At 70.0% G+C, this 54,035-nt stretch carries 46 protein-coding genes, 1 tRNA gene and 1 pseudogene; 16 read left to right on the forward strand and 32 right to left on the reverse strand.

Translation table 11 applies throughout. The annotated features are described in order from the left end of the window. The 8 genes from ACTB72_RS03220 to ACTB72_RS03255 form a co-directional block, all read right to left on the reverse strand. A partial coding sequence (locus tag ACTB72_RS03220) for an NAD(P)H-dependent flavin oxidoreductase (RefSeq protein ID WP_463035542.1) occupies positions 1-924 on the reverse strand: 924 nt, incomplete at its 3' end. A gap of 109 nt (positions 925-1,033) precedes the next feature. After that, a complete protein-coding gene (locus tag ACTB72_RS03225) occupies positions 1,034-1,813 on the reverse strand; it encodes an SDR family NAD(P)-dependent oxidoreductase (protein WP_463035543.1) in 780 nt (259 codons plus the stop codon). After that, positions 1,813-2,985 carry an acetyl-CoA C-acetyltransferase gene (locus ACTB72_RS03230; protein WP_463035544.1) on the reverse strand — a complete coding sequence of 391 codons (1,173 nt, stop codon included), beginning with the start codon at positions 2,983-2,985 and terminating at the stop codon, positions 1,813-1,815. Before ACTB72_RS03230 ends, ACTB72_RS03225 begins: the two co-directional genes overlap by 1 nt. Positions 2,986-3,047: 62 nt before the next feature. Continuing rightward, a complete protein-coding gene (locus ACTB72_RS03235; RefSeq protein WP_463035545.1) occupies positions 3,048-3,824 on the reverse strand; it encodes an enoyl-CoA hydratase-related protein in 777 nt (258 codons plus the stop codon). Between the two features lie 36 nt (positions 3,825-3,860). Further along, positions 3,861-4,760, reverse strand: coding sequence for a crotonase/enoyl-CoA hydratase family protein (locus ACTB72_RS03240; RefSeq protein ID WP_463035546.1), 900 nt, complete (start codon positions 4,758-4,760; stop codon positions 3,861-3,863). Between the two features lie 142 nt (positions 4,761-4,902). Next, entirely contained in the window at positions 4,903-6,474 is a 1,572-nt protein-coding gene (locus ACTB72_RS03245) for a long-chain-fatty-acid--CoA ligase (protein WP_463035547.1), read from the reverse strand. A gap of 134 nt (positions 6,475-6,608) precedes the next feature. After that, positions 6,609-7,751 (reverse strand): acyl-CoA dehydrogenase family protein, encoded by a 1,143-nt coding sequence (locus tag ACTB72_RS03250; protein WP_463035548.1) that lies wholly within the window; start codon positions 7,749-7,751, stop codon positions 6,609-6,611. A gap of 100 nt (positions 7,752-7,851) precedes the next feature. Next, positions 7,852-8,493, reverse strand: coding sequence for a TetR family transcriptional regulator (locus tag ACTB72_RS03255; protein WP_463035549.1), 642 nt, complete (start codon positions 8,491-8,493; stop codon positions 7,852-7,854). A gap of 191 nt (positions 8,494-8,684) precedes the next feature. Between ACTB72_RS03255 and ACTB72_RS03260 the strand changes: the two are divergent. After that, positions 8,685-8,939 (forward strand): annotated as a pseudogene (locus ACTB72_RS03260) (TetR/AcrR family transcriptional regulator); the annotation flags it as partial. 477 nt (positions 8,940-9,416) lie between these two features. On the opposite strand, the gene ACTB72_RS03265 reads toward ACTB72_RS03260, so the two are convergent. The 4 genes from ACTB72_RS03265 to ACTB72_RS03280 all read right to left on the reverse strand — a co-directional run bounded on the left by ACTB72_RS03265 (position 9,417) and on the right by ACTB72_RS03280 (position 15,347). Then, positions 9,417-11,600 (reverse strand): bifunctional lysylphosphatidylglycerol flippase/synthetase MprF, encoded by a 2,184-nt coding sequence (locus ACTB72_RS03265; RefSeq protein WP_463035550.1) that lies wholly within the window; start codon positions 11,598-11,600, stop codon positions 9,417-9,419. 148 nt (positions 11,601-11,748) lie between these two features. Next, positions 11,749-13,068 (reverse strand): TRAP transporter large permease, encoded by a 1,320-nt coding sequence (locus tag ACTB72_RS03270; RefSeq protein WP_463035551.1) that lies wholly within the window; start codon positions 13,066-13,068, stop codon positions 11,749-11,751. Then, positions 13,065-13,610: a TRAP transporter small permease subunit gene (locus ACTB72_RS03275; protein WP_463035552.1), complete on the reverse strand. Its 546-nt coding sequence runs from the start codon at positions 13,608-13,610 to the stop codon at positions 13,065-13,067. The genes ACTB72_RS03270 and ACTB72_RS03275 overlap by 4 nt, the downstream gene beginning before the upstream one ends. Positions 13,611-13,847: 237 nt before the next feature. After that, positions 13,848-15,347 (reverse strand): hypothetical protein, encoded by a 1,500-nt coding sequence (locus tag ACTB72_RS03280; protein WP_463035553.1) that lies wholly within the window; start codon positions 15,345-15,347, stop codon positions 13,848-13,850. Between the two features lie 385 nt (positions 15,348-15,732). Here ACTB72_RS03280 and ACTB72_RS03285 point away from each other — a divergent pair, with 385 nt between their 5' ends. After that, a complete protein-coding gene (locus tag ACTB72_RS03285; RefSeq protein ID WP_463035554.1) occupies positions 15,733-16,857 on the forward strand; it encodes a C4-dicarboxylate TRAP transporter substrate-binding protein in 1,125 nt (374 codons plus the stop codon). 97 nt (positions 16,858-16,954) lie between these two features. On the opposite strand, the gene ACTB72_RS03290 is transcribed toward ACTB72_RS03285, so the two are convergent. Then, positions 16,955-18,160 carry a BaiN/RdsA family NAD(P)/FAD-dependent oxidoreductase gene (locus tag ACTB72_RS03290; protein ID WP_463035555.1) on the reverse strand — a complete coding sequence of 402 codons (1,206 nt, stop codon included), beginning with the start codon at positions 18,158-18,160 and terminating at the stop codon, positions 16,955-16,957. Between the two features lie 164 nt (positions 18,161-18,324). Here ACTB72_RS03290 and ACTB72_RS03295 point away from each other — a divergent pair, with 164 nt between their 5' ends. Further along, a complete protein-coding gene (locus ACTB72_RS03295; protein ID WP_463035556.1) occupies positions 18,325-18,705 on the forward strand; it encodes a hypothetical protein in 381 nt (126 codons plus the stop codon). 112 nt (positions 18,706-18,817) lie between these two features. Here ACTB72_RS03295 and ACTB72_RS03300 read toward each other — a convergent pair whose 3' ends face one another. After that, a complete protein-coding gene (locus ACTB72_RS03300; protein WP_463035557.1) occupies positions 18,818-19,534 on the reverse strand; it encodes a putative metalloprotease CJM1_0395 family protein in 717 nt (238 codons plus the stop codon). Between the two features lie 315 nt (positions 19,535-19,849). After that, positions 19,850-23,500: a vitamin B12-dependent ribonucleotide reductase gene (locus tag ACTB72_RS03305; protein WP_463035558.1), complete on the reverse strand. Its 3,651-nt coding sequence runs from the start codon at positions 23,498-23,500 to the stop codon at positions 19,850-19,852. 382 nt (positions 23,501-23,882) lie between these two features. Here ACTB72_RS03305 and ACTB72_RS03310 point away from each other — a divergent pair, with 382 nt between their 5' ends. Continuing rightward, positions 23,883-24,365, forward strand: a complete 483-nt coding sequence (locus ACTB72_RS03310) for an MmcB family DNA repair protein (protein ID WP_463035559.1) — start codon at positions 23,883-23,885, stop codon at positions 24,363-24,365. Positions 24,366-24,479: 114 nt separating this feature from the next. Here ACTB72_RS03310 and ACTB72_RS03315 read toward each other — a convergent pair whose 3' ends face one another. Further along, positions 24,480-24,779 (reverse strand): DUF6324 family protein, encoded by a 300-nt coding sequence (locus ACTB72_RS03315; protein ID WP_463035561.1) that lies wholly within the window; start codon positions 24,777-24,779, stop codon positions 24,480-24,482. A gap of 132 nt (positions 24,780-24,911) precedes the next feature. Here ACTB72_RS03315 and ACTB72_RS03320 point away from each other — a divergent pair. After that, positions 24,912-24,988: transfer RNA gene (locus tag ACTB72_RS03320), tRNA-His, on the forward strand. Positions 24,989-25,083: 95 nt separating this feature from the next. Here ACTB72_RS03320 and ACTB72_RS03325 read toward each other — a convergent pair. Next, complete coding sequence (locus ACTB72_RS03325) at positions 25,084-25,800, reverse strand: pyridoxamine 5'-phosphate oxidase family protein (protein WP_463035562.1); 717 nt, start codon at positions 25,798-25,800, stop codon at positions 25,084-25,086. A gap of 66 nt (positions 25,801-25,866) precedes the next feature. Between ACTB72_RS03325 and pdxR the strand changes: the two genes are divergently transcribed. The 5 genes from pdxR (at position 25,867) to ACTB72_RS03350 (ending at position 31,969) form a co-directional block, all read left to right on the forward strand. Beyond that, the gene (pdxR, locus tag ACTB72_RS03330; protein WP_463035563.1) at positions 25,867-27,357 is read left to right on the forward strand and encodes a MocR-like pyridoxine biosynthesis transcription factor PdxR; all 1,491 of its coding nucleotides are present in this window, start codon (positions 25,867-25,869) and stop codon (positions 27,355-27,357) included. 16 nt (positions 27,358-27,373) lie between these two features. After that, positions 27,374-28,354 (forward strand): DUF808 domain-containing protein, encoded by a 981-nt coding sequence (locus ACTB72_RS03335; protein WP_463035564.1) that lies wholly within the window; start codon positions 27,374-27,376, stop codon positions 28,352-28,354. Positions 28,355-28,488: 134 nt separating this feature from the next. Continuing rightward, positions 28,489-29,442, forward strand: coding sequence for a sulfotransferase family protein (locus tag ACTB72_RS03340; protein ID WP_463035565.1), 954 nt, complete (start codon positions 28,489-28,491; stop codon positions 29,440-29,442). Between the two features lie 193 nt (positions 29,443-29,635). Next, on the forward strand, positions 29,636-30,955 hold the full coding sequence (locus tag ACTB72_RS03345; RefSeq protein WP_463035566.1) for an O-antigen ligase family protein: 1,320 nt from the start codon (positions 29,636-29,638) through the stop codon (positions 30,953-30,955). Between the two features lie 156 nt (positions 30,956-31,111). Beyond that, positions 31,112-31,969, forward strand: a complete 858-nt coding sequence (locus tag ACTB72_RS03350; protein WP_463035567.1) for a glycosyltransferase family protein — start codon at positions 31,112-31,114, stop codon at positions 31,967-31,969. Here the strand turns inward: ACTB72_RS03350 and ACTB72_RS03355 are convergent. From ACTB72_RS03355 to coxB, 8 genes are all read right to left on the reverse strand, one after another. Continuing rightward, the gene (locus tag ACTB72_RS03355; RefSeq protein WP_463035568.1) at positions 31,951-33,006 is read right to left on the reverse strand and encodes a hypothetical protein; all 1,056 of its coding nucleotides are present in this window, start codon (positions 33,004-33,006) and stop codon (positions 31,951-31,953) included. The genes ACTB72_RS03350 and ACTB72_RS03355 overlap by 19 nt on opposite strands. Before the next feature lie 140 nt (positions 33,007-33,146). Further along, complete coding sequence (locus ACTB72_RS03360; RefSeq protein WP_463035569.1) at positions 33,147-35,276, reverse strand: hypothetical protein; 2,130 nt, start codon at positions 35,274-35,276, stop codon at positions 33,147-33,149. A 313-nt stretch (positions 35,277-35,589) separates the two neighbouring features. Then, positions 35,590-36,276 carry an SURF1 family protein gene (locus ACTB72_RS03365; protein ID WP_463035570.1) on the reverse strand — a complete coding sequence of 229 codons (687 nt, stop codon included), beginning with the start codon at positions 36,274-36,276 and terminating at the stop codon, positions 35,590-35,592. Between the two features lie 132 nt (positions 36,277-36,408). After that, positions 36,409-37,215: a cytochrome c oxidase subunit 3 gene (locus tag ACTB72_RS03370; RefSeq protein WP_463035571.1), complete on the reverse strand. Its 807-nt coding sequence runs from the start codon at positions 37,213-37,215 to the stop codon at positions 36,409-36,411. Positions 37,216-37,263: 48 nt separating this feature from the next. Further along, positions 37,264-37,872 (reverse strand): cytochrome c oxidase assembly protein, encoded by a 609-nt coding sequence (locus ACTB72_RS03375; RefSeq protein WP_463035572.1) that lies wholly within the window; start codon positions 37,870-37,872, stop codon positions 37,264-37,266. A 2-nt stretch (positions 37,873-37,874) separates the two neighbouring features. Beyond that, positions 37,875-38,021 (reverse strand): hypothetical protein, encoded by a 147-nt coding sequence (locus ACTB72_RS03380; RefSeq protein WP_463035573.1) that lies wholly within the window; start codon positions 38,019-38,021, stop codon positions 37,875-37,877. A gap of 16 nt (positions 38,022-38,037) precedes the next feature. Further along, positions 38,038-39,027, reverse strand: coding sequence for a heme o synthase (locus ACTB72_RS03385; RefSeq protein WP_463035574.1), 990 nt, complete (start codon positions 39,025-39,027; stop codon positions 38,038-38,040). A 272-nt stretch (positions 39,028-39,299) separates the two neighbouring features. Further along, the gene (gene coxB, locus ACTB72_RS03390; protein ID WP_463035575.1) at positions 39,300-40,190 is read right to left on the reverse strand and encodes a cytochrome c oxidase subunit II; all 891 of its coding nucleotides are present in this window, start codon (positions 40,188-40,190) and stop codon (positions 39,300-39,302) included. 238 nt (positions 40,191-40,428) lie between these two features. Here coxB and tldD point away from each other — a divergent pair, with 238 nt between their 5' ends. The 4 genes from tldD to ACTB72_RS03410 all read left to right on the forward strand — a co-directional run bounded on the left by tldD (position 40,429) and on the right by ACTB72_RS03410 (position 43,869). Further along, positions 40,429-41,868 (forward strand): metalloprotease TldD, encoded by a 1,440-nt coding sequence (gene tldD / locus ACTB72_RS03395; RefSeq protein ID WP_463035576.1) that lies wholly within the window; start codon positions 40,429-40,431, stop codon positions 41,866-41,868. A gap of 211 nt (positions 41,869-42,079) precedes the next feature. Then, positions 42,080-42,913 (forward strand): calcium-binding protein, encoded by an 834-nt coding sequence (locus ACTB72_RS03400; RefSeq protein WP_463035577.1) that lies wholly within the window; start codon positions 42,080-42,082, stop codon positions 42,911-42,913. Between the two features lie 65 nt (positions 42,914-42,978). After that, positions 42,979-43,398, forward strand: a complete 420-nt coding sequence (locus ACTB72_RS03405; protein WP_463035578.1) for a hypothetical protein — start codon at positions 42,979-42,981, stop codon at positions 43,396-43,398. Positions 43,399-43,434: 36 nt separating this feature from the next. Next, on the forward strand, positions 43,435-43,869 hold the full coding sequence (locus ACTB72_RS03410; protein WP_463035579.1) for a hypothetical protein: 435 nt from the start codon (positions 43,435-43,437) through the stop codon (positions 43,867-43,869). 42 nt (positions 43,870-43,911) lie between these two features. Here the strand turns inward: ACTB72_RS03410 and ACTB72_RS03415 are convergent, their stop codons facing one another. The 3 genes from ACTB72_RS03415 to ACTB72_RS03425 all read right to left on the reverse strand — a co-directional run bounded on the left by ACTB72_RS03415 (position 43,912) and on the right by ACTB72_RS03425 (position 46,814). Then, on the reverse strand, positions 43,912-45,282 hold the full coding sequence (locus ACTB72_RS03415) for a glutamate--cysteine ligase (RefSeq protein WP_463035580.1): 1,371 nt from the start codon (positions 45,280-45,282) through the stop codon (positions 43,912-43,914). A 213-nt stretch (positions 45,283-45,495) separates the two neighbouring features. After that, positions 45,496-46,035, reverse strand: a complete 540-nt coding sequence (locus ACTB72_RS03420; protein WP_463035581.1) for a hypothetical protein — start codon at positions 46,033-46,035, stop codon at positions 45,496-45,498. After that, on the reverse strand, positions 46,032-46,814 hold the full coding sequence (locus tag ACTB72_RS03425) for a 16S rRNA (uracil(1498)-N(3))-methyltransferase (RefSeq protein ID WP_463035582.1): 783 nt from the start codon (positions 46,812-46,814) through the stop codon (positions 46,032-46,034). Before ACTB72_RS03425 ends, ACTB72_RS03420 begins: the two co-directional genes overlap by 4 nt. A gap of 9 nt (positions 46,815-46,823) precedes the next feature. Here ACTB72_RS03425 and ubiA point away from each other — a divergent pair, with 9 nt between their 5' ends. Together ubiA and ACTB72_RS03435 are read left to right on the forward strand one after the other, a co-directional pair. After that, a complete protein-coding gene (gene ubiA, locus ACTB72_RS03430; protein WP_463035583.1) occupies positions 46,824-47,813 on the forward strand; it encodes a 4-hydroxybenzoate octaprenyltransferase in 990 nt (329 codons plus the stop codon). 99 nt (positions 47,814-47,912) lie between these two features. After that, the gene (locus tag ACTB72_RS03435; RefSeq protein ID WP_463035584.1) at positions 47,913-49,190 is read left to right on the forward strand and encodes a CAP domain-containing protein; all 1,278 of its coding nucleotides are present in this window, start codon (positions 47,913-47,915) and stop codon (positions 49,188-49,190) included. 87 nt (positions 49,191-49,277) lie between these two features. Here the strand turns inward: ACTB72_RS03435 and ccoS are convergent, their stop codons facing one another. Genes ccoS through ccoG form a run of 4 tightly spaced genes read right to left on the reverse strand, consistent with a single transcriptional unit; the run spans position 49,278 to position 53,750 of the window. Further along, positions 49,278-49,508 carry a cbb3-type cytochrome oxidase assembly protein CcoS gene (ccoS, locus tag ACTB72_RS03440; RefSeq protein ID WP_463035585.1) on the reverse strand — a complete coding sequence of 77 codons (231 nt, stop codon included), beginning with the start codon at positions 49,506-49,508 and terminating at the stop codon, positions 49,278-49,280. Further along, positions 49,505-51,781, reverse strand: a complete 2,277-nt coding sequence (locus ACTB72_RS03445; protein WP_463035586.1) for a heavy metal translocating P-type ATPase — start codon at positions 51,779-51,781, stop codon at positions 49,505-49,507. The genes ccoS and ACTB72_RS03445 overlap by 4 nt, the downstream gene beginning before the upstream one ends. Beyond that, entirely contained in the window at positions 51,778-52,308 is a 531-nt protein-coding gene (locus ACTB72_RS03450; protein ID WP_463035587.1) for a FixH family protein, read from the reverse strand. Before ACTB72_RS03450 ends, ACTB72_RS03445 begins: the two co-directional genes overlap by 4 nt. Next, positions 52,305-53,750, reverse strand: a complete 1,446-nt coding sequence (ccoG, locus tag ACTB72_RS03455; RefSeq protein WP_463035588.1) for a cytochrome c oxidase accessory protein CcoG — start codon at positions 53,748-53,750, stop codon at positions 52,305-52,307. The genes ACTB72_RS03450 and ccoG overlap by 4 nt, the downstream gene beginning before the upstream one ends. Positions 53,751-54,035 lie beyond the last annotated feature (285 nt).

A 54,035-nucleotide genomic window follows, 5' to 3' on the forward strand; every position in this document is an offset into this window, starting at 1 on the left:
CTCCGCCATCACCCGCGCCACCAGCTCGGCCACCGTCGGCACGTCGTGGATCAACGCCTGGATGGTGCCGGCCGTCCAGATCCCCGCATCGACGTCGCCGCTCTGGTAGGCTTCGCGGCCCCGCGCGCCCTTCACCAGATGCGCCACCTCCTCGAACGGCTTTCCGGCCCGCTCCAGCGCCAGCACCTGCTGGGAAATCGCGTTCTTCCGCACCCGGCTGGTGTTGCGGTAGTTCCGGAAGATCAGGTCGGTGGACCGCTCGTCGCCCTCCACCATCGCCTGCTTGAAGTTCATGTGGATCGGCGCCTCCTGGGTGCACATGAAGCGGGTGCCCATGTTGATGCCCTCGGCCCCCATCGCCAGCGCCGCGACCAGTCCGCGCCCGTCGCCAAACCCGCCCGAGGCGATGACCGGGATCTTCACCTTGTCCACGCAAGCCGGGATCAGGATCATGTTGGGCACATCATCCTCGCCCGGATGCCCGGCGCATTCGAACCCGTCGATGGAAATCGCATCCACCCCCATCCGCTCCGCCGACAGCGCATGCCGGACGGCGGTGCATTTGTGGATCACGATGACGCCGTGCTTCTTCAGCTCGGTCACATGCTCTTCGGGCTTGTAGCCCGCCGTCTCCACGATCTTCACCCCGCCCGCGACGATGGCATCGCGATATTCGGCATAGGGCGGGGGCGTCAGCGTCGGCAGGATGGTCAGGTTCACGCCGAAGGGCTTGTCGGTCATCTCCCGGCAGCGCTTGATCTCCTTCAGCAGCGCCTCGGGCGTCGGTTGCGTGAGCGCGGTGATGAAGCCGAGCGCGCCGGCATTGGCCACCGGCGCCACCAGATCGGCGGTGCCGACCCACTGCATGCCGCCCTGGGCGATGGGATGCTCGACGCCCATCAGCTCGGTGAAACGGGTTTTCATCGCGGGTCTCCTCCTGCGGGGTCGGCCCGTTCGCCCGGGCCTTTCATGGAAACGGGCCGGAGGGGGTTCCCCCCGCCGGCCCGCAAGGTCGTTCAGGCCGTGGCGCCGCTCAGCGCGGAGCCATGCGGATCGCGCCGTCGAGGCGCACGTCCTCGCCGTTGAAATAGCCGGTCTCCAGCATCACGCAGGCGAGGGCTGCGTATTCCGACGGGTCGCCCAGGCGGGCCGGATGCGGCACGGCGGCGGAAAGGGCCGCCTTCACGTTGTCCGGCGCGCCCTGCAGCAGGGGCGTGTTGAAGATGCCCGGCAGGATGGTGTTGATCCGGATCCCCTCGGCCGCGAAATCACGCGCGATGGGCAGGGTCATCGCCACGATGGCGCCCTTGGAGGCGGAATAGGCGACCTGGCCCATCTGCCCGTCCTCGGCCGCCACCGACGCGGTCATCACCATCGCCCCGCGGTCGCCGCAATCGAGCTTCTCGACTTCCAGCATCCCCGCGGCCGAGGCGACGATGCAGCGGAAAGTGCCGACCTGGTTCACCTGGATGGTGCGCATGTAGTCCTCCATGGAGAACCGCTTGATCGCCCCGGTCTTGCGATCCCGGCCCACGGTCTTCGCCGCGGTGCCGATGCCGGCGCAGTTGACCAGGATCCGCTCCTGCCCCTGGGCGGAGCGGGCATGGGCGAAGCCCTGCTCGACGCTGTCGTCGGAGGTGACGTTGACCTCGCAGAAGGTCCCGCCGATTTCCTTCGCCAGCTTCTCGCCCGCCTCGGCGTTGAGGTCGAAGATCGCGACCTTCGCGCCCCGCGCCGCCAGCATCCGCGCCGTCGCGGCGCCGAGGCCCGAGGCCCCGCCGGTGACGACCGCGCTCAGTCCCTTGATCTCCATCACAGCGCCTCGATGATGGTGACGTTGGCGAGCCCGCCGCCTTCGCACATGGTCTGCAGCCCGTATTTCTTGCCCCGCGCCTTCAGCGCGTGGATCAGCGTCGCCATCAGCTTGGTGCCCGACGCGCCGAGCGGATGGCCGAGCGCGATGGCGCCGCCGTTGACGTTGATCTTCTCGGGATCGGCGCCGAGATGCTTCAGCCAGGCCATCGGCACAGGGGCGAAGGCCTCGTTCACCTCATAGAGGTCGATGTCGTTGATCGACATGCCGGCCCGCTTCAGCGCCTTTTCGGTGGCGAAAAGCGGCTCTTCGAGCATGATCACCGGATCGCCGCCGGTCACCGACATGTGGTGGATGCGCGCGATCGGGGTGAGCCCGTATTTCTTCACCGCCGCCTCGGAGGCGACCAGCACGGCGGAGGATCCGTCGCAGATCTGGGAGGCGTTGCCGGCGGTGATCACGCCGCCCTCCTGCAGGACCTTCAGCCCGGCCAGACCTTCCATGGAGGCCTCGGCGCGGATGCCCTCGTCGCGGGTGTGGAGCATCGTGCCGCCATTGCCGTCGGAGACCTCGATGGGCACGATCTCCAGATCAAACGCCCCGGCATCGGCGGCGGCGGCGGCGCGGCGGTGCGAGCGCAGCGAATATTCGTCGAGCATCTCACGGCTGAAGCCGTGCTTCTGCGCGATCATCTCCGCGCCGGCGAACTGGGTGAAGGCGATGTCGGGATATTTCCTGTCGAGCCCCGGGGACTTCGCGGAATTCGGCTGGAATTCGGGCGTGAACGAGCCGGTGGAGCCCATCGGCACGCGGGTCATCGACTCGACGCCCGCCGCGATCACCACGTCCTGCGTGCCCGACATCACCGCCTGGGCCGCGAACTGGATCGCCTGCTGGGAGGAGCCGCACTGGCGGTCGATGCTGACCGCCGGCACATGCTGGGGCAGGTTCGAGGCGAGCACGGCGTTGCGGCCGATATGCAGCCCCTGCTCCTTGGTCTGGCCGACGCAGCCCATGATCACGTCTTCGATGGCGTTCGGGTCGACGCCCGAGCGGTCGAGGATGGCGTTGAGCGAGGCGGCGGCGAGGTCGACGGGGTGCCAGCCGGCGACTTTGCCGCCGCGGCGGCCTCCGGCGGTGCGCACGGCGGCGCAGATGTAGGCTTCGGGCATGGGGTGTCCTCCCTTGTGTGGCGTCCCGGCGGCGTTCTCGCCGCCGGGTTGGCGGGTCGGGTTCAGCCGCCGAACTTGGCGGGGCGCTTTTCGCGGAAGGCGGTCACGCCCTCCTTGAAGTCGGGGGAGCGCCCGGCCTGGCGCTGGAAATCACGCTCGGTGGCGAGCGCGTCGTCGAAGGCGGCCTCGGCGGCGATCCAGCCGGCGCGGCGGATCAGACCGAGCGAGGACGGGCCTTTGGCGAGCCGCTGGGCCAGCGCCATCGCCTCCTCCTCGACCTTGTCGTCCTCCACGACCCGGTTGATCAGGCCCCATTCCAGGGCCTTTTCCGCCGGCAGCTTCTCGGCCAGCAGCATCATCTCCATGGCGCGGACCCGGCCGATGGCGTGGGTCAGGAGCCAGGTGGCGCCGCCGTCGGGGACGAGGCCGATACGGGCGAAAGCCTCGAGGAAATAGGCCGACTTGCCCGCGACGATCAGGTCGGCGCACAGCGCCAGCGACGCGCCCACCCCGGCTGCCGGCCCGCGCACGGCGGAGACCAGCGGGATCGGCAGGTTGCGGATCGTCATCATCAGCGGGTTGTAGTGGCCTTCCAGCGAGGCCCCGACGTCGATGTTGGGGTCGTCGAAATCGCGCCCGCCCGAAAGGTTAGCGCCCGAGCAGAAGCCGCGCTCCCCGCCCGCCAGCATCACCGCGCGGCAGGACTTCGACGCCTCCTCCAGCGCCTCGCGCATCGCGTCGCCCATGTCGGTGGTGACGGAGTTGAGGGTTGCGGGATCGTTGAGGCGGACGATCATCACGTCGCCGTCGCGCTCGACCAGGATCTTGGGATTGCTCATGAATGGGTCTCCATCATGGGTGTCGGGGGGATCGGCTCAGCGGTATTCGCGCCGCTCCCACCACGGGAAGTAGTCGGGCATATCGGCCGAGACCTTGTCGGGGAAGACCGCCGGGCGCTTGGCGAGGAAGGAGGCGACGCCCTCCGCCACATCCTCCGACTGCCCGCGCGAGGCGATGCCGCGGCTGTCGATCTTGTGGGCCTCGATCGGGTGATCGGCGCCCAGCATCTTCCACATCATCTGCCGGCCCAGCGCCACGGCGACGGGGGCGGTGTTGTCGGCGATCTCGCGCGCCAGCGCCCTGGCGGCCGGCAGCAGGTCGTCGGGTTCGTGGATCGAGCGGACGAGGCGTCCGCGCAGCGCCTCCTCGGCGTCGAAGACCCGGCCGGTCATCACCCATTCCAGCGCCTGCTGGATGCCGACGAGGCGGGGGAGGAACCAGGACGAGCACGCCTCGGGCACGATGCCGCGACGGGGGAAGACGAAGCCGTAGCGGGCCTTGGTGGAGGCGAGCCGCACGTCCATCGCGAGCTGCATGGTCGCGCCCACGCCCACCGCCGGGCCGTTGCAGGCCGAGATCACCGGCTTGAGGCATTCGAAGATGCGCAGCGTCAGCCGCCCGCCGCCGTCGCGCAGGCGCGGGTCGGAATAGTCGGTGCGCCCGTCCGCGCCCTCCTTCATGTAGTCGCCGGAGGTGAAGGGCTTGCCGCCCTCCTCCCGGGTGAGATCCGCGCCGGCGCAGAACCCGCGGCCCGAGCCGGTGACGATGATGGCGCGCACGTCGTCATCGGCGTCGGCCGCATCCAGCGCCTTGATGAAATCCGCCTGCATCTGGCGGGTGTAGGCGTTCAGCTTGTCGGGCCGGTTCATGGTCAGGGTCAGCACCCCGTCCTCGAGCTCGGTGAAGATATGGGTGTAGTCGGTGCGCTCGATCATCGGGCGGTCTCCTCCAGGTCGTCTGATTGGCGCGCCGGTCGTCGAGGATCGGGCGCAGGGTGGGCCTCCCGTCATATCACGGGCTTTGTGTCCGACAATCGGGGAATGTAAGGCTCACGTATGTTAACCGTGGCGGGGCGGGTCAGTTCACCTGCCGCCCGCGGCCTTCCCAATAGGGCGCGCGCAGGTCTCGCTTGAGCAGCTTTCCCGACGCGTTGCGGGGCATCGCCGCGATCACCTCGACGGTCTTGGGGCATTTGAAGGCGGCGAGATGGGCGCGGCAATGGGCGATCACCCCAGCTTCGTCGAGCGTCGCGCCCTCTTTCAGCGTGATCACGGCCTTCACCGCCTCGCCCCATTTCTCGTCCGGCACGCCGATCACCGCGGCCTCGGAGACGGACGGGTGGGCGTAAAGCACGCTCTCGACCTCGGCCGGGTAGACGTTCTCGCCGCCGGAGATGATCATGTCCTTGATGCGGTCGTGGATGTAGACGTAGCCATCCGCGTCCATGTAGCCGGCATCGCCCGACTTCACCCAACCGTCGGCGGTCTTGGTCTTGGCGGTCGCCTCCGGGTTCTTCCAGTAGCCGATCATGCCTTGCGAGCCGCGGGTGGCGATCTCGCCGATCTCGCCCAGCCGCAGTTCCGCGCCATCCTCGCCGAGGATCTTGATCTCCTGCCCCGGCATCGCCTTCCCGGCCGAGTTCATCCGCGGCGAGCCCTTGGGGTCGTGGTCCGAGGGCGGCAGCAGGCAGACCGAGCCGGTGGTCTCGGTCATCCCGTAGACCTGGGTGAGCTTGCCGCCGATCACCTCGAGGCATTCGCGCAGCAGCGGCAGCGGCATCGGGGCCGCGCCATAGGAGATCGAGCGGATGCCCGAAAAATCCGTCTCCTTCGCCTTGGGGTGACGCACGATGAACTGCAGCGCGGCGGGAACGGCGAAGAGGCGGGAGACCCCCTCGTTGTGGATCAGGTCCATCGCCTCGATCGGGTCGAATTCGCGGGTGATGATCGCGCCGCAGCAATTGGCGAAGCTGATCACCCAGAGGCCGAGGCCGCCGATATGGGCGAAGGGCATCGCCACCAGGTTCACGTCGTCGTCGGACCAGGTGTCGTAGGGCATGGCGTGCGGGGCCATCGCCGCGCGCTGGCGCAGCAGGTTGCCGCCCGACAGCATCACGCCCTTGGGCAGCCCGGTGGTGCCCGAGGTGAACAGCAGCAGGCAGGGATCGTCGGGCCCGGCCTTGTCGTCCGGGTAGCCGATGGGCTGCGCATCGCGCCAGGGCTCGTAGGCGGGCCATTCGGGGTGACCGCCCTCCATCGCGATGATCTTCAGCGTCGCGGGCAGCAGGTGACGGATCGCCTCGACGGCCGCATGGAACTCGGGGCCGACGCAGAGCAGGTCCGGGCCGAAGATGTTGATGACCCCGGCCACCTCCTCGGGCGCAAGCCGCCAGTTGATCGGGCCGAAGATGCCCCCCGCCCGCGCGGTTCCCACCAGAAGCTCGTAGGCCAGGTCGGAGTTCTTGCCGAGATAGGCGACGAGCTTCGCGCCTTCCGCCTCCAGCCCGTTCGCCACCCGGTCCGCCAGCCGGTCGAACTGGGCGAAGCTGGTGCTGCGCCCCTCGAACGTATGGCAGCGCGCATCGGGGCGTCGGGCGGCGTTGGCGCGCGAGAGCAGCCCCAGCGTGGTCATCGCCTTCGGATCGATCATCGTCATCCTCCCCGGGGCGCAAGGCTTTTTCCGCCGCTTCCCCCTGCAAACCGGCGGCAGGCGCCGCCCGGACCGTCGCGGAGCCTGGGGCCGCCGCCGGGCGCTGTCTTGCGTCCGGCGGCGGCGACCCTCGCTCAGATGCTGCGCGACACCAGCTCTTTCATGATTTCCGACGTGCCGCCGTAGATCCGCTGCACCCGCGCGTCGCGCCAGAGGCGGGCGATGGGATATTCGTTCATGTAGCCGGCCCCGCCATGCAGCTGCAGCGAGGCGTCGACCACCTCCCACTGCATCTCGGTGAACCAGAGCTTGGCGGCGGAGGCCTCGTAGGCGGTCAGCTTGCCGTCGCAATGCCGGTTCAGCGCCCAGTCGAGATGCGCCCAGCCCGCCTGCAGCTTGGCCTTCATCGAGGCGAGCGCGAAGCGGGTGTTCTGGAAGTCCATGATGGTCTTGCCGAACGCCTCGCGGCCCTTGACGAAGGTCACCGCCTCGTCGAAGGCCCGCTGCGCGCCGCCCATGGCCGAGGCGCAGATCGACAGACGCTCCTGCGGCAGCTGGTCCATCAGCTGCTTGAAGCCCTTGCCCTCTTCGCCGAGGCAATTGGTGATCGGCACCCGCACGTCGGAGAAGAAGAGCTCGGACGTGTCGGCCGAATGCTGGCCGATCTTGTCGAGGTTGCGCCCGCGCGAGAACCCGTCGCGGTCCGCCTCGACCAGGATCAGGGAGATGCCCTTGGCGCCGAGGCTGGGGTCGGTCTTGGCGACGACGATCACGAAATCGGCGTTCTGGCCGTTGGTGATGTAGGTCTTGGAGCCGTTGACCACGTAGTGGTTGCCGTCCCGGATCGCCGAGGTGCGCACGCCCTGAAGGTCGGAACCCGCGCCCGGCTCGGTCATCGCGATGGCGCCGATGAGCTCGCCCGAGATCATGCCCGGCAGGTATTTGTTCTTCTGCTCCTCGGACCCGTAGGCCTCGAAATAGCCCGCGATGATGTCGGATTGCAGGGTGAAGCCGGCGGAGGACCCGGCATAGGCCAGCTCCTCGGCCACCACGGCGTTGTAGCGGTAGTCGAGGCCGAGCCCGCCATAGGCCTCGGGCACGGTCGGGCACAGCAGCCCGCCCTCGCCGGCGGCCAGCCAGCAGGCGCGATCCACCACGCCCTCGGCCTCGTAGCGGTCGAGGTGGGGGATCAGGTGGCGGTCGAAGACGCGACGGACGGTATCGCGGAACTGTGCGTGGTCTGCGCCGTAGGCGGCGCGATCGGCGGCGTCGAGCATGGGACCTCCCTGGCGGCGGCGCTTGTGGCCGCTCTCCCGCATTAATTACGCGATTAAGTTCAGCCGGACAAGCGGGAGGCGCAGGGGAAGGCGGCGCGGATCAGCGGCGGACCTGGAGCCCGTCCATGATCAGGCCCACGGTCTGCTCGACATAGACGCGGCGCAGATCGTCATCGAGTTCGTCGATGCCGTGCACGTATTTCAGCACGAACCGGGCCGAAAAGATCTGGTCGCAGGCGCCGATCGCCATGAAGTAGAAGAAACGCGCATCGGTCGGGCGAAATTCGCCCAGCGCCACGCCCTCGGAGATCATGGTCTCATAGGCCTCTGCGATGGGGCGCAGGTAGGTCTCGGCGATCTTGCGGCCGACCTCCTCGCTTTCGTCGCGCATGATCGAGACGAGCAGGCGCTGAAGATAGGGAAACCGGAAGTAGATCCGGATCAGGCCCGAGAGATGATAGCGCATCTTGGCGGCTGGCCGCAGGTCCATCGCCACCAGATCGCGAAGCTGGGTGATGGACAGCGACAAGTCCCGCTCCAGCAACGCCAGAAGCAGGCCGTTCTTGTTGCCGAAATAGTATTTGACCAGCGCCGAGTTGACGCCGGCTTCGGCGGCGATATCGGAAATCGACACGCTCAGCGTGTCGCGGCTGCGCATCAGCGAACTGGCCGCGGCCAGCAGACTGTCCCGGGTGGACAGGCGGAGGCCCGGTCCCTGCTCCGTCGCCGCGTCGCTGCTCATCACCAAGTTAAAACCGCCCCTGCCAGATCGTGCGCAGACCTTAAGTGCGCGACGAGCCCTTGTCACCCGCTCAGCCTCCTCCGCCGGCCAGGGGGGGATTCGCCGGTCGCCGCCTCGCCCCGCCTTGCCATCGACGCGGGCGGCGTCTACGCGTGAACGCCAGCTTTCCGAAACGGAAACGAGGGGCGCGCATGGACGACGGACCGAACCGGCTCCCGGCCGCCCCGGCGCCCGAGACGGCGCGCCCGACGGTCCTGGCCGAGGCCGAGATCAACGCCATCCGCGATCCCGCCCGGGTGGAGCTGCGCCGCGATCAGCTGCTGGATGCGGCGCTCGAGCTCTTCATCGAAAAAGGCTACGCCTCCACCACCATCCGGGATATCTGCGCGCGGTCCGGGGTGAACCAGGCCAGCCTCTACGACTATGTCGCCAACAAGCACGACATCCTGCGCCGGGTGATGAACCGGCTGTGGTTCCGGCCGCAGAGCGGCGGGATGATCAGCGTGCTGGCCGATCCGGCGCGCGGCTCGGTCAAGGCCGCTGTGGCGCGGATCCTGCGCCATTCGTGGACCACGCGGCGGCTCGCCACCCTGCTCGCCTATCGTTCGGTCCCGCATCTGGGGCGGGAGGATCGCGAGACCCTGCGGCTGCGCGAAGAAGGGCTGATCCGCGCCCTCGCCGCCCAGCTGCGCGCCGAATCCGGGGCGGCGGAGGATGACAAGCGGCCCGAGATCGTGGCGAATTTCATCATCTTCGCCAATGCCTTCGGGCCGATGCGCGACTGGCTGCTGCGCGATTGCGACGAGGCGCTGGTGCTCGACACCGTATCCGCCGGGATCGCCGCGATGATCGAGGATCTGAAGTCCCCGCCCCAGGCGCCGCCGCGGCCGCCCGCCCGCGACTGTGGGCGGGCGGCGACGGGGTCAGCTGGCCTTGGCGCGGATCGGGGCTTCGGCCGCCTCGAGTTCGGCGAGGGCGCGGGCCGCGGCGATCCGGCGACGACGCAGCGCGAAGTCGAGGATCCGGCCGGCGCTTTCGGGCCGCGGCGCGACCGCGGTCTCGGCCCCCTCGCGGCGACGCAAGCGGATCACGCCGCGCGGCAGGCGCGCGCCCCGTGCAAGCGTTGGGGCCAGCGCGAAGATCGGCAGGCGGGCGGCGCCGGGATCGCGCGCCGCGCCCTCCACCAGCCGGTGGATGGCGAGCAACGCCGCCGGCATCTCCAGCGTCGAGCGGCAGACCAGATGGCGCGGCGTCCAGTCGGGACGGAACGTCTCCTTGAAGCGGCGCAGGCCGCGCAGGCCCTGGGGATCGCCCTCGCGGCCGAAAATCCGGGCGCCGATCCTCGACAGGCGCGTGGCGGCCGGGTCCGCGTCCAGCCCCGAGAGCGGCGCCATGCAGAGGTTGAAGCGCGCGGCGCCCGCGTCCTGCGCGGCCAGCGCCGCTTCGACGATCAGCGCGTGCATGGTCCCGTCCGGCGCGTCGGGGCGCAGACGCATCAGGTCCAGCATCCGCTCCGTCCCGTCGCCGGAGGTCCAGGCGGTGACGAAGCCGACCAGGCGACCGTCGATCCGCGCCTCCACCACGTCATGGCGGCGGGCGAAATCCCAGTCCCAGTGACCCATGGAGAAGCTCCGCTCCCGCTTGACGCCGCCCTCGGTCCAGGCCTCGGACACCTCCGCCAGTTCCGCCGGATCGGCCTCGCCGGGCGCGCGGCGGGCGATGACCACCCCGACCTTGCGCAATTTCGTCAGCTTGCGGCGCAGCTCGCGACGCTCGGGCGTGTCGAGGGTGAAGGCGCCGAGGTCGAGCGCGCCTTCCTCGCCCAGCTTCTGCACCTTCCAGCCACGCGCGGTCCAGAACGGCAGGGCGGCGTCGTCGGCCTTGTAGATGGCGATGCGGGCGCCAGCGGCGCGGGCCTCGCCCTCGAACTTGTCGAGCAGCGGGCCCCAGGCGGCCGCAGGCCCCTGCGGGTCGCCCAGCGCCACCCAGCGGCGACCAAGGGCTGCATACATCACGAAAGCCCGGCCGCAATCGGACAGCACGAAGCGCTTGTCGCCCAGCCAGGCGAGCTCCCCTTCCGCCCGGCCGCCCTCGTCGAGGATCCACTGCACGCGGTCGCGGATCTCGGCCGCCGAGAGGGTATCGGGCGCATCGGGGCGCGGCGCGCGGCGCAAGAGGACCAGGGCCGCGACCAGGGTCGGCCCGTGGTAGATCACCCGGAACAGGAGGATGGAGGCGGCGAGTTCGGCCACCGGCAGGGTCGGGAAGGCGACGATCAGCGCCGCCTCGAAAACCCCCGCCCCGCCCGGCGCGCCGGTGAGCAGGCCGAGCCCGAGCGCGGCGGCGAAGACGGCGATCAGCTCCATCGGGGCCGGCGCCCAGGCGGCGGGCATCAGCACCCAGAGCGCGAGACCGGCGGCGATCAGATCCCCGGCGCAGAGCGCCACGGAGCGGACGAGCCAGCGCAGGTCCGGGCCGCGCAGCGCCAGCCCCGCCACCCGGGTCCGGCGGCGGCCGAGCGTCGCGCAGCCGGCGACGAGACCGACGAGCGCCAGCGCGGCGGCGGCGCGGACCTCCGCCGCCGCGGCGCCGGTCAGGTGCATGGCCGCGGACGGATCGGCCAGCGTGATCAGCGAGAAGAAGCCTGCCACCCCGGCGAAGAAGCCGAGCGAGGCCATGCCGGTCATCGCCGCCGCCTGCGCCGGGCCGACCCCGGCCCCGCCATAGGCGCGCCAGCGGGCCAGCGACCCGGTCGCCATGCCGAAGCCCAGCGTCTGGCTGACGGCGCCGGCGGCGAAGCCGCCGGTGAGCAGCCGGCGCGCCGACAGGCGCAGCCCGAGCCGTCCGGCGGCGGAGACGTCGTAGCCGGCGATGAACCCATGCGAGATCGCGGTCAGGATCAGCGCCGCGGCGATGGCGGCGGCGGGCGCGGCGGAAAGGGCCGCGGCCATCGCCTCGCCCTCGATCTCCGCCAGCCGGCCGCGCATCGCCCAGAGCGCGAGCGCCGCGATGCCGACCGGCGCCGCGACGCGCAGCGCGATGCGGCGCGCGCGCCGGCCCCGGGCGGACGGCACGCCGCCCGCGTCGATCCTCGTGGTGTTGATCATGGAAACCCGTTCCCCTTTGCTCGCTCCGCCGGCGACCATGAGGGCTCGGAATTTTCATCGGATTAACGCGAACGCCGGGCGCGGGAGGAAATCCCGCGCCCGGCGCAAAACGTTTTTCCAAGAAGGGGCCGCCCCGAAGGGCGACGCCTCAGTAAGCGATCAGGGAGGGCAGCCACAGCGTGATCGACGGGAAGGCGATCAGCAAGGTGATGGTGATCGCATCCATCACCACGAACCAGCCGATACCCTTGAAGATCTCGTGCGTGGGCACCTGATCCCCGACGATGCCCTTCACCACGAACACGTTGAGCCCCACCGGCGGGGTGATGAAGCCCACCTCCAGGAACTTGGCCATCAGGATGCCGAACCAGATCAGGTTGATCGACTGGCTCTCCAGCACCGGCAGCAGGATCGGGATGGTCAGCAGCATGATCCCGATGGGATCGAGCAGCATGCCCAGGATCAGCAGCGCCACCGCGATCAGCAGAATGGTCTGCAGCTGCGAATAGCCCGAACCGGAGATGAAGTCGGCCAGGATGTCCGTCACCCCCGACAGCGCGAAGAAGCGGGTGAGCAGCTGCGCGCCGATGGCGATCACGAAGATCGAGGCGGTGGAGCGCAGGGTCTCGTTCACCGCCAGCATGAACACCTTGGGCGACATGGTGCGCTTCATGATCGCGATCAGGAAGGCGAGGAAGGCCCCGACGGAGCCGGCCTCGGTCGGTGTGAACACGCCCGAGAACAGCCCCCCGAACACGCCCGCCACCAGCAGCATCACCGGCCAGGTGTCGGCCAGCGCGCCCAACTTCTCCGACGTCGTCGGATGCTCGTCGACCCGCGGGGCCAGCGACGGCGTGCGCCAGCAGCGCACGAACACCATCACCGAATACATGAGCGCGGTCAGCACGCCCGGCAGGAAGGCCCCGGCGAACAGCTGGGAGATCGGCTGTTCGACGAAGATGCCGTAGATGATCAGGATGATCGATGGCGGGATCATCGAGCCGATGGTCCCCGCCGCGGCGACCGTGCCGGTGGCGAGCCCCTTGTCGTAGCCCGCCTTCAGCATCTCGGGCACCGCGATGCGGCCCATGGCGGCGGTGCAGGCGAGCGACGAGCCGGTGACCGCGGCGAACAGCGCCGAGCCCTGGATCGAGGCGATGGAAAGCCCGCCCGGCAGCCAGCTGAGCCAGAGCCGCGCCACGCGGAACAACCCCTCGGTCAGACCCGCATGGTAGCAGAAATAGCCCATCAGCAGGAACATGGGGATCGAGCTGAGGGTCCAGTGGGCGGTGAAGTCGTAGGGCACCTCGGCCAGCATGCCGACAGCGGCGCGCGGGCCGAGGATCAGATAGATGCCCCCGACGGAGACCATGCCCAGCGCCACGCCGATCGGCACGCGCAGGAAGATCATGGTCAGAAGGACGCCGATGCCGATCAGGCCCAGCGTTTCGGGATCGAGATCGCTCAATGTCCGGCTCCCGATAGCGCCGCGTTCTCGGCGTCGGTGTCGTCAAGATCGGCGCGGACGAGACGGATGACCGCGCGCACGAAGCGCAGCACGAGCAGCGCGGCGATCAGCCCGCAGCCCAGCGGCACCAGGAAACGGCCCGGCCAGATCACCACGGGATAGGTGCCCATGATGAACTCGCCGACGTTGAACTTGCGCACGGCCGATTCCCAGGAAAAGGCCATCAGCATGGCGAAGAAGCTCAGCGCCAGCGCATGGGCGGTCACGTCGAGAACCCGGCGGCCGACCCGCGGCAGCGCCGAATAGATCAGCTCGACATGGATATGGCCGTTGACCTTCTCCACCGCCGCCAGCGGCAGGAACACCACGGCGACCATGTAATAGTTGGACACCATCTCCAGCGTCACCGGGATCGGCGCGTTGAAGACGTATTTGCCGATCACGTCGACGGTCACATGACCCATCATCAGCGTCAGCGCGATCACCGCCAACACCATGAAGATGGTCGAGACGAGGTCGATCAATTGCGCGATGACCTTCATGCCCTCGGCCTCCGCGCGGCGCGCGGGCGGCGCGTATCTCCGGCCCGGACGCGGGGTCCCGACCTGTCGATGCTCCGGATCACGGCATCCCTCCCCTGTTCCCTTTGCCGGCGGTCGCTCCTGCCCCCGCCGTGGCGCGGGACGCTATCCGTCCGCTTGCGAACGGTCAACCGCGCGACTAACCCGGCTTCGCCCGCCAAGCCCCTGTCGCAACTGGCAGGATAGCTGACGGGCGCGTCACCAGACCGCCAGCAGAAGCGCCAGCCAGCCGACCACGAGCGGATAGATCAGGGCGGTGTAGCCGAGGTTCCAGCGCCAGGTCATCGCGGTCGGCGAGATGCCCGAGACCCGGCTCAGCACCAGCGCCCCCGCAGCGAAGGGCGAACAGGTGAGCGCCAGCGCCCAGCCGGCGCTCATCGAGAGGATCAGGAGCGCAGGGTCGGCCGGCAGCGCGCCCGACGCGCCCAGCGCGTTGCCCACGAACACCACGAAGACGATGGGCGTGATCGCCACCTGCACCACCAGGCAGATGCCCAGCGGCAGCAGCGCCAGCAGCAGCAGGGTGGGGATGGAATCGGTCCAGGCCGCCACCGCCTCGGGCGGCAGCAGGGCCGAGAGCATCGCGCCCATGTAGCCCGCGACCGAGAGGGTGATCGCCTCGGGCGAGGACGCGGGGATCGACCGGCCGAGGATGGCGGCGACGCGCCCGCCCGTCGCGCGCAGGGCGGCGACGGGGGAGGCGCCGGCCTCCGCCGCCGCGCCCAGCGATTGCGAAAAGATCCAGGCCAGGGTCAGGGCGGGGGCGGCGAGCATCAACGCCGGCACCATCGCCACCCCGGCGGAGAACGAGATCGCCGCCGCGATCCCCGCCAGCGCCAGCGCGACGAAGCCCACGTCGATCAGCGCCCGGCGCGGGACCGGCGGCGGGCCGGGGCGGATCACGCCGGCGGCGGCCCGCGCCGCCTCCGCCCGCCGCTGCACGCCCGCCCAGCGCACCCGGTCCTCGACATAGCCCGCGATCCCGGTGAGCAGCGCCAGGCCCAATCCGCCGCCGATCACCTTCCACGGGTCCGCGCCGGGAAAGAGGTTGGCCAGTATCGCCTGGGTCACCGTCGTGGGGGCCCAGACGATGGCGGTGGCGAAGCCGCGCAGCAGCGACGAGAACTGCCGCCGCTCCTTGATCGCCGAGGTGACCTCCGCCTCGCCGCCCTCGCGCCCCGCCCGCACGCCCGCCTGGATCAGCGGGGCCAGCAGGTTCAGCGCGCCGACATTGAGCAGCACCGCCAGCAGGTGCCCGCCCGAGGTCAGCGCGCCATATCGGCGCCCCGGCGGCTGCCGGGTCAGCCAGCGCCCCGCGGCCGCCACGGAACGCGAGGTCGAGGCCGCGTCGCGCAGAACCCCGATCAGCAGCATGAAGGCGGCGAGGAAGGCCGCCCGGTCGAGCGCGTCCCAGATCACCGCGCCGGCATGATCGCCGCCCAGGACCTCGGCCACGGTGAGAAGGATCGCGACCGCGAGCAGCAGCCGCTCGCGCATCTTCAGCGCCCGCCGCCCGACCACGCAGAACGCCAGCAAGGCCCCGATCGCGCCCGACGCCGCCCATTCCGCCCCCGAGAACGCCCGGATCAGCGCCCCCGCCGACACCGCGAGCAGCAGGGCCGAGATCACCCGGTCCTGGACGCCGGGCGCGGGCAGCGTCGCCGCGGGCGCGCCGGAAGGCGGGGGAGGGGGGGGCATGGCGCGCCTCAACCGCGACCGGCCGGCCGACAGGGGCCGGGGGCGGATCCGCAGGGCGCGGCGCGGCCTCCGGTCCGGACGGAACTGGGCAGGGGGAGGCGCGCGCGGCGGCGCGGAAACGGGCGCATGTCGGGCCGAGCCTTGCGCGGCGGCGCCCCGGTTTGCAAGCCCGCGCGGGACGATGACGCTGCGGGAGTCCCCGCCCACGACGGCCCATTCCCCTTTTTCTTCAAACGCTTGATTGAATTGCGCGCCGTCCATGAACGCCAACTGGACAATCCGGCCGCTGCCGCGGCAGTATGCGCGCGAACCATCGGGGGGGCCCAGGCCCTCCTTCGCAGGTGAGCCCGCCGCCTTGCGCGGGCCGTCAGGGAGGACGACACGCATGAACAAGTTCGCCAGGGTCGCGACCGCCGCAGCGCTCGCGCTCGCCGCCGCCGGCTCCGCCGCGCAAGCCGAAACCCGCATCACCGCATCGCTGTGGGTCGGCCCCAAGCACCCGGTCACGGTCGGCGGCTACGACCCGATGATCAAGGAGCTCGAGGCTTCGGGCGAGTGGAAGGTGAAGTACTTCCAGGGCGGCGCCCTGCTCGGCGCCAAGCCGACCCTGTCGGGCCTGCGCGACGGCATCGCCGATGTCGGCATGATGGCGATGACCTACTTCCCCGCCGAGTTCCCCCGTGCCCAGGTCGTGGCCGACATGGGCCTGTCGACCCCGTCGGCCCTGGTCGCGATGTTCATGGCGTCCGAATTCAACTTGCTGCACTGCCAGCCCTGCCTCGACGAATACCTCGCCCAGGGCATCATCTACACCGGCACCTACTCGACCTCGCCCTACACGCTGATCTCGAAGATGCCGATCCGCTCCACCGCCGATCTGGCGGGCAAGAAGATGCGCGTTCCGGGCTCGCTCTGGTCGCGCTGGGCGGCCGGCGTCGGCGGCATCGAGGTCAACGTGCCGTCGTCGGAGATGTATGAGGGGCTCGACAAGGGCGCGCTCGACATCGCCATCCAGGCGCCGGGCGCGATGCGCTCCTACTCGCTGTGGGACACCGCGAAATACGTGACCACGCTGAACCTCGGCACCTACCACTCCCTGTCGCTGCTGTCGTTCAACCAGCGCTTCTGGCAGGATCTGGACGCGGACCAGCGCAAGATGATGCTCGACCAGGCCGCCCGCGCCGGCGTCCGGGCCACGCAGCTCTACTCCGAGTCCGACGCCGAAGTGCTCGCCGAAGTCGCCGAGCACGGCGTGGAGGTCATCGAGCCGTCCGAAGCGATGAACGCCGACAAGGCCGCCTTCGTGAAGGCCGATACGCCCACCATCGTGTCCGAGGCCCGCGACCTGCACGGCATCGCCGACGCGCAGGCGATGGTCGACACCCTCAACGGCCTGATCGAGAAGTGGACCGGGATCGTCGCCGAGATCGGCGAAGACGACACCGACGCCCTGGTCGCCCGCTTCAAGACCGAGGTCTACGACAAGCTGCCCGCCGACTACGGCATGTGAGCCGGGGGTCCCTGCGGGGGCCTCGACGGTGCGAGTTCGGCGCGGCGCCCCCCCGGGGCGCCGCGTTTTTCGTTTGGGGGGTGGGTTTGGGGGGCCGTCAGGCGAAGGCGTCGGCGATGGCCTCTCCGGCCGCATGGCCCGACGCCCAGGCCCACTGGAAATTGTAGCCGCCGAGCCAGCCGGTGACGTCCACCGCCTCGCCGATCACATGCAGGCCGGGGACCGTGCGCGCCTCCAGGCTGCGGGCGTCGAGGCCGGAGACGGCGACGCCGCCCAGCATGACCTCCGCCGTCCGGTAGCCCTCGGTCCCCACCGGGCGCAGGGACCAGGCGGAAAGGCCCGCGCCGAAGGCGGCGAGCGCGCGGTCGGGCATGTCGGCGAGATTGCCGGTCAGCCCCGACGCGTCGGCCATGGCCTGCGCCAGCCTGCGGGGCAGCTGCTCGGCCAGCGCGGTGGCGAGCGCGCGTTTGGGACCCGCCCGCTTGGCCGCGACCAGCGCCGCCCCCGGATCGGCGCCGGGGGCGAGGTCGATGGCGATCGCCTCCCCCTCCCGCCAGTAGGACGAGGCCTGCAGGATCGCCGGCCCCGACAGGCCGCGATGGGTGAAAAGCAGCGCCTCCTCGAACCGCACGCCCCCCGCGGAGACGACGGCGGGCGTCGCCACGCCCGCCAGCGGACGGATCGTCTCCAGCGCGCCGGGGGCGAAGGTGAGGGGGACGAGGCCGGGGCGGGTCTCGGTCAGTTCCAGCCCATAGCTTTCGGCGACGTTGAGCGCGAAGCCGCTGGCGCCCATCTTGGGGATCGATTTGCCCCCCGTCGCCAGCACCAGGCGCGGGGCCTCGGCCGTGGTCCCGTCCGACAGGCGCAAGCGCCAGCGCTCGGGCCCGCGCGCGATATCCTCGACCGAGGTGGAGAGGCGCAGCGCGACGCCGGCGCGGGCCATCTCGGCCAGCAGCATCGCCACGATCTCGCGCGCCGAGCCGTCGCAGAAGAGCTGGCCCAGGGTCTTCTCATGCCAGGGGATGCGGTGGCGGGCGACGAGGGCGAGGAAATCGGCGGGGGTGTAGCGGCCGAGCGCCGACTTGGCGAAATGGCGGTTGCCCGACAGATAGCGCGTCGCGTCGCCGCCCGAGAGATTGGTGAAATTGCAGCGCCCGCCGCCGGAGATGCGTATCTTCTCGCCCGGCGCATCGGCATGGTCGACCACCAGAACCGGCGCCCCGCGCGCCCCGGCCGCGGCGGCGCACATCATGCCCGCGGCGCCTGCGCCGAGCACGATGGCGTGATAAGCTTCGGTTTGCATGGGTCGGGGTCCGGGCGAGGGCGGCGAAGGCCGGTTCGCATCATGGATCAGGGGCTGTGGCAAGGGCGCCCGCAGCGGTCGGTCCCGGCGCCAGGAATTTTCTCGCCGCAGCGTTTGGCGGTTGCGTCATGGTTTCGCCGCAACTATTAACGTTGTGAATGGACATGAGCGTGGACATAGAGGGTCTGACGGACCTGGAACGGGCGACGTTGCGGCGTCTGCTGGCGGCCGTCAGCACGATTCGCGCCGAGGATCCCGAGATGCCGCTGCAGCAGGTGGCGCTGTTTCTCGAGATCGCGGTTCGCGAAGGTCAGTCGCTCAACGAGCTTCAGCACCGGATCGGCATGGCCAATTCCTCGACCTCGCGCGGGGTGACGTCCCTGTCGACGCGGGTGCTGCAGGGGCGCGAAGGCCTGGGGCTGGTGAGCAACGACCCCGACCCGACCGAGCGTCGGCGCAACCTGCACAACCTCACCCCCAAGGGCGAGGCGCTGGCCCGGCGTTGCGTCGAGGTTTTGAATGGCGGACGGTCGGCGCCGGACTGAGGCGCCCAACGAAGCTTCGGCATTGCGGCGCGTTTCAATCGGATCGGCGCATCGTCGACGGAGACCGTCGACGGGCGCTTCAGCCGAAAGGTCCGCCCGCGCGATCCGCCCTTCAGATCCGCACGTTCAACCCGCCCGCCGCCGCCCGCTCCGCCTCTTCCGGCGTGGCGCCGGCGCGTACCGCGCGGCTTCGGGAGCTGATCGCGGCCAGGGCTTCCTGCAATTTGGCCAGCGCGAGAGCGGCGACCCGGCGGTCCGCGGCCGACGGGTCGGACGAGGCCAGGGCCGCCTGGCTCACCACACGCATCTTTTGGGCGGTGGCGTGGGGGTCGCCTTCCACCGGAGTGATGTCGATGGGCACGAAGCCGCCGATGGCGTAACGCCGGCCGTCCGGCCCGGTCTGATACATGTAGACCGGCGGACCCGCCCAGGGACGCCCGGCGATGACATGGGCCATCTCGTGGGCCCGCACCTCCCGGTCGCGATCGGAGAGGCGGGAGACGGCCTCCCGCTCCGCTTCCGACAACCCGCCCAGCAGCGGCTCGGATTTCAGCGCCGGGGCGGGCGTCTGGTCCTTGCGCGCGGCGGGCCGATCCGACTCGGTCGTCTCGTCGCCGCTTTCCAGTGCGGCGCGGGCCAGACGCCCGGTCAGGCCGCTTTCTCCCGAGAGTCGGGAGGGCCGCCGCCGCCCGTTTCGCGACGCGAGAGCGTCGAGCGCCGCGTTGTCCGTGTCGGAGGCTGACCGACGCGGCGGCGCGGCAGCCTCAGGCGTCTCCGCCGGATTGAGCGCGGAGCCAGGCGGCTCCACCCGTCGCGGGGCGGAGGTCATCGCATATGTGGAGAGAGATCCCAGCATGATGTCGACCTCGACAAGTCGGACCACGGTCCGAACGTTCGCACTTTCGCAAGCCGAGGTTTCGAAATCGTTAAGCCCATGACGAGACCGCTCCGAACCGGAGATTCGCGCTCCGGCCGCGCGCAGGGCGCCCCCGGGCTCAGGTCGCCGTGGATGAACGAGCCGTTATCCGCAAGAAAACGGGGGGGACCCGACAAGTCCCCCCCCAGCAGGCGCAGCGGTTCAGGCTTCTGGTGATCTGCTCGCGGTTTCGCCTGCGGCCTGTTCGTCAACGCGCGGCGAAGGGGGTCAGGAACACCCCGATGTCCCGCCGCACGTGTTGCATTTCAGGCAGGTGCCGTTGCGCACCAGCGTGAAGTTTCCGCATTCCCCGCAGGGATCGCCCTCGTAGCCCTGCATCTTGGCCTTGGCGCGGTCGTCCATCGGCGAGATCGCCGTGGCCGCCGACTCGACCAGGGTGGCCGTGGCGCCGACCGTCTCCAGCGCCGCAACCGAGGCGGTGGATGCGGTCGCGCCGCGCACCAGGAACAGGTCCTGCGGCATCCGCTTGCGCATGTAGCCCGGCGACGTCATCTCGCGCAGCATCGCCACCGCCTGCTCGGCGACCGGATCGTCGGCGGGCACGAAGTTGGCCTTGCCCTCCTGGTCGCCATTGCCGACTTCGTCGAAACGGACGCCGTCGGGCTGCACATGGGCCAGATCGGTGCGATCCAGGTAGGACACCGCCAGCTCGCGGAAGATGTAGTCGAGGATCGAGGTCGCGTTCTTGATCGAGTCGTTGCCCTGCACCAGACCCGCCGGCTCGAAGCGGGTGAAGGTGAAGGCCTCGACGAATTCCTCGAGCGGCACGCCGTACTGAAGACCGACCGAGATGGCGATGGCGAAGTTGTTCATCATGGCGCGGAAGGCGGCGCCTTCCTTGTGCATGTCGATGAAGATCTCGCCGAGCCGGCCGTCCTTGTATTCGCCGGTGCGCAGATAGACCTTGTGGCCGCCGACGATGGCCTTCTGGGTGTAGCCCTTGCGCCGCTGGGGCAGCTTGTCCCGGCCGGCCGCGATCTCCTTCACGATGATCTTCTCGACGATCTTCTCGGCGATCATCGAGGCGCGGGCCGACATCGGGGCCTCGGCCAGCTCCTCCTCGAAGTCGTCGTCGTCGTCGATCAGCGCCGAGGACAGCGGCTGCGACAGCTTGGAGCCGTCGCGATAAAGCGCGTTGGCCTTCACGCCGAGCGACCAGGAGAGCTCATAGGCCTCCAGGCAATCGGCGATTCCCGCGTCGTTGGGCATGTTCACGGTCTTGGAGATCGCGCCCGAGATGAAGCTCTGCGCCGCCGCCATCATGCGGATATGGCTTTCGACCGAGAGATAGCGCTTGCCGATCTTGCCGCAGGCGTTGGCGCAGTCGAACACCGACAGATGCTCGTCCAGCAGGCCCGGCGCGCCTTCCAGCGTCATCGTCCCGCAGACGTGGTTGTTGGCGAGCTCGATATCGGCCTTGGAGAAGCCGAGATGGCGCAGGATCGAGAACCCGGCGTCGTTCAGCTTCGCCTCGGGGATGCCTAGCGTGTCGCGGCAGAATTCCAGCCCCAGGGTGAACTGGTTGAAGGCGAAGGAGATGTCGAAGGCGGTCTCGGTCGCGGCCTCCAGCTTCTCGATCTGCTCGGGACCGAAGCCCTTGGCGACCAGCTTCTGCAGGCTGACGCCCGGCGCGTCGGCCAGCGTGCCGGCGCCGACCGCGTAGCGGATGATGCGGTCGACGGAGACCTCATCGTAGCCCAGCGTCTCCAGCGCGGCGGGAACCGACTGGTTGATGATCTTGAAGTAGCCGCCGCCGGCCAGCTTCTTGAACTTCACCAGCGCGAAGTCCGGTTCGATGCCGGTGGTGTCGCAGTCCATCACCAGGCCGATGGTGCCGGTGGGGGCGATCACGGTCGCCTGGGCGTTCCGATACCCATGGGCCTCGCCGAGGCGCAGGGCCTCGTCCCAGGCGACGCGGGCGCGGACCACCAGCTCGGGATCCGGGCAGGCGCCGGCGTCGAGCGGGACCGGGGTCACTTCCAGGCCCTCGTAGCCGTCGGTCTCGCTCATCGCGGCGCGGCGATGGTTGCGGATGACGCGCAGCATGTCCTTGGCGTTCGACTTGTAGCCCGGGAACGGGCCGACTTCGGAGGCCATCTCGGCGGAGGTCGCGTAGGACACGCCGGTCATGATCGCGGTCAGCGCGGCGGCGATGGCGCGCCCCTCGGCCGAGTCGTAGCCGAGCCCCATGTTCATCAGCAGCCCGCCGATATTGGCGTAGCCGAGGCCGAGCGTGCGGTACTTGTAGGACCGGCGCGCGATCTCCTCCGACGGGAACTGCGCCATCAGCACGGAGATTTCCAGCGTGACGGTCCACAGCCGCGAGGCATGCTCGTAGGCCACGACGTCGAAGCCTTCGGCGTCGAGGAAGGTCAGCAGGTTCATCGAGGCCAGGTTGCAGGCCGTATCGTCGAGGAACATGTATTCCGAGCACGGGTTGGACGCGCGGATCGGGCCGTCGGCCGGGCAGGTGTGCCAGGCGTTGATGGTGTCGTGATACTGCACGCCCGGATCGGCGCAGGCCCAGGCGGCGTGACCGATCTGGTCCCACAGCTCGCGCGCCTTCACGGTCTTGGCGACCTTGCCGTCGGTGCGGCGCAGCAGCTCCCAGTCCTTGTCCTCGCGCGCCGCCTTCAGGAAGGCGTCGGTCACGCGGACGGAGTTGTTGGAGTTCTGGCCGGAGACGGTGAGATAGGCTTCCGAATCCCAGTCGGTGTCGTAGGTCGGGAATTCGATCGAATCATAGCCCTGCGCCGCGTATTCCAGCACGCGCTTGGTGTAGGTCTCGGGGATCATCGAGCGGCGCGCGGACTTGATCGCGGCCTTCAGGGCGGGGTTCTTCTTGGGGTCGAAGGCGTCGGCCTCGGCCCCGTCCCATTCGCGGATCGCGCCGAAGATCTCGTTGAGCTTGGTCTCATGGATCTTGGAGCCGGCGACGAGGGAGGCGACCTTCTGCTCCTCGCGCACCTTCCAGTTGATGAAGGCCTCGATATCGGGGTGATCCATGTCGCAGATCACCATCTTGGCGGCGCGGCGCGTGGTGCCGCCCGACTTGATGGCGCCCGCGGCGCGGTCGCCGATCTTGAGGAAGCTCATCAGGCCCGACGACTTGCCGCCGCCGCCCAGCGGCTCGTTCAGCGCGCGCAGGTCTGAGAAGTTGGTGCCGGTGCCGGACCCGTATTTGAAGAGCCGCGCCTCGCGGGTCCACAGGTCCATGATGCCGCCGTCGTTGACCAGATCGTCGGAGACGGACTGGATGAAGCAGGCATGGGGCTGCGGGTGCTCATAGGCCGACTTCGACTTGACCAGCTTGCCGGTCTGGAAGTCGACATAGAAGTGGCCCTGCGACGGGCCGTCGATGCCGTAGGCCCAGTGCAGGCCGGTGTTGAACCATTGCGGCGAATTCGGCGCGGCCATCTGCGCGCAGAGCATGTGGCGCATTTCGTCGTAATAGGCCCGGGCGTCGGCCTCGGTGGTGAAGTAGCCGCCCTTCCAGCCCCAATAGGCCCAGGCGCCGGCCAGACGGTCGAACACCTGCGCCGCCTTCATCTCGGAGCCGTAGCGCTCGGACTCGGGCAGCTTGGCCAGCGCGGCTTCGTCGGCGACCGAGCGCCACAGGAATTCCGGCATCCCCTCTTCGGGAACCTTCTTCAGGCGGGCGGGGACGCCGGCCTTGCGGAAATACTTCTGGGCCAGCACGTCCGAGGCGACCTGGCTCCACGCGGAGGGCACCTCGATGCCCTTCAGCGAGAACACGATGGTCCCGTTGGGATTGCGGATCTCGGAAGTCGCCTTGCGGAAGTCGAACGCCTCGTAGGGGGAGGCGCCGTCCTGGGTGAAGCGGCGTTCGATCTTCATAACTGGTCCCTCTTCCGCCCTTGCATGGGGCGTGTTCGCAATGGTTCCGAGAGCGTCGCGAGCGTCGCGCCGTCCCCTCGGAGCGCCCTGGCGGACGGCTCCATTGATCTGGTGTGCGGTGGTGGGGCTAGGCCCCTGCGGCTGGCGACAACACCACATGTAGTGTGGGCCGCCGCTGATAGGTCCATGATTAGGAAAGCGCCCCCCGCGGTGCAACAGATTTATTGCAAGTTTCGACTAGATTTTGCGGTTGACGCCCTATCGCCCCACCACCCCTAGCGATCCGTTAACCGAACGAATTAGCAACATTTACCATTTGGCAAGACTTCTTGACGTCGCCCCGAGTCGAGAACATTATGAGAACATCAAGGAGGCGCCGCAAGTGCGAAACGACCCGAACGACCCGACCGCCGCTCCCCTCTCGGGCACGCCCCCGGGATTCGCTCTGGCCCGCGGCGTCTGCCGCGGGCTGATCGATCTGGGATTCGCGCCGATCTGCGAATTCGTCCCGGCGCGCGGGTTGCGCGCCGACGTCTTCGCGCTCGGCCCCAAGGGCGAGATCTGGATCGTGGAGTGCAAATCCGGCCTGCCGGATTTCCGGTCGGACCGGAAATGGCCCGGCTACCTCGACTGGTGCGAGCGGCTGTTCTTCGCCGTCGATGAGGATTTTCCGGCCGAGGCGCTGCCCCCCGACCACGGCCTGATCCGCGCCGACGCCTGGCGCGCCGAGATCCTGCGCAGCCCCGAGCCCCGGCCGATGGCCCCTGCCCGGCGCAAGGCGATGGTGCTCAAAGCCGCCCGGATCGGCGCGCTGCGCCTGCGCGCCGCGCTCGATCCGGGGCTGGCGGCGTTTTCCGAAGTATAGGCGCCCCCGATCCGCGCGGGGGCCGCCGCCCGGAAACGACCGCGCCGCCCGGGCGTGCGGGCGGCGCGATTGAAATCAGCCTTCGAAGCGAAGCGCGCCCGAGCGTCAGGAGGCTCAGCGCCCCTGCCGGCCGCCGCCGCTGCGCGGGCCGCGGCCGGGGCCGCCGGGGGTCGGGCCGTAGGTCTTGGGCTTGCCGCCGGCGCCGGCCTTGCCCTTGCGGGCCTGGGCCTGGACCGCACGCGCGCGCTCGGCGGCGCCGCGCAGCTCCTCGGCGATCTCCTCGGCCTCTTCCGGCTCGAAGTCGATGGGCAGGCCGAAGCCGTCGCCCTCGACGAAGATGCGCACCATGCCTTCGGTGGTCGGACCGATCTGCAGCGATGCCCCGACGTCGCTTTCCGAATTGATGTCCGCCATGCAACGTCCTCCGGTCAGGGTTCCGAGGGCGCGGGCGCGCCCCCTGTTCTGCGGCGTCGCTACGCTTCGGACGCGCAAAGCGCAAGGTCGCGCTTGCATCGCCGCCGCCAGGGCGCTAACCAGCGCCCGCGTGCCGACGTAGCTCAGTTGGTTAGAGCACTAGATTGTGGATCTAGGGGTCCCCCGTTCGAGCCGGGGCGTCGGTACCATTCCCCAAGCACGCATCCGCCCGCCGAACCCGGTGGCCAAGACATGAAGACGCCGCCCAGGTCAGGGGCGGCGCCGGTTTCGCGTCATGGCTCCGTCAGCCGGCTTCGTAGCACCGCTGGGCCGCGAGCAGCGCGGTATCCAGCGTCCCGCCCTCCGGGAAATGCGCCAGCTCCGGCGGCGTCTCGACCCCGGCGGGGACATGCGGGCTGACCTCCGCCGCGCCGATCACCGTGCGCAGGGGAATCACCCCGGCCCAGATCGGCAGGTCCAGATCCTCCGGCTCATCGCCCACGCCCGCGGCGCGGACCTTGGCGGAGGCCTGCTCGATCCGCATCCCGATCACCGTCGTGGCCTTGCTCTCCTGCGCCGTGATCGCCCGCAGGCTCGCGCTGCGGCCCGGCAGGAAGCGGTCGACCACCGCATGCAGCGCCCGCGCCTTCTCGTCAGGGTCATCGACGATGGCGGCCGTCCCGAAACACATCGCGGCGCGGTAGTTGGCCGAGTGGTTGAACCCGCAGCGCGCCAGCACCAGCCCGTCGAGATGCGAGACCGTCACGCAGACCGGAACCCCGGCCTTCTGGGTGCGCAGCATCCGGCTGGCCGACGAGCCGTGCCAGTAGAGCCGGTCGCCGTCGCGCCAGTGCAGGGTGGGCGTGCAATAGGGCTGGCCGTCGAACACGTAGGAGACGTGGCAGAGCATCCCGGCGTCGAGGATGGCGTTGACCGCCGCGTGGTCATAGGCGCCGCGCTCATGGTGGCGGCGGACCTTGTTGCGGGCGTCGACGGGATAGGCGGGGGCGGTGTCGGTCATCTGATTGCCTTTCGCGGGAGGATGCGGCACGGGTAGCCGAGGCGATTGGCTTGGCGAAGATCCAATATGGCGGAAAGAAATCAAACCAATTCGCCGGACTGGTCGGCGCTGATCCCGGTTCTGCCCGCCGGCGGGCCGCGGCAGGCGGCGCTGCGGGCCGAGATCCGGCGGCTGATCGAGACCGGCGCCCTGCCCCCCGGCGCAAAACTGCCGACGACGCGCGACCTCGCCGCCCGGCTCGGCCTGTCGCGGGGCGCGGCGGTGGCGGCCTACGAGACCCTGCAGGCCGACGGCTATCTGGAGGCGCGGACCGGCGCCGGCACCTATGTCGCCGCCCGCGTGCCGCGCCTGCCTTCCCCCCCCGCGCCGGGGCCGGGATCGGGGCCGGACGCCGGACCGGCGGCGCTCCGCGACGTCGCCCCGCCCCTGCCCGGCGCGCTCGGAATCGCCCTGCCCGACCCGCGCACCATGGCGACGTTCCGGGCGCTGCTGTCGCGCCATCTGACGCGCGCCGCCCCGGCGCATTTCGCCTATGGCGACCCGCGCGGCGGGGCCGACCTGCGCGAGGCCGCCGCCGACTATCTGCGCGCCGCCCGCGGGCTGCGCGCGTCGTCCGACCGCATCGTGATCACCTCGGGCTCCCAGCAGGCGCTGGATCTGGTGGCGCGCGGCGTGCTCTCGCCCGGCGACCGGGCCTGGATCGAGGACCCGTGCTATCCGATGGCCCGCGCGGCGCTGGAGGGGGCGGGCCTGCGCCTGACCGGCGTGCCGGTGGATGCGGACGGACTGGATACGGCGGAGGGCGAGGCGCGCGCCCCCGACGCGCGGGCGGCCTATGTGACGCCCTCCCACCAGTTTCCGCTCGGCGTCGCGATGACCATGCCCCGCCGGCTGGCGCTGATCGACTGGGCGCGGCGGGCGGGCGCGTGGATCCTGGAGGACGACTACGACAGCGAATTCCGCTACGCCGGCCCGCCCCTGACCGCGCTGCAGGGCATGGATGGGGCGGGGCGGGTGATCTACATCGGCACCTTCTCCAAGGCGTTGTTCCCCGGGCTGCGCGTCGGATACCTGGTGCTGCCCGAGCCGCTTCTCGACCCCGTGCTGAGGCTCCGCGCCCGCACCGACCGCCACCCCGCGACGCTCGCCGAAGGCGCGCTCGCCGAATTCCTGCGCGAGGGCCATTTCGCCGCCCATCTGCGCCGCGCCCGGCGCCGGTCCCGCGCCGCACGCGACGCGCTGGTCGCCGCCCTGCGCGCCGACGGGATCGCGGCCGAGCCGCCCGACCAGGGCCTGCACCTGATCGCCCCCCTGCCCGAAACGGTGTCGGAAGCCGAGGCCATGACGCTCGCCCGCCGCGCCGGGTTCGGGGCCCGCGCGCTGACCCCGATGCACCTGAGCGCCCCCGCCCGCCATGGCCTCGTCGTCGGCTTTTCCGGCTGCGCGCCCGAGCCGCTGGCCGCCGCGGCCGCGCGCTGGGCCGCCTCGCTGCCGCGGGGCACTGGATCGGGCGCGACCGAAGCGCTACCTGTCGCGGGACCGACAACCGGAATTTGAACGAGGGCGAGAGCGGATGAGCGGACTTCTGGCGCTGTTGGACGACGTGGCGGCCATCGCCAAACTGGCGGCGGCGCAGCTCGACGACGTCGCGGCCCAGACCGCCAAGGCCGGTGCCAAGGCCGCGGGCGTGGTGATCGACGACGCCGCGGTCACGCCCAAATACGTCTCCGGCCTGCCCGCCGCCCGCGAACTGCCCATCGTGTGGAAGATCGCCCGCGCCTCGGCCTTCAACAAGCTGGTGATCCTCCTGCCCGCAGCCCTGGCGCTCAACGCCTTCCTGCCCGCGGCGCTGACGCCCCTGCTGATGTGCGGCGGCCTCTATCTCTGCTTCGAGGGCGCGGAGAAGATCCACCACGCGCTGTTCCACGAACACGACGAGGGTCCGCAGCAGGCCGAAACCCTAGACGCCGCCCATCTGGAGACCACGCGCGTCAAAGGCGCGATCAAGACCGACTTCATCCTGTCGGCGGAGATCATGACCATCTCCCTCGCCTCGATCGAGACCGACAGCTTCCTGACCGAGGCGGTGGCGCTGGCGGCCGTCGGCCTCGGCATCACCGTGCTGGTCTACGGGGCGGTGGCGCTGCTGGTGAAGGCGGACGATGTCGGCCTGTCGCTGACCCGCGTCGGCCGGCTGGCGGTCACGCGGGCGGTCGGGCGCGGGATCGTGAAGGCGATGCCGGGGGTGATGCGCGTCATCGCTACGGTCGGCACGGCGGCGATGCTGTGGGTCGGCGGCTCGATACTCACCCATGGCGCGCATGAGCTGGGCTGGCATGCGCCCACCGAGATCATCGCGCATGCCGCCGCCGCGGTCTCCGGCGGGGTGGGCGAGGCCTGGGCCGGCGCGGCGCGCTGGATCGTCACCGCCGCGCTCGACGGGATGCTGGGCCTCGCGGTCGGCTTCGTGCTTATCCCCATCGCCACCCGCATCGTGGGCCCGCTGATCGCGGCGGTCCGCGGGGAGGCGAAATCCGGCGACAACGCCCATTGAGCGCCCCGGCGCGACGAAAGGCGCGTTGCCGCGCCAGCCTCTCCCATGATTGCTGCGCTGCAAGATACGTCGCGCTGTCGTCGCCCTCGGCTCCGTAGCGCCCCCCGAACGGCGGCGTGAGCCGAGGAGTTGCGATGCCTGTTCCGAATCTGTTCATAATCGGCGCCCCGAAATGCGGCACCACGGCGCTGGCTCATTACATTTCGGAACATCCCGACGCCTTCATCTGCGACCCCAAGGAGCCGCACTACCTTTGCGACGATTTGCCGAGGCTGCGGAACTACAACGCGCTCCATGACGACGCCGCCTATCTTCGGCTGTTCGACGCGGCCGACCCGGCGCGGCACCGGGTGATCGCCGAAGGCTCCACCAATTACCTGCGCTCGGACTCCGCCGTCGCCAACGCGCTGCGGCTGTCGCCGGACGCGAAGTTCATCGCCATGCTGCGCAACCCGGTGGAGGTGGCGCATGCCTTCCACATGGAGCTGCTGTTCTCGGCCAACGAGGACGAGCCGGATTTCGAGACCGCCTGGCGTCTGCAAGAGGCGCGCGCGCGGGGCGAACGCATTCCCGAGACCTGCCGGGCCGAGCTGTTCCTGCAATACAGGGCTCTCGCCATGTTCTCCGGCCAGATCGAGCGTTTCTTCGCCCTGGTGCCCGAGGACCGGCGGCTGGTGCTGCTGCAGGAGGATCTCAGCGCCGATTGCGGCGCGGTCTACCGGCGCGCGCTGGACTTCCTGGGCCTGCCCGACGACGGCCGCACCGAGTTTCCGCGGGTCAACGCCGCGCATGCCCACCGCTCGAAGCTGGTCGCGGGGCTGATCCTGAACCCGCCGGGGCCGCTGAGGGCGCCGATGGCCGCGCTGCGCCGCGCGCTGCGCCGCAACCGTATCCCGGCGGTGGAGTTCGTCAAGAAGCGGCTGCGCAAGGACGCGACGCGCGAGGCGATGTCGCCCGCCTTCCAGCGCGAGCTGGCGGAGGTGTTCCGCGCGGACGTGGCCCGCACCGGGGCCCTGATCGGCCGGGATCTGTCGCACTGGCTGCCGCCGGAAACCGCAGCGGCCCCGCGGCCGCCGACGCAGGCGTAAGCCGCGCCGGCGGGGCCGCGGGGGGGCTGCGCCCGCGCCTCCCCGCCGCATCCGGTTCAGGCGCCCGACATGATCTAATGCTAAGGTCGGCGCGCGGCCTTCGGGACGCGACGCGCAGGCCCCGCGCGGGGGCGCGGGCGTGGATGGGATGGCGCGGCTTGCCGCGCGGATTGGTTCGGGGGCACGGACGCGGATGATCGCGGACCGCTACATCAGGCGTTCGGTCGAAGCTGTGGCCTTGCTGTCGCCGTTCATGGGCGCGGTCGTGGCCGGTTTCCCGATCTCCATCATCGACTTCATGCTGCCGATCTTCGTGGTGGTGATGCTGACCGGCGGCCTCGCGGCCTCGCCGATGTCGGGATTCTATTTCGCCTATATCGGGATGTGCCTTTTCTCGGCGCTGTTCCACATCGCCGATGCGCCGCTGGGCTCCATCGCCCGCTCCGCCATCGCCTCGCTCCGCCAGATCGTGATCTTCGCGCCGTTCATGCTGGTGTTCTGCGTCAAGCAGTTCGACGAAGCCTTCATCGCCCGCGTGGTGCGGCTGGCGATGATCGGCCTGTGCATCTCAGTGCTGGCGGGGCTGTTCATGCACTTCACCGGCCTGAAAGTGGCCGATTCCCAGCAGTTCTGGCAGCGCAGCATGGGCCGCTACGAGTCCAGCAGCCGCGCCGGCGGGCTCAGCGGCAACAGCGGCGCCTACGGCCTGACCGTGGTCGCCTTCGCCATGGCGGTGTTCGTGGCGATGCCCGCCACCGGCCAGAAGGTCGGGCGCGGGTTCGCCTGGTTCGCTGCACTGGTCGTCATCGCGGCGACCTATGTGTCGTCGTCGCGCGGCGGGATGGTGCAGCTGGTGCTGCTGTTGGCGCCGCTGATCCTGCTCGGCCGCATCAAGGTCGGTCCGAGCGCGGTGCTGATCGCGCTGCTGGCCGCGACCGGCGGCGTGCTGCTGTTCGCGATCGCCGGGCTGCCGCTGCCCATCGACACCAATTCCGTCGCCATCCAGCGGCTCGACGTGCTGAACCTGTCGGGATCGAGCAGCTTCCTTGAGTCGCCTCGCCTCGCGCTGTTCGGGCGCGCTATTGCGATGCTGCCGGACTACTGGCTGTTCGGCTTCGGCTACAAGCGCCAGATCGAGGTGCTGCAGATGGTGGTCGACAACTCCTTCCTGCTGACCCTGCTGGAATCGGGCGTGTTCGCACTGATCTTCTTCTCGATGTTCTGGCTGGCGCTGCTTTACCGCATCGTGAGCCAGATGCGGCGCGAACGGGTGCTGTCGGTGGTGGTGCTGTTCATGTTCGCCTCGGTCATGCTGCGCATGATGGTCAGCGCCGTGCACACCAACTGGAACGCGATGCCGGTGATCTTCCTGCTGATGGCGCTGCTGCTGCGCGCCTCGATGCTGCGCGGCGACCGGCTGGCGGCCGAACGCGCCGCGGCGCAGGCGGCGGCGCTGGAGCAGGCGCGCGAAGGCATGCGGGACAGGCGCGCCGGCCCGCTCGTCGCGACCTGAAGCGAGCCTGAACGGCATAGGCGCGAGGGCCGGCGACGGACCCGGCAGAAGAATGCTGCGCCGCAAAAAGCGCGGTCGACAGCGGCCCACCCGGCGGCTAGCGTCCGGCGGGCATCAGGACCTGCGGAATTTGCGGCGGCACGGGACGGAGAGCGTATGAGCGGCGTGTTGGACAAGCTCGCGAAAAAGGCCGCGAGCAAGTGGTTCTACAAGGTCGAGATCAAGCGGCTGGGCCGGATGACCGACCAGACCCGCATCGACCTGCATCACTGGCGGCCCAAGGGCGCGGCCAATTTCGGCGACGAGCTGTCGCTGGTGGTCGTCGATCAGCTGCTGGCCCTGCGCGGGCTGCATCGCGCCTTCCACACCCGCACGCCGCAGACGCTGTTCGGCATAGGCTCGATCCTGCAGATGGCGCGGGACGGGAACACGGTCTGGGGCTCCGGCGTCAACGGCCGCGATACGGGGACCGAGCCCGGGTTCGCCAGCCTCGATGTGCGCGCGGTGCGCGGCCCCCTGACCCGCGACTGGCTCGCCCGCTGGCGGCCCGAGATCGAGGTCCCCGAGATCTACGGCGACCCGGGCCTGCTGGTCTTCGACCTGTTCCCCGAACTGCTGACCCGCCGCACCCTGCCGAGCTACCCCGAGACCATCTTCATCCCCAATCTCAACGACCTGCGCCTGAAGGATCTCGACACCTCCCTGCCCATGGTGTCGCCGCTGGAGCCGTGGCCGCTGGTCTGCGAATACATCGCCAATGCGCGCAACATCGTCACCTCTTCCCTGCACGGCTTCGTGCTGGGCGAGCGGCTGGGCAAGGATGTGAAGCTGGTGCGTCTGTCGCCGACCGAGCCGTCGTTCAAATACGAGGACTACGTGCTGGGCACCGGCCGGACCGCCGGCCCGCGGGTGTTCTCCAGCGTGGCCGAGGCGGCGAAGGTCGACATGACCGCCGCCCCGGTCCTGGCCCCGCCGGGCCTGCGCGAGGCGTTCCCCTACGACCTCTGGGCCTGACGGCCCCCCGCCGCCCCCGCGCAGGCCGGGGCGGCGGCGAGATCGGGGGCGAGCTCGTCCATGTAGCGGACCTCGGGCCGGTCCGCATACATCTCCTCGAAATACGGGATGCGCGAGACGTAGACCGGCGTGCCGAACGACACGCCCATGTCCACGATTCCGGAATGAGTCGAGGAGAGGTAAGGGCAGATCAGCGCGCGGGCGCCTTCGAACAGCGCCGGCACCTCGTCGGTCTTGATGAAGCGGGCGATGATGGTGACCCGGTCGGAGAATGCCTCGACCCGCCGGTCGATCATGTCGCCGGCGATGACCACGCGATGGGTCTTCACCAGGCCGCCTTCATTGGCCACCAGCCAGTCGTAGATGCCCTTGTAGATGTCCACCCGCCCGAAGAACAGGATGTAGCCGGTCTCGCCGCCCAGCTCCGGAACCGCGGCGCCGCCCTCGAACAGGTCCGCGTCGAACTTCGGGAACGGGCTGACGAGGGTGTCGGAGACGGCATGCCCCGCCAGCATCTTGGCGCGGTTGCTCTCCGAGCCCACCACGATCGCCCGCCAATGCTTGCGAAAATAGGTCCAGCGGAAATAGCGTTTGCGGATGGTCGCGGCCATCGCCTGCTCGGCGCTCTCATGCGGGCTGGGATCGTGGGCGAAAAGGTAGCAGGTGCGGCGCAGGATGAAGCTGGGGACCATCCAGAAGCAGAAGCCGTCATGGGTGACGAACTGGCGCTTGCGCCCTTCCCGCCAGGTGATCCAGAAGGCGTAGATCGCGAAGATCGGCAGCAGCTTGACCAGGTTGCGCAGCACCTTGCCCTTCGAGCGGAAGACATGGACCTTCTCGGCCCCGAAGCGCTTGTTCTCCTCGATCAGCATCTCGACAGGGCGGTCGTCGGTGACCCGGACGATGGAGATCATGCCCGGCCGCGGATTGGCCCGCATCCAGGCTAGGTGAAAATCGCGGATCCCGGCATGATACCAGGCGCAGGTGATCACGTCCGCATCCAGCTCGTCGCCCGTCTTCGTCGCCTGATCGTGCATCTCGCGCCTGCTCCTGAACCCTACGCCGGCCGGTCCCCCGGCCAAGCCGCAACCTAGCACGCGGCGCGGGGGCCGGGAACGCGAGGGGGGCGCGACAGGTCGCGCCCCCCGGGGGAGCAAGCCTCAGGCCGCGACCTGGATCAGACGGTCGCGATCACTCCTTCCGGCGTCGGCCACGCGGTCAGGTAGTGCCGGCCGAGCGGCGTCGCCGCCCCGGCGCAGACCAGCGGATGTCGCAGGAACACGTTGGTCCCGGTGGCGTTCTTCACGAACAGCCGCAGCACGCCGTCCGAAGGCACCTGCGCATTGAACGCCCGCCAGTTCGTGTCCACCGCCACGCCCGACAGGCCCAGCGGCCGCTGGAATTGCAGTGCGTTGGAGCCGTTGCGCACCCCGAAGGTGATGTCGTTCAGATCCGGCGAGCCGCTGACTTCGAACCACAGCTGGACCGTCACCAGATCGCCCGCCGACAGGGTGTCGACGTCATAGGCGACCTGCGCCCCGTCGCGGATCCGCACCCGCCAGCGGTTCGACACGGTCAGATCGCCGCCGCCCGACTGGCTCCAGCCCCGCAGGTTGCCGCCATCCGAATTGGAGAAGGGCGGCAGCAGGTTCGACCAGATCGAGCTCGGGTCGTAGGTCGTCGCCGCCAGCGGCAGGAAGCGATACGAGTTCGACGCCGCCGGACCGAGCCCGAATTGCGGGGCGAGCACCGTTGGGTTCTGGTAGACGCCGGTCGGATCGGCGCCGCCGCCGCCCGGAGGCGTCCAGTTGAAACCGGTCCAGTAACGGATCGTGGTCGGCGGGTTCTGATCCTGCTTCAGCAGCTGGCCGAGATCGACGATGGCGCTCTGGGTGATGTTGATCTCTTCCAGATTGAAGGTGCGCCATTTGGAGAAGGTGATCCGGCAGTTGTTGGCCGGGTTCTCCTCCGCCCCGAAATAGATCCGGTCGCCCGAGAGGGACATGTTGTCGAGCATCGCCGAGGAAGTGGCCCGGATATCGTAGGGCACCTTGTAGCCCTCGGTGAAGATCGACTCGAACTTCTGGTTCCCGCCCGGCTCCCACAAGCGACCCAGCGCGTCGGTATCGGACTTGTAGGCGCCGATGCGCAGGCCGGTGCCACGATGGTCCATCGCCGAATTGGGATAGCTGCCGGAAAACGCGTGGATGTTGGACACCGCGAAATCCACCGACACCCCGGCGAAGGCTATCGCGCCCGAGATGCGGTCGTCGTCTCGCTCGAACGCAGCCTTGCCGCCGCAGCGGCGGAAGAAGCAGTCGTCGATCAGCGACTTGCCCCAGAGCTTGTAGCCGTAGAGGCCCCAGCCCGAGGCATCCTGCACGCAGACCCGGCGCATGGTCAGACCGCCGGCGCCGCCGGTGGTGGGCCGCTCTCCACCGGCCACCGTCGCCATGAAGTTGTGATTGCGCCCGACCCAGATGCCGATCTGGTAAGGGTAGGATGCGGTGTCCCACAGCGTGATCGGCGACACCGGCCCGCCGGCGGAGGCGACGGTGAAATCCTCCCAATGGGTCAGGGCGAAGGCCGTCTCCACGTCGGCGCGCGGGGCCATCGACAGCATCGGATTGGCGTCCGACATGATCAGCGTCATCGAGACCGAGGATGCGGAGCTGTTGACCCCGCCCGCGCCCTGCACCCGGACGCCGCCCATGTAGACGGTGCCCGAGCAATAGGCGGTCCCCGCCGGCAGCCGGCCGGCCCGGCGCTTGATGCGCAGGAAGATCACCCAGTTGTTCAGCGCGATGGTGTCGTCGGTGGACTCGTCGAACTTCGCGCCCAGTTGCAGGGGCGTCGGCTCCTGATCCGCCAGTTCCCACCACTGGCCGTCCGCGGTCTGCAGTTTGGCCTGGTGGTTGGGATTCGCGTTGACCCGCGCATAGGCGCCGCCGCCGCCGTCGCCGGCGGTCTCGTAGCCGAAGGTGACGATGGTGGAGGGGATGGCGGGGATCGACGCGGCCTCGGCGTCGAAGATCGAGGCGAAGAACAGGGTCGCCGCCGCCTCGTCCGACAGCGCGCGCAGGGTGGCCGCGTCCATCGCCTGGGGCGCGCCGGTTCCGGCATTGGAAGGCCGGCCCAGGATCCGGCCTGCGGAAAGATCCGCGAGACGGTCCAGGTCGACGCCGCCTTCGCGCAGCTCGAAGGCGCCGACGACCCCCTTGCCGATGGTGCCGCTGGAGCCGTCGGCGAGGATGCGCGCCACGGCGGGCGACGGGATGGCGGACAGGAGGGCGAGCGATCGGAGCATATCGGACCTCGAAAGAACCGGTCCGGACAGGGCCGCTCCCGTCGAATCGGGATCGGGGGGCGTCCCGCTCTGGGGACCGTGGGATGCCTCGGGAACCTGGCCGCGCCGCAGGTCGGGGCCCGTCGGGCGGCCACGGAGCCAAGTCCTAGCGCCTTTGAGTTTATTCTTGGTAAATCTCAGCATATCTCGCCCCTGCGCCACGCCCCCAAGGGATGGAAGGTCGGGTCGCCGGGGCGCGCCGACAAGCGCGGCGCCCCCGGTTTCCCGCGGCGCCGGTCGCTATGACGCGGGCCGGGGGGTGGGCGGCGGCGCCTCAGCCCTCGCCGACGCGCCGGAACATCCGCCGGCCGAGCACCAGCGTCATCACCGCCCAGACCGCGGCCAGCCCGTACCAGGTGATCGCGTAATTCAAGTGGTCGTTGCGCAGGTTGACCGTCAGCGGCTGCGCCTTGGGCCAGTCGGCGCCATCGCCCTCCGCCACCACCATCAGCGGCAGGGTATCCAGCGTCTCGGCCATGGCCGGGACGTCGCGGGCGAACCACAGATTGGCCTCAAGGTCAGGCGCCGGCACGAAGCTGTCGACCTCCTGCGGCCAGAGCAGCGAGCCGGTGACGTCGGCGGGCCCGCCCGGACGCTGCACGTTCCGCCGGGTTTCGTCGACGAAGCCGCGGTCGACCAGGATCCGCCGCCCGTCCGCCGTATCGAACGCCGAGATCACCCGATAGCCCGGGCCCCAGGGCTGGGCGGAAGTCAGCACCCGGATCTCCGACCCGTCATAGACGCCGGCGGTCCGGACCCGCAGATATTCGTCGCGCGCCTCGCTCGGGTCCGCCGGCAAAGCGACGGGCTCGGCCGAAAGCCGCGTCTCCAGCTCCGCGATCAGGCCCAGCTTCCAGTCCAGCCGCTGCACCTGCCAGGTCCCCAGCCAGCACAGGATGGCGACCCCGCCGAGGCCGAAGACCAGCAGGAACACGAGACGGGCGCGGTGGGATCGGCGCATGAGACAGGTCCTGGTTCGTTGAAAAGCGGCGCGCGGCCTTCCGGAACGCAAAGGGGCGGCCCGAAGCCGCCCCCCCCGATTCAGGATCGTGATCGCGGGCGGAGGCCCTGCCCGCGTGGCGTCCGGCGCGGCTCAGGCGCCCCAGATGTAGATCGACATGAACAGGAACAGCCACACCACGTCGACGAAGTGCCAGTACCAGGCCGCCGCCTCGAAGCCGATATGCTTGTCGGCGGTGAAGTGGCCGGCATAGGCGCGCATCATGCACACGAACAGAAAGATGGTGCCGACGATCACGTGGAAGCCGTGGAAGCCGGTCGCCATGTAGAAGTTCGCGCCGTAGATGTTGCCGGCGAAGCCGAAGGCGGCGTGGCTGTACTCATAGGCCTGGGTGATGGTGAACAGCACCCCCAGCGCCACGGCGCCGACCAGGGCGTTGGCCATGGTCTTGCGGTCGTTGTCATGGGCGATGGCGTGGTGCGCCCAGGTGGCGAGGCAGCCCGACAGCAGCAGGATCAGCGTGTTGATCAGCGGTAGGTGCCAGGGATCGAAGGTCTCGATCCCCGCCGGCGGCCAGGCCCCGGCCAGCACCTGGGTCCCCGAGATCTCGCCCATCGGGTACATCGCGTGCTTGAAGAACGACCAGAACCAGGCTGCGAAGAACATCACTTCCGAGGCGATGAACATGATCACGCCGTAGCGCAGGCCGATCTGCACCACCGGGGTGTGATCGCCGGCGCGGCTTTCCGCGACCACGTCCGCCCACCATGCGTACATGGTGTAGAGCACGCCGGCGAGGCCGATCAGCATGATCCACGGGCCGCCGTCATGCATGAAGGCGACGGCGCCGCCCAGCATCACGAAGGCGCCGACCGCGGCGCAGAGCGGCCACGGGCTGGGGCTGAGAATGTGGTAGTCGTGGTTCTTCTCATGGGCCATGAGGCGTCCTCCTTGGCGGGTCTCGTCGGGGCCTTCGCGGGCGCGGCGTCAGTTGACGTCCTGCGACCGCGGCAGGACGGCGGAGGCGTCGGTCACATCCTCGTCGGTCACGGCCTCGGGCAGGTCGGCGGGGTGAAAGGTATAGCTCAGCGTGATGGTGTGAAGATACTTCGCCTCGATGTCGTCGACGATCGAGGGGTCGACGTAGAACGTGACCGGCATCATCACCGTCTCGCCGGGCTGGATCACCTGCAGATTGAAGCAGAAGCAGGCGATCTTGGTGAAGTAGCCCCCGGCGGAGAACGGGGCCACGTTGTAGGAGGCCTGACCCGCGACCGGGCGATCGGTCGGGTTATGGGCCTTGAAGAAGGCGAGCCCGGTCTCCCCGATCCGAAGCTCCATCTCGCGGACCTCCGGCTTGAAGTCCCAGGCGAAGCCGCGCTCGGTGTTGGCGTCGAAGCGGACCTTGATGGTCTGCTCCAGCACGGTCGCGCTATCGGCCGAGGCCACGGCGGTCTCGCCGCCGAAGCCGGTGACCTTGCAGAACCAGGAGTAGAACGGCACCGCCGCGGCGGTGAGCGACGCCATGACCAGCACCAGCGTGCTGAGCCGCACCACCGTCCGCTTCACACCGTCGAGCTCGGCCCACCAGCGCATGGTCAGTACCCCTGGATCATCTGGCCGTTGGCCAGCTTGGCGATGGTCACGGCGAAGACCAGCAGGACGAAGATGCCCAGCGCTCCGCCCAAGGCGAAATTGCGGCCGCGGCGGCGGCGGTGGAGTTCATGCTCGCGATCGGGGATCATGTCGTTCCTCCGGGTGTCAGAGCAGGGCCATGCCCGCGGCGTAGTCGCCGAAGGCGCCGCGCAGGGCGGCTTCCGCCAGGATGGCGGCGAAGTGTCCGAAAAGGTACCAGATCGACAGGCCGAAGAAACGCTTCTCGGCCGCGAACTTGTCTTCCTTGGCCTCGGCGTCGGTCCGGCGACGAAGGCGCAGGGCCCCGGCGGCGAAGCGCGCGTTGAGCGCCAGCGCCACCGCCAGATAGACCGGCCCGCCGGCCACGGTGAAGGCGGGGGCGAGCGCGACCGGAACCAGCAGCAGGGTGTAGAGCAGGATCTGGCGGCGGGTCTCGGGATGGCCGGCGACGTTGGGCAGCATCGGCACGCCGGCCTTGCCGTAATCGGTGTCGGCGAAGAGCGCGAGCGCCCAGAAATGCGGCGGGGTCCACATGAAGATCAGCCCGACCATCAGCACCGGCGCCACGTCGATCGACCCGGTCGCGGCGGCCCAGCCGACCAGCGGCGGAAGCGCCCCTGCGAAGCCGCCGATGACGATGTTCTGCGGCGTGGCCCGCTTCAGCCACATCGAATAGATCACCACGTAGAAGAAGATGACGAAGGCGAGCAGTCCGCCCGCCAGCGGATTGGCGAAGAGCGACAGCATCATCACCGACAGCACCGACAGGCCCAGCCCGAAGGCAAGCGCCTCTCCGGCCGCGATGCGGCCGTCGGGGATCGGGCGGCCGGCGGTCCGGCGCATCACCGCGTCGATGTCGGCGTCCCACCACATGTTCAGCGCGCCCGAGGCCCCGGCCCCGACCGCGATGCACAGGATCGCCGCGAAGCCGATCACCGGGTTGATGCCCGACGGCGCCGCCGCCATGCCGGCCAGCGCGGTGAAGATCACCAGCGACATCACCCGCGGCTTCAGCAAGATCACGTAGTCCCGAACGCTCGGCTCGGGCGCCTGGCCGATCGCGGCGGCGGGGATGGAGCGCAGGGGCTGGGGGTCGATGATCGAGGCGTCGGTCATGTGCAGTTCGGTCTGGCTCTCGCGCGGGTGTCGGTCGCGTTGGCGGGGTCGGATCTCGCCGACGTCGCGTCGGCGGATCGCGTCTGCATGTCGGCGCGGCGTCGCGCGCCCGGGGCCCTGGTCGGCGCGTCCTGCGCCCCTGCGGCGGGTTCGGCCCGCCCCGCCGCCGCCCGACAGGACCGCGCGGGCGAGGCTCAGGTCAGCCGCCGCGGGCGGCGCCCCGCCGTGTCAGAGCGCCGGCGCGGGCCGGAAGGCCCGGCCGGCCGCCCGGCTCACTGCAGGGCGGCGACGGTCACGCGCGGGGCGATGCCCGCATAGGTCTCGGCCGCCTGGGTCAGCCACGCCTCGTAATCCGCCTCGCTCACGGCCTTGACCATGATCGGCATGTAGGCGTGGTCCTTGCCGCAGAGCTCGGAGCACTGGCCGAAGTAGATCCCGGGGGCATCCACCTGGAACCACGTCTCGTTCAGGCGACCCGGCACCGCATCGATCTTCACGCCGAAGGCCGGCATGGCCCAGGAGTGAATCACGTCCGCGCCGGTGACCTGAAGCCGGACCACCTTGCCTACCGGCACCACCACGGCGGTGTCGGTCTGCAGGCGCCAGGTGTCGCGGGTCACCCCGGCCTCGGCGATCGCGTCGCCGGCTTCGGCCACCGCGGTGTCGAAGTCCTTGAAGCCCGGCGCCACCATGTAGCTGTCGAAGGCGAACTCGCTGTCGGGATACTCGTAGCTCCAGTACCACTGGTTTCCGGTCGCCTTGATGGTGACATCGGCGTCCGGGATCACCAACTGCTTGTTCAGCAGCTGCAGCGAGGGGATGGCGATGATCACCAGGATCACGATCGGCACCACGGTCCACACCACCTCGACCAGCGAGTTATGGGTGAAGGTCGACGGCGTCTTGTTGGATTTCTCGTTGTAGCGGAACACCACATAGGCCAGCAGCCCGGTGACGAACAGCGTGATGACCGTGATGATCACCAGCAGGAAGCCTTCCAGCCAGTGCAGGTCGCGCGCGACCTCGGTGGCCGCATGCTGGAAGCCCGTGCCGCCGGGATGCGGAATCCCCTTGATGTCCAGCTGCTCCTGGGCGAAGGCCGCAGAAGTGGCGAGGAGCGCCGTGAGGCCGCTCAGGGCCGATGCCATCGTGCGAAGACGCATGTCCGCTCTTCCCTTGTGTCCGTGTCGGCGTCGCGCCCTGCGGGTCAGCCCCCCCCGGCGCGAACGCAACTCCCATCGCATGGACGGACTGGATCGCGCCAGTCCGGTTTCCATCAAACCGAGCCGATTTCGCCGCGGAAACGACCACAGGCGACTCGGTTGAGCAATGCGGCGCTTTGAGCCACTTAGAGACGCGGGGCGCGTTTCGCCCCGCCCGAATCCCGGAAGGAACGCCGCCATGGCCGATCGCAGAGACCCGTTCAGACCGTTCGAAACGAAGCTGGACGAGGCCCGCGCCCTCGCCATCCTGCGCGATGCGGTCGCGGGGGCCGATGACGGGGAATTGTTCCTGGAGCGCCGACGCTCGGAGACGCTGGTCTTCGACGACGGTCGCCTGCGCACCGCCGCCTATGACGCGGGCGAAGGCTTCGGCCTGCGCGCCGTGGCCGGCGAAGCCGCCGGATACGCCCATTCCACCGACATCTCCGAACGCGCCCTGACCCGGGCGGCCGAGACCTGCCGCCTCGCCGCCCGCCCCGCCGAAGGCCGTGGCGTGACCCTCGCCGACCCGCCGCCGCCGACCAACCGGAGGCTCTATGGCGACATGGATCCGCTGGAAGGACCCGACTTCTCCGCCCGCGCCACCCTGCTGGCCGAGCTCGACGCCTATGCCCGTGCGAAGGATCCCAAGGTGGTCCAGGTCTCGGTGTCCCTGGGCGTCTCGATGCAGGAGATCGAGATCCTGCGGCCGGAGGGTCGAAGGGTCGCGGACGTGCGCCCCCTGGTGCGGATGAATATCTCGGTCACCGTCGAGAAGGCCGGCCGTCGCGAATCGGGATCAGCCGGCGGCGGCGGCCGCTTCGGGGTGGAATCGGTGATGGACCCGGCCCATGGCCGCGCGCTCGCCGACGAGGCGCTGCGCATGGCGCTGGTCAATCTCGACGCGGTCGACGCGCCGGCCGGGGTGATGGACGTGGCGCTCTCCCCCGGCTGGCCGGGAATTCTGCTGCATGAAGCCGTCGGCCACGGGCTGGAAGGCGACTTCAACCGCAAGAAAACCTCCGCCTTCGCGGGGCTGATGGGCGAGATGGTCGCCGCCCCCGGCGTCACCGTGGTCGACGACGGCACGATCCCCGACCGCCGCGGCTCGATCACCATCGACGACGAAGGCACGCCCTCGGCCCGCAACGTGCTGATCGAGGACGGGCGTCTGGTCGGCTACATGCAGGACCGGCAGAACGCCCGGCTGATGGGGGTCGCGGCCACCGGCAACGGACGGCGGCAGAGCTACGCGCACCCGCCGATGCCGCGGATGACCAACACGCTGATGATGGCGGGCGACGCGGACCCGGCCGATGTGGTGGCGGGCGTCGAGGACGGCATCCACGCCGTCGGCTTCGGCGGCGGTCAGGTGGACATCACCAACGGCAAGTTCGTGTTTTCGTGCACCGAGGCCTACCGGGTGAAGAACGGGAAAGTGCTCCATGCAGTGAAGGGCGCGACGCTGATCGGCGACGGGGCGACGGCGCTGAAGCATGTGCGCGCGGTGGGCAACGACATGGCGCTCGACCCCGGGATGGGCATGTGCGGCAAGGCCGGGCAATGGGTGCCGGTGGGCGTCGGCCAACCGACATTGTTGATCGGTGGACTGACGGTCGGCGGCGCCGGCAAGGATTGACGACGAAGAATGCTGCACCTGCGCAACTCGGCCCGGAAAGGCGCCCCGCATCCTGACGGCATGGGTATGCCCGCAGCATCCTGCCTTTAAGATCCTCGTCGCGTGGAGGTCGGAGACCGCTCCGCCTCCCGCACGCAAGAACTCATTTCAATCTGCGGCCCCGGCCTCGCGTATTGATCGGGCCTAGGCCGCGCAGAACAGGCTCTTCACCATGCCCCGCGCCAAGATCAAGTTCCTGAACGGCTTCTCCGAACCCGCGCAGCGCGTGTTCGACTACATCGTCGAGCTCGGCGACGACAACGATGGCCCGACCTCGGCCAACGCCACATCCGTCACCTTCCGGGGCGAGAACACCGTCCTGGTGATGAAAGGCCACGACATCGACGTGTCGGGCCGCTTCGCCGCCGGCACGGTGACGTCGTGGGAGATCACGAATATCGAGAACAACGCGCTCGCCGCCAAGATCACCGGCTTCCGTCTCGACCTCGAAGAGATCGACCGCGCCGCGCAGGCCGAGGACAAAGGCGGCGACCGCGGCCTGATCGAAGAGGTGATGCTGGAGCAGTCCTATGTGTTCAAGGGCGGCGCCGGGAAGGACAAGCTGCTTGAAACCTCCACCGTCGGCTATGATGGGACGCTCTGGAACCCCACCGGCAACGACGTGTTCAACCTCGGCGCCGGCAACGACCAGTTCTTCGCCGGCGACGGCAACGACAAGCTGATCGGCGGGGCCGGGCGCGACAAGCTCTGGGGCGGCGACGGGCGCGACCGGATCGACGGCGGGGCCGGCAAAGACCAGCTCTGGGGCGGCGAGGGCGACGACGTCTTCATGATCCGCAACCGCACCGGCAAGGACGTCATCCGCGACTTCGAGGACGGCGACGTCATCAACCTGGCGAAGCATTCGGCGGTGGACGGCTTCGATGCGCTGATCGACGCCGGCCGCGACGCCCGGGCCGGCGCGATCTTCGACCTCGGCGCCGACACGCTGATCGTCAAGGGCATGTCGCTCGCCGATTTCTCCGCCGACGACTTCGCGTTCTGAGCCGGGCGCGCCCCTCCGCGCAGGCGATCCGCGCCGGGCTCGCGCTCGGCGCGCTGGCGCCGCCCGTGGCCATGGGCTGCGCGGCGGCGCTGCTGCTGGCGGCGACCGACGGCCTCCCCGGCCAGTGGCTGGGGCTCGACCGCTGGCATCTGCACGCGCCGCTGTCCGGGCTGATCCGGGCCTTGGGCCTGTGGCTGCTGCTGGCCCCGCCGACCCTGCTGGCGGCGGGCGCGGCGATGGCGGCGGGGCTGCGGGCCTGGGCGGCGATCCTGCTCGGCGCGACGCTCGCCGCCGCCGCGCTGATCCTCGCCGCGGCGCTCAGCTGGTCCGGCGGGCCGGACGGGCCGCTGCTGGCGACGGCGCTGCGCGATTCCCTGATCTGGCTCGCCCCCACCGCGCTGGCGCAGGCGCTGGCCCTGATCCTCGGCATCCGCATCGCCGCAGGCTGGCGGCTGCGGGTGGAGAGACGCGCCCCGCCCCGTTAACGTCGTCCCAGACGCATCGAGCAGGGGTGACGAGACATGGACGAGCGCTTCGGTCGGGACTGGTGGCCCCATGGCGTGGCCTATCCGGCGGCGCGAATCGCGGCGGGGCTGTTGACGGGCGCGCTGTCGGCGGCGGCGCTGGCCACCGTTTCCGCCGTGACGCTGGCGAGCGTTTCGGGCGGGGACGCGCCGGACCAGGTCGCCCTGCGCGTGCTGATCCCGGCGCTGGCGGGGTTCATGGTGTTCGCCGCCACCTTCGGTTTCGCCGCCATGCTGGGCCTGTGGTCGGCGCGCCGGCGCGACGCGCTGGCCTTCGCCGCCGCCGGCGCAGCCTGCGGCGTGGTCTTCGCCTTTCTCACCACGACGATGTTCGGCCAGGCGCCGTCCCTCGCCCTGCCCATCACGATGGGTGTGGCGGGCGCGCTGATAATGCTGGTGGCGCGCTGGGTGGCGGGCATTCGCCAGGTCTGACCGGCGCCCCGGCGCGGTCCCCCGCGCCGGAAACCGTCCGGATCAGTAGCTGTATTCGCCGTAGATCTTCGACAGATCGCCGTTCCATTCGCCGTGGAACTTGGCGAGCAGCTCGTCGGCCGGCGTCTCGCCCCGGTCGACCGTCTCGCGCAGCGCATCGAGGAAATGGGTCTCGTTGGGGATCAGCCCGCCGGCGCCCGGACGGGCCCGCGCGGTCAGCCCGGCATGCGAGATATCCAGCACCCGCCGCGACAGATCCCGCATCGACTCGCCCCGGATCGCGGCGTCGAGCCCATGGATCCCGGCGTCGACGCGCAGGGTCTCGCGCTCCTCCGCCGTCCAGTCCTTGCAGACGTCCCAGGCGGCGTCGAGCGCCGACTGGTCGTACATCAGCCCCACCCAGAACGCCGGCAGCGCGCAGATCCGCCGCCACGGGCCGCCGTCGGCGCCGCGCATCTCGATGAACTTCTTGATGCGCGCCTCGGGGAAGATGGTGGTCAGGTGGTCGGCCCAGTCGGACAGGGTCGGCGTCTCGCCCGGCAGGGCCGGCAGCTTGCCGACCATGAAATCGCGGAACGACTGGCCGAGCGCGTCGATATACTTGCCGTCGCGATAGACGAAATACATCGGCACATCGAGCGCATAGTCCACATAGCGCTCGAACCCCATGCCGTCTTCGAACACGAAGGGCAGCATCCCGGTGCGGGCGTCGTCGAGCCCCCGCCAGATCTTGGAGCGCCAGGACTTCATGCCGTTGGGCTTGCCCTCGAAGAACGGCGAGTTGGCGAAGAGCGCGGTCGCCACCGGCTGCAACGCCAGGCCGACGCGGAATTTCCGCACCATGTCGGCTTCGGAGCCGAAGTCGAGATTCACCTGGATGGTGCAGGTCCGGTACATCATCTGGGCGCCCCAGGGACCGATCGACTGCATGTAGCGGGTCATCAGCCGATAACGCCCCTTGGGCATCATCGACATGTCCTCATGCCTCCATTCCGGCGCGGCGCCGAGCCCGATGAAACCGGCCCCGATGGCGTCGCCGACTTCGCGGACCTCGGCGAGGTGCTGGTTGGTCTCGTCGCAGGTCTGGTGCAGCGTCTCCAGCGGCGCGCCGGAAAGCTCGAGCTGGCCGCCCGGCTCCAGGCTGACATTGGCGCCGTCCTTGGTCAGGCCGATCAGCTCGCCCGCCTCCTCGATCGGCGCCCAGCCGAAGCGTTCGCGCAGACCTTCCAGCATGGCGTGGATCGAGGTCTTCCCCTCGTAGGGCAGCGGCGCATGGCTGCCGCGGATGTAGCCGAACTTCTCATGTTCGGTGCCGATCCGGTAGTCTTCGGCCGGCTTGCAGCCTTCGGCGAGGTATTCCGCCAGCTGCTCGGGCCGCTCGATCGGGCCGCCGCCGCTCTGAGGTATCGACATGCCCGTCTCCCGCTCCCCTCGACCGCGCGGATCCGCGGCGCCGGCCAGACTTAGGCGGGGCGGCGGGGCTCGGCAATACCATCCGGCTTCCTGATCTTCACCCTTGGCCGGCCGTGCGCTCTCGTTGCCGAAGCGTCACGGGCGACGGGGCCTTGCCGACCACGGGGGCCCGTGCGGGCGACGGAAGCCTGGCGGCCGGACGATTCAGAACGCCTACTCGCCTTCGTGATAATTGGCGCGCCGCCAGATCGGCCGCACGCCGACCCCGTCGGCGTCGAAAGCCTCGCGCACCGCGCGCATCGAGAAGCCGGGCAGCGCCGACAGCGCTTCGGGCAGCGCCTCGACCCCCTCGGCGCCGATCGGGACCAGCAGCGGCGGCGCGTCCACCGGCCGCAGCCGCCAGGCGAGCCCGGCATTGTTCTTCAGCTGGATCGCTTCGACCGTCCACAGGTCGGCCAGCGTCACCACGCCGCCGTCCGACAGGCCGTCCGAGGGGCCGAAATAGGCGACGCGGCCTTCCTCGACCGTGACCACGCCGGGTCCGTCCAGCCCCCGAGGCACCCGCGCGCGCTCCAGCGCCGCAAGCACCCAGAGCAGCAGCACCAGCCCCGCCACCAGCACCGGCCAGCCCATCAGGCCGCCGCGCTGGATCATCAGTCCGCCGATGACCAGCAGCGACGCGGCCAGCAGGGCGGCCACGCCCGTCTCCAGCCATCGCGGCGCGTGCCGCAGGATCCAATCGCCGCCGTTCATGCCTCGGTCTCGCCTTCTGCCCAATCCCCGATACAGCTTTGCCATATCGCCAGCGCCGACGTCGCCGCGGTGTCGGCGCGCAGGATACGCGGGCCGAGCGAGGCGGCGACCACGCCGGAAAGCCGACGCAGGCGCAAGGCCTCATCGTCCGAAAAGCCGCCCTCGGGTCCGATCAGCACCGCCCAGGGACCGGGGGTCGCCCGTTCGGCCGCGTAGGGGGCCAACGCCTCCGCCAGCGGAGGCGCGTCGCGCCGCTCGTCGCAGAAGATCAGCCGCCGGCCGGCGTCCCCGCCCCGCCCCCAGGCGTCGAGCACGCGGTCCAGCCGCTCCGGCTCCGCCAGTTCGGGGATCGAGAGGAAGCCGCATTGCTCCGCCGCCTCCACCATATGGGCGCGCAGGCGGTCGCCGCGCAGCCGCTCGGCGTTGGTGCGATGGGTGAACACCGGGCGCAGGGCGGCGCAGCCGAGCTCGCAGGCCTTTTCCACGATGAAATCGGTGCGGGCCTTCTTCACCGGGGCGAACAGCAGATGCAGGTCGCGGGGCCGGGTCTGGGGGCGGCTGCGCGCCCGGCAGACCAGCCGGCCGCCGCGGCGCCCGGCCTCGACCACGTCGGCGATCCACTCCCCGTCGCGCCCGTTGAACAGCAAGGCCGCCGCGCCCACCCCCATGCGCATCACCGCGAACAGGTAATGCGCCTGCGGCTGGGCCAGATCGACCGCGGCGCCTGCGGCCAGATCGCTCTCCACGAACAGCCTGACCTTGGCGGTGGGTTCTGGCATAAGGCCTCCATGACCGACACGCGAAATACGAACACCCGGTGGGATAGCCCGCCCGATCCGTCGGGGCGAGTCTTCGACGCCGTCGACCGCAACTGGGTGGACGACCACGCCCCGGCCTGGTCGCGCCCCTGGCTCAGGCTCAGCCGCGCCGACCGGCCGGCCGGCACCTGGCTGCTGCTGATCCCGTGCTGGTGGGGGCTGGCGCTGGCCATCGCCGCCGATCCGGCCGGGGCCCGGTGGGAGGACCTGCGCATTGCGCTGGTCTGCGCCGTCGGCGCCTTCCTGATGCGCGGGGCCGGCTGCACCTGGAACGACATCACCGACCGCCATATCGACGGCTCGGTCGCGCGCACCCGGTCGCGGCCGATTCCCTCCGGCCAGGTCACCACCCGCGGCGCCGTCGCCTGGATGTGCGTGCAGGCGCTGATCGCCTTCGGGCTGCTGCTGACGCTCTCGCCCGCCGCGATCCTGCTCGGCATCGTCTCCCTCGGCCCGGTCTGCATCTACCCGTTCATGAAGCGCGTGACCTGGTGGCCGCAGATCTTCCTCGGCATCGCCTTCAACTGGGGGGTGCTGCTGGCCTGGGCGGCGCATTCGGGCGGGCTCGGCTGGCCGCCGGTGCTGCTCTATCTGGCCGGGATGGCCTGGACCATCTTCTACGACACCATCTACGCCTGCCAGGACGCCGAGGACGACGCCCTGATCGGCGTCAAATCCACTGCCCGCCTGTTCGGAGAGAACACCGCCAGGCGTCTCGTGGTGTTCCTGGTCGCCGCCGTGACCCTCGCCCTGATCGCGGTCACGCTGGCCACGGCCAAGGCAGGCGCGCTCGCCGCCCTGCTGGCGCTGGCCGGGGTCTGGGCCTTCGGCTGGCGGCTGCACTGGCAGCTCTCGCGGCTTGACATCCACGACAACGCCCGCTGCCTGCGGCTTTTCCGCGACAGCCGCAACGCCGGGTTGTTCTTGACGTTGGGTCTGCTCTTCGCCGCCCTCGTTTGAACGCAGGGCTCATGGTAACACCGCGCAGAACTTATCAGGCTGGCGGCGCGACGCGGGCGGTCGCGATTCCAGCATCTTCGGCGAGGACAGAGGTCCACCATGGCGAATCCGACGGATTTCGAACAGTATATCGTTGAGCTGACGAACCGATTCCGCATCGATCCGGGCGGATCGTTCGACCGGATCGTGGACAGCGAGCCGCAATCCACCGGTTTCGATCCGAATGTGACCGCGGCGCTGCAGTACTTCGAGGTCAACCTCGACCTGCTGAAGGCCGAGCTCGCCGCCCTGCCCCAGGTCCAGCCGCTGGCCTGGAACGATTCGCTCAACGAGGCGGCGCAGCTGCATACCCAGCGCATGAAGGACGCCGACGAGCAGGCGCACCAGCTCCCCGGCGAGGGCGATCTCGGCGACCGCGTGCGCGACGCGGGCTATATCCACACCCAGGCGACCGAGAACGTCTTCGCCTTCGCCGAGAGCGCCCTGCACGCCCACCACGCCTTCGTGGTGGACTGGGGTCCGGGCCCGGACGGCATGCAGAGCCCGCGCGGCCATCGCGACAACCTGATCGACGCCCAGATGCGCGAGATCGGGGTCGGGGTCCTGACCGACAACAGCGGCGCGACCGATGTCGGCCCGATCCTGCTGACCGAGAATCTCGGCGTCCGCTCCTCCACCGGCCCGTTCCTGCTGGGCGCGGCCTTCCGGGACCGCGACGGCGACGACCATTTCTCGATGGGCGAAGGCCTGGGCGGCATGAAGGTGAAGGTCGGCGGCCGCGGCCTCGAGAAGACCGCCCCCTCCGGCGGCTACGGTCTGGAGACCGGCGAGGGCACGTTCAACCTGATCATCAAGGGCCGCCCGGTTCAGGGCAAGATCGCGGCCTCGGTCGAGATCGGGTCGGACAACGTCAAGATCGACCTGATGGACAAGACGCATCTGTTCACCACCGGCGATCTCGACCTGAAGAAGGGCGCGTCTTCGGTCACCGCGCTGGGCTCGCAGGACATCGACCTTTCGGGCAAGAACGGTCGCGACCTGCTGGTCGGCAACGACGGCGCCAACCGGCTGGACGGCGAAGGCGGGCGCGACCGGATCGAGGGCGGCGACGGGGACGACCTGATCGTCGGCGGCCGCGGCCGGGACACGCTGCTCGGCGGCGACGGGGCGGACGACTTCCAGTTCGGCATGCGCGACGGCCGCGACCGCATCCTCGACTGGGACGACGGCGACCAGATCGCGATCAACGGTTCGGTGGAGGCGTCGGACATCGACATCACCGCCAAACGCGGCGACGCGGTGATCCATTTCGGGCGCAGTTTCGTGATCGTCGAGGATCAGGCCGGCAACATCACCCTGGACGACCTGCTGTTCTGACCCGACGCCTTCGGGCCGACCCGGGCCGACGACGAAAGGGGAGCGCCGCAAGGCGCTCCCCTTTTTCGCGGCCCCGGCGCGGCGGCGTCAGTCCTTCTGCAGCTCCGGGGGCGGCGTCTCCGGCGGCGGGGCGGGCGGCGGCGGGGCGGGCGCGGCCTTGGGGTCGGGCCCCGGACCGTCGTCGCCGGAGAACAGGACCCGCGCCGCGTCCCCCTCCAGATCCTTGTACTGGCCGCGTTTGAGCGACCACAGGAACGCCGCCAGCCCCAGCAGCCCGAGGAAGATCGACACCGGGATGGTGGCGAGCAGGACGTTCATGACGCCGTCTTCCCCGCATCCGGGCCCGCGCTTTTTCCGGCCCCGCGAAGCCTCAGCGCGTTGAGCGTCACCACGATCGACGACCCTGACATGGCCAGCGCCGCGATCAGCGGCGTGACATGCCCGGTCGCGGCCAGCGGCACCGCCACCAGGTTGTAGACCGCGGCCATCGCGAAATTCTCGCGCACCCGGGCCCGCGCCGCCCGCGCCACGTCCACCGCCAGCGCCACCGGGCCCAGCGAACGACCCGCGAGCGCCATGCCCGCCGCCGCCCGGCTGATATCGGCGGCCGAGGACGGCGAGATCGACGCCGCCGCCGCCGCCAGCGCCGGGGCGTCGTTGATGCCGTCGCCGACCATCAGCACTACATGGCCCCGCGCCGCCATCGCCTCCAGCGCCGCCACCTTGTCGGCGGGGGTCTGGCCGGCGCGGAAATCCTCGATTCCCGCCGCCGCCGCCGCCCGCGCCACCGGCCCGGGCGCGTCGCCGGAGAGGAGCCGCACCGCGAGCCCCCGCGCCTTCAGCGCCGCCACCGTCGCCGCCGCATCGGGGCGCAGCGGGTCTTCGAAGGCGAAGCGCAGCGGCGCGGCGTCGCCCAGCCGCAGCCAGACGGCCGAGACGTCGTCCGCCCCCCCCGCCCCGCACCAGTCGCCGCGCCCGAGCCGCGCCGCCTGCCCGTCGATGACGCCGGAGACGCCGCAGCCCGGAACCTCCGCCAGTCCCGACACCGCCGCAGCGATCACGCCGCGGGCGTCCGCCTCCGCCGCCAGCGCGCGCGAAAACGGGTGACGAGAGGCCCCGGCCAGCGCCAGCGCCGCCGACCAGGCCTCGGGCGCCTCGGGCCCTTCCAGAAATGCCGGCTCGCCGGTGGTGAGCGTCCCGGTCTTGTCGAAGACCACCGCGTCGACCTCGGCCAACCGCTCCAACGCCGCGCCGTCCTTCAAGAACACGCCCGCACGGAACAGCCGGCCCGAGGCCGTCGCGTGCACCGCGGGCGCGGCCAACCCCAGCGCGCAAGGGCAGGTGATGATCAGAACGGCGGCCGCGATCATCACCGCGTCGCGCAGATCCGCCCCCGCGAGCAGCCAGGCCGCGAAGGTCAGCGCGGCGGCGGCATGCACCACCGGCACATAGACCCGCGCCGCCCGCATCGCCCAGTCGGCGTAGCGGCCGCGCGCCTGCTCCGCCGCCTCGATCATCCGCGCGATCCCGGCGAGCACCGTGTCGTCGCCCGTCGCCGTCGCCTCGACCCGCAAGGGGCCGGAGAGGTTGAGCACGCCGGCATGGATCTCCGTCCCCGGGCGGGCCTGCTCCGGCGCGCTCTCGCCGGTGATCATCGCCCGGTCGAGGTCCGAGACCCCTTCCAGCACCACCCCATCCGCCGGAGCGCGCTCGCCCGCCGCGATCTCCACCACGTCGCCGGCCCGCAGATCCTCCACAGCGATCACCCGGCGCGCGCCGCCTTCACCGATCAGTGTCGCGGAATGGGCCTGCAGCCCGCTCAGCTCCACCGCCGCCAGGCGCGCCACGCGCCGGGTGCGATGGTCCAGATAGCGCCCGATCAGCAGGAAGAAGCTCAGCGACACCGCCGCGTCGAAATAGGCGTGCTCGCCGGAACGGATGGTCTCGCTCAGGCTCACCCCCGCCGCCAGGATCAGCGCGAGCGAGATCGGCACGTCCATGTTCACATGGCCCCGCCGCAGCATCCCCCAGGCGGAGCGGAAGAACGGCACCCCCGCGAAGGCGGTCGCGGGCAGCGCGATCAGGGCCGAGACCCAGTGCAGCAGATCGCGCGTCGCCCCGTCCGCCCCGGCCCAGACCGAGATCGACAGCAGCATCACGTTCATCATCGCGAAGCCCGCGACCGCCATGCGGGCCAGCAGGTCCCGCCCCTCGGCGTCGCGCTCCACGTCGCGCATGGCATGGGCGTCGAAGGGGCGGGCGGCGTAGCCGAGCGCGTCCAGCCCCGCCACCACATCCTCAGGCCCGGCGAGCGCGGGGTCGAACTCCACGCTCGCCCGGCGCAGCGACAGGTTGACCCGGGCCGACAGCATGCCGGGAGCCTTGGGCAGGTCCCGCTCGATCCGCTGGATGCAGGCGGGGCAATGGACGGCGGGGGTCAGCAGCTCGATCCGGACTCGGCCGGGTCCCGCCTCGGTCACGAAGCGGGCGAGCCCGCCGACGTCCGCGAAGCCCGCCGCCGCCCCGGTGGGGCAGCAGCCGCCCGCGAGGCCCGGACGCTCCGACGCGCGGAGGGGGGCGGCGAAGCTCATTCCGTCGCCGCCGCCGCGGCCTCTTCGGGCGCGATCCAGAATTCGTCGGCGATGGTGTAGACCGCCCCGTCCGACCGCAGCGCGGTGAGATCCGCCCGCCACATCCCGGCCGGCAGCGCGAGCCGCACGGCGTAGCCGGAGCCGTCTTCGGTGAACGCCACCTCCCGATCCTCGGCCAGCGTCGCCGGGCGGCCCACGCGCGCGGTCACGTTCAGCCCGGGCACAGGCGCCCCGTCAGGGCCCATCACCTCGACCCGCAGCGCGTCGCCGACCCAGTCGAAGGCGAAGGTCCAGCCCAGCGCCTTCTCGGCCTTCTGCTCCCGGTCGTATTTCTGCGCCTCGACATAGGGGTTGTCGGTGACCAGCCCCGGGAACCCGCCGACCGCCAGCGTCGCCATGGTGACGTTGACCGCGATGATCACCCCGAAGAAGGCCAGCGCCATGATCAGCACGCCCCGCCCGGTCAGCTTCCGCCCGCCGGCCGGACGCCCGGCCTTGCCGTTCTCCCCGTTCTCCATACCGCTCATGGCCCCCAGCTCCCCGGTTCGGGCGCGAGGAACGAGGTGCTCACGCTCACCCGCTCGCGCGTCTCGAGATCCTCGACCCACAGCTCCACCTCGGCATGTTCGCTGGGCCGGGCGAAGGGCAGCGTGGTCAGGAACAGGCGCAGGGTTCTCAATTTGTCGGCCTCCACCGTGAACTTCAGCCAATCCTGGCCCTGAATGTTTGCGGAAAGCGGCATGTCCGAGCGGAAGGAGAGCACGAATTCATGCGGCTCCCGGTTCTGATTGGCCACCTTGATGGTATAGCCATTTCGAATCGAACCGTCCGACAGCATCACGTAGGTCGGGTTTCGATCCCGCGCCACGCTGAGGTCGATCGAATCCCGCATGAACAGGGAAACGACCATGCCCAGCCCGATGCCGGCCCAGAGCACGGTGTAGAGGATCGTGCGCGGCCGCAGGATGCGCTTGCGCAGGGGCACGGCCGGCGCGCCCTGGGTTTCGATCGTCTCGTCCTGCAGGGTGATGTAGTCGATCAGGCCGCGGGGCTTGCCGGTCTTCTCCATCACGTCGTCGCAGGCGTCGATGCACAGCGCGCAGGTGATGCAGGCCAGCTGCTGGCCGTCGCGGATGTCGATCCCCATCGGGCAGACCGCCACGCAGGCGTTGCAGTCGATGCAGTCGCCGAGCTCGGGCTCGGCCTGCTTCTTCTGGTGCTTGCCCCGCGGCTCGCCCCGCCACGACCGATAGCCGACGGTGATGGTCTGGTCGTCCATCATCGCCGCCTGGATCCGCGGCCAGGGGCACATGTAGATGCAGACCTGTTCGCGCATGAAGCCGCCGAAGACGAAGGTCGTCGCGGTCAGCACGGCGATGGAGGCGTAGGCGACGAAGGCCGCCTCGCCGGTCGCCAGATCGCGCAGCAGGGTCGGGGCGTCGGCGAAGTAGAACACCCAGGCGCCGCCGGTCGCGACCCCGATGGCGAGCCAGACCACCCACTTGGTGACGCGCAGCCGGGCCTTGCGGGCGTCCCAGCCCTGCTTGTGCAGCTTGATGCGGGCGTTGCGGTCGCCCTCGATCCAGCGCTCGACGGTGATGTAGAGGTCGGTCCACACCGTCTGCGGGCAGGTGTAGCCGCACCAGACCCGGCCCAGCGCCGAGGTGAACAGGAAGAGCCCGAGCCCGGCCATGATCAGCAGGCCGGCCACGTAGTAGAATTGCTGCGGCCAGATCTCGATCCAGAAGAAGAAGAACCTTCGGTTGGCCATGTCGATCAGCACGGCCTGATCGGGCATCAGCGGCCCGCGGTCCCAGCGGATCCACGGCGTGAGGTAGTAGATCGCGAGCGTCACGCCCATGATCCACCATTTCAAAGTCCGGAACGTGCCCTTCACGCGTCGCGGAAAGATCGGAACGCGGGCGGCGTAGAGCGCGTCGTTGGCGGGCTTTAGGTCCGGCGGAGCCATCTTGAGCCTCGGTTCCAGGGCGGGTGAGCGCGGTTTGATCCTGCCCGCGTCGCCCGACCTTGATGCAAGTCAACCCGTGCTGCGGCGTGCTGTCCACACCGGAGCCGGGGCGCGGGGGGCCGCCGGCGGGCGGCGGCGGATCCCACGCCGCGCAAGAGGCGTGGGACGCTGCGTCATGACCGGGCGTGCGACGTCGGCGTGGGCCCGGCACGTAGGTAGGCGCGCGGCCGCGAACCGGGATGCGGCGCAGGGAAGCATCAGGCGCGAAAGTTCCGCAGGGGCAAG

It is taken from the genome of Albimonas sp. (assembly GCF_055129145.1).

Excerpts from the sequence above, each read along its gene's own strand:
- ACTB72_RS03225 (WP_463035543.1), bottom strand. The coding sequence starts at position 1,813 with ATGGAGATCAAGGGACTGAGCGCGGTCGTCACCGGCGGGGCCTCGGGC.
- ACTB72_RS03230 (WP_463035544.1), bottom strand. The coding sequence starts at position 2,985 with ATGCCCGAAGCCTACATCTGCGCCGCCGTGCGCACCGCCGGAGGCCGC.
- ACTB72_RS03235 (WP_463035545.1), bottom strand. The coding sequence starts at position 3,824 with ATGAGCAATCCCAAGATCCTGGTCGAGCGCGACGGCGACGTGATGATC.
- ACTB72_RS03240 (WP_463035546.1), bottom strand. The coding sequence starts at position 4,760 with ATGATCGAGCGCACCGACTACACCCATATCTTCACCGAGCTCGAGGAC.
- ACTB72_RS03245 (WP_463035547.1), bottom strand. The coding sequence starts at position 6,474 with ATGATCGATCCGAAGGCGATGACCACGCTGGGGCTGCTCTCGCGCGCC.
- ACTB72_RS03250 (WP_463035548.1), bottom strand. The coding sequence starts at position 7,751 with ATGCTCGACGCCGCCGATCGCGCCGCCTACGGCGCAGACCACGCACAG.
- ACTB72_RS03255 (WP_463035549.1), bottom strand. The coding sequence starts at position 8,493 with ATGAGCAGCGACGCGGCGACGGAGCAGGGACCGGGCCTCCGCCTGTCC.
- ACTB72_RS03265 (WP_463035550.1), bottom strand. The coding sequence starts at position 11,600 with ATGATCAACACCACGAGGATCGACGCGGGCGGCGTGCCGTCCGCCCGG.
- ACTB72_RS03275 (WP_463035552.1), bottom strand. The coding sequence starts at position 13,610 with ATGAAGGTCATCGCGCAATTGATCGACCTCGTCTCGACCATCTTCATG.
- ACTB72_RS03280 (WP_463035553.1), bottom strand. The coding sequence starts at position 15,347 with ATGCCCCCCCCTCCCCCGCCTTCCGGCGCGCCCGCGGCGACGCTGCCC.
- ACTB72_RS03285 (WP_463035554.1), top strand. The coding sequence starts at position 15,733 with ATGAACAAGTTCGCCAGGGTCGCGACCGCCGCAGCGCTCGCGCTCGCC.
- ACTB72_RS03290 (WP_463035555.1), bottom strand. The coding sequence starts at position 18,160 with ATGCAAACCGAAGCTTATCACGCCATCGTGCTCGGCGCAGGCGCCGCG.
- ACTB72_RS03295 (WP_463035556.1), top strand. The coding sequence starts at position 18,325 with ATGAGCGTGGACATAGAGGGTCTGACGGACCTGGAACGGGCGACGTTG.
- ACTB72_RS03300 (WP_463035557.1), bottom strand. The coding sequence starts at position 19,534 with ATGACCTCCGCCCCGCGACGGGTGGAGCCGCCTGGCTCCGCGCTCAAT.
- ACTB72_RS03305 (WP_463035558.1), bottom strand. The coding sequence starts at position 23,500 with ATGAAGATCGAACGCCGCTTCACCCAGGACGGCGCCTCCCCCTACGAG.
- ACTB72_RS03315 (WP_463035561.1), bottom strand. The coding sequence starts at position 24,779 with ATGGCGGACATCAATTCGGAAAGCGACGTCGGGGCATCGCTGCAGATC.
- ACTB72_RS03325 (WP_463035562.1), bottom strand. The coding sequence starts at position 25,800 with ATGACCGACACCGCCCCCGCCTATCCCGTCGACGCCCGCAACAAGGTC.
- pdxR (WP_463035563.1), top strand. The coding sequence starts at position 25,867 with ATGGCGGAAAGAAATCAAACCAATTCGCCGGACTGGTCGGCGCTGATC.
- ACTB72_RS03335 (WP_463035564.1), top strand. The coding sequence starts at position 27,374 with ATGAGCGGACTTCTGGCGCTGTTGGACGACGTGGCGGCCATCGCCAAA.
- ACTB72_RS03340 (WP_463035565.1), top strand. The coding sequence starts at position 28,489 with ATGCCTGTTCCGAATCTGTTCATAATCGGCGCCCCGAAATGCGGCACC.
- ACTB72_RS03345 (WP_463035566.1), top strand. The coding sequence starts at position 29,636 with ATGATCGCGGACCGCTACATCAGGCGTTCGGTCGAAGCTGTGGCCTTG.
- ACTB72_RS03350 (WP_463035567.1), top strand. The coding sequence starts at position 31,112 with ATGAGCGGCGTGTTGGACAAGCTCGCGAAAAAGGCCGCGAGCAAGTGG.
- ACTB72_RS03355 (WP_463035568.1), bottom strand. The coding sequence starts at position 33,006 with ATGCACGATCAGGCGACGAAGACGGGCGACGAGCTGGATGCGGACGTG.
- ACTB72_RS03360 (WP_463035569.1), bottom strand. The coding sequence starts at position 35,276 with ATGCTCCGATCGCTCGCCCTCCTGTCCGCCATCCCGTCGCCCGCCGTG.
- ACTB72_RS03365 (WP_463035570.1), bottom strand. The coding sequence starts at position 36,276 with ATGCGCCGATCCCACCGCGCCCGTCTCGTGTTCCTGCTGGTCTTCGGC.
- ACTB72_RS03370 (WP_463035571.1), bottom strand. The coding sequence starts at position 37,215 with ATGGCCCATGAGAAGAACCACGACTACCACATTCTCAGCCCCAGCCCG.
- ACTB72_RS03375 (WP_463035572.1), bottom strand. The coding sequence starts at position 37,872 with ATGCGCTGGTGGGCCGAGCTCGACGGTGTGAAGCGGACGGTGGTGCGG.
- ACTB72_RS03380 (WP_463035573.1), bottom strand. The coding sequence starts at position 38,021 with ATGATCCCCGATCGCGAGCATGAACTCCACCGCCGCCGCCGCGGCCGC.
- ACTB72_RS03385 (WP_463035574.1), bottom strand. The coding sequence starts at position 39,027 with ATGACCGACGCCTCGATCATCGACCCCCAGCCCCTGCGCTCCATCCCC.
- coxB (WP_463035575.1), bottom strand. The coding sequence starts at position 40,190 with ATGCGTCTTCGCACGATGGCATCGGCCCTGAGCGGCCTCACGGCGCTC.
- tldD (WP_463035576.1), top strand. The coding sequence starts at position 40,429 with ATGGCCGATCGCAGAGACCCGTTCAGACCGTTCGAAACGAAGCTGGAC.
- ACTB72_RS03400 (WP_463035577.1), top strand. The coding sequence starts at position 42,080 with ATGCCCCGCGCCAAGATCAAGTTCCTGAACGGCTTCTCCGAACCCGCG.
- ACTB72_RS03410 (WP_463035579.1), top strand. The coding sequence starts at position 43,435 with ATGGACGAGCGCTTCGGTCGGGACTGGTGGCCCCATGGCGTGGCCTAT.
- ACTB72_RS03415 (WP_463035580.1), bottom strand. The coding sequence starts at position 45,282 with ATGTCGATACCTCAGAGCGGCGGCGGCCCGATCGAGCGGCCCGAGCAG.
- ACTB72_RS03420 (WP_463035581.1), bottom strand. The coding sequence starts at position 46,035 with ATGAACGGCGGCGATTGGATCCTGCGGCACGCGCCGCGATGGCTGGAG.
- ACTB72_RS03425 (WP_463035582.1), bottom strand. The coding sequence starts at position 46,814 with ATGCCAGAACCCACCGCCAAGGTCAGGCTGTTCGTGGAGAGCGATCTG.
- ubiA (WP_463035583.1), top strand. The coding sequence starts at position 46,824 with ATGACCGACACGCGAAATACGAACACCCGGTGGGATAGCCCGCCCGAT.
- ACTB72_RS03435 (WP_463035584.1), top strand. The coding sequence starts at position 47,913 with ATGGCGAATCCGACGGATTTCGAACAGTATATCGTTGAGCTGACGAAC.
- ccoS (WP_463035585.1), bottom strand. The coding sequence starts at position 49,508 with ATGAACGTCCTGCTCGCCACCATCCCGGTGTCGATCTTCCTCGGGCTG.
- ACTB72_RS03445 (WP_463035586.1), bottom strand. The coding sequence starts at position 51,781 with ATGAGCTTCGCCGCCCCCCTCCGCGCGTCGGAGCGTCCGGGCCTCGCG.
- ACTB72_RS03450 (WP_463035587.1), bottom strand. The coding sequence starts at position 52,308 with ATGAGCGGTATGGAGAACGGGGAGAACGGCAAGGCCGGGCGTCCGGCC.
- ccoG (WP_463035588.1), bottom strand. The coding sequence starts at position 53,750 with ATGGCTCCGCCGGACCTAAAGCCCGCCAACGACGCGCTCTACGCCGCC.